A 40,520-nucleotide genomic window follows, 5' to 3' on the forward strand; every position below is an offset into this window, starting at 1 on the left:
CATTGGTTGATACGCCTTTGTTAAGAAACTCTCTTGACTTATGTGTTTGTTAGCAAACGTTAGCAAAAATGTATCGGCATAGTCGAACGCTATTCAATCTGTTAGAGCCCCGACTTCTTAAAGAAGTCGGGGCTCTGGGTATTATGTTTTTTTAGGTGAGCTTAATTAACTGCTGCTTTCAAGCACAAGCCCAATTGTACCAAACATCAGTAAAGTCTAAGTTGATAAGTTATGATTTAGAAATAAAAAAGATTATATATGCCGTCGTCTCCCCACAGAATATGTACCGCATCATCAACAGAGGAATCTATTTGAAATAAACAGCGAAAGCGATAGTCTCGCTCGCTTTCGCTAATTATAGCGAGCGAGACGCTTGCACCGCACCTCGAACAATTATGTATGATTCCGATTCCACCGGAAACGATATGATTTCTTCCTTTGATTAATGACTTACGGGACAGCCTCCTCTCGTTAAGTTTGTTAAGAAATTATTGGTGTCAAAGAAATGTTCTACAGACTCAATCTTTAAATCCTCTGTGACTTTAGCAATGCTAAGACCAATAACTTCAATAGTTTCTCCTGTCCCTTGATGATCTTTGTAAGCTCCACTAAAAATACCCCAGTGTCTCCACTTAAACACAACGCTAGGAGGCCCTGCAACGACTTCGACTAATTCCCAGTGAAAGCCATCGGGAAAAGCTGTGTGAAACAGGTTGTAGGAGGATTTAAAGGTTTCATCAGAGGCGCGGTAGTAGTCTGAGTTTTCTAGAAAGAGATTATAGGTTCCCTGATCTACAACTTCTTGGGCTGTGTATTCTTTTCCTCCATTAGTGCTCATACGGAATTTATCCGTAACTACAGAGATCCATTGTTGGGGATTGGTTTTGAATGATGCTTCCATTTCAAATGTTCTCACCAGGTTATAGGCGATCGCATTCAAAGACCCTTCGGCATGATTGTGTTTCCTTTCCTTTGCCATGAAAGCATTAGTGCGAGAATAGTCTGGACGATTGCCGTCCCGCCATTCTACTCCATCATCCTGTTTAAGAACTTCTTCTCTATCTTGCACCCAGAGGGGTAAGCCGGGAGTTGTACTCATACCTGTTAATCTCCGAGGATTGGGGTTAATGTAAATCTTGATACTACAATGAAAGACTGACGGTTGTGATTCGAGAGTATTTTAAATAAAAATGTATACCGAAAGTTGTCGCCAAGTCAATCCTACGCAGCCATAAACCTAAATATCTGCATAGGTTGTCGTCTCCAATAGACATCTCCAAAAACTAACTGGTTCCCAGGAAGAGCCTGGGAACCAGTAAACCAGTAATTTCTTAGCCCCCCTCTGCTCGGACGAAAGTCTGACTCAATGCAGCGATTTCAAGAGCAGAATTATCAACCAAATTATCTAAAGTCTATCCTTAACTTAGCTGCACCACGGGTTTATCCTCTAACAAGGTTTCATTTGTTAGCAAATCTTCCACGGTAATTCGCAAAAACCTTTGTTCGTCAACGCGGAACAAAACTTTTATGCGATCGCTCCCCGGATACCCAGGCGGCGTCAATTGAGCGATGCTGCGAGCTCCATCTTTATCATTTAAGGGCTGTACCGATGTTTGACCCGCGAGTTGGCGAGTAATTAGCCTGTCGCCGTCAAAATATATCTCTGTGCCGCCAGTTTCCGCTCCCAATTCGCCGATAATTAATTCTATACTTGGCTGACTTTCTAAAGAAGCCCCCAAGACTAATTCTACCGGTTCGCTCATCGGATAAGACTGGCCGGATTTGATTAAACTGTGCCAACTGTGGCAATTGTCGCGGCGGTTCCAGTAGCGAATTCCGTAACTGTGATAGAGAAAATCTTTGATTTCTATGCCTTGACTCAGTTGCAGAGCACCTTGGGCGATCGCCTCAAAGGGTTTGTCGCAGCGAATTTTTGCCGGCTCGAAATATTGCTGCACCCAACGCTGAACAGCGGGAATTTGGACAGTACCGCCAACTAGCAAAACTGCATCGATATCGCCAATTTCTAAGCCTTGGCGGCGCGCTTGCTGCAATACTTGATTCATGCAGTCGTCGAGTTTCTCAAAAAACTGATGTTCCGCGAGGATAGATTCAAAACGAGCTCGGTCTAATTCTAATTCGTAACTCTCAAAATTTTCGTCATCAAAATAAACCTCAACTGCCTGATTCACCAAAGACAATTGAATCTTTAACCGTTCTGCCAATCTCGTTGTAATCGGAGATTTTGCCAGCCCTTTTGTTTGAACAAAATAGTCAACCAGCCAATTATCAATATCAGAACCGCCTAAATTTTGTCCGGCTTTAGCCAAAACCCGGGCAACTTTTGTTTTTTGCGCTGAAGATTCAGCTAATAGCTTTTCGCCCCACTTAAGAATAAAACCGAGGGGCTTTTTGTTGGAGGAAGCGTCCAAACGCACCAAAGAAAGGTCTAGAGTTCCGCCACCGAAATCAATGACTAACAGATTTTCGCGATCGGCTAAACCGTAACCCAAAGCAGCCGCCGTAGGTTCGTCCAACATCCGCACCTGTTCTACTTGCAGAGATTGAGACACTTTGCCCAACCAATGACGGTAAGCTTCAAAACTATCTACAGGCACAGTAAAAATCAAAGAATCGATCGGCAAGGGCAGTTCGCGAATTGAGTTTACAATTTGGCTCAAATACCACTCACCTACTTGTTCAAAAGTAATAAGTTGCCCGTCAAGTTCCGGCACAAAACCCTGAACAGAAGTGCCAATTCCCCGCTTAAAATTGCGAAAAAACCGAGAATCTCCACTCAAATCCAGGCCTTTGTCGCGGACTTGCTGACCGAGTATGACTTTACTTTGAGCAGCGTCCTCAACGTAGAGTAAACTGGGAATTAGGGGCGGATTTTGAGCCGAGATTGCCGACAATCCCGGTAATTTCAAAGTTTCGGGCTGCTGGAGGGCTTGATTCCAGCGAGCGACGACGGTGTTGCTAGTTCCAAAATCAATTGCGATCGTCATTCAGCCAAAATACACAGCTACTAGGGATTAGATTATATTATGGTATTGAGAGTGGTAAATGCAAATAGATTCTCAAATAGTGCTTGAATAAAGACTTTGTTGCAACCGGAACAGCTTTAGCGGCGGAGTCTTCTATTTTGTGCAACTGCATATTTTTATGTGGCACAAATAAGCACCACTTTTATAAGCTGCACAAAAATTCTACCCTTTTATATTTTATATTAAAAAATTGAGAATGACTGACTGCATAAGGGTTGGGAATTTGGGCATACAGTTGCATTGTTTCTATAAAGTGGTATAACTCGCCCGCCCTCGCCAAGTTTTTACCTTTGATCTTCATCCAATTTTGTAATAAAGCGTGAAAAATGTTGGACATGGGCGATCGCAACTCAGCACTATTGGCTTTAACACTGCTTGTCCCTGCCGCTAGTATCGGTATCATAGCAGCCTTGTATATTGCCCCTGAAAGCTGGGGACAAACACTCTCAGTATTTTGTCAAGTTTGGTTGCTAGTTTTTCCGATCGCGTGGTCTGTTTTTGTCGATCGCGAAAAGCTCAGTTTATCCCTACCGAAGCGCCAAGAATTGCTGGCTGGATCTATTTGGGGAATATTCATGTTTGCGGTAATTCTGGGTATCTATAGCCTTTTTGGCCAGCACTGGATCGATCCTGTAGTTGCTCAAGAAAAATCTCACCAATTAGGTATTAGCAGCCCTAATATTTACTTGATTGTAGAAGCATATTTTGTGCTGGTTAACTCGCTGATTGAAGAATTTACTTGGCGGTGGTTTGTCTGCAAGAAATGCCAGATTCTCATACCGGGAACAAAAGCAATATTTCTGAGTTCGCTATTTTTCACGATCCACCACATTTTTGTAATAGCAGCTTACAGCGACTGGCAGGCTGTGATCTTAGGTTCCTTAGCTGTCTTCACCGCCGGGATAATTTGGTCTCAGTCTTATCTAACTTACCGTTCGCTTTGGCCGAGTTATATCAGCCACGCGATCGCAGATTTAGCCTTGGCAATTATTGGTTGGCAAATCCTCTTTAACTAGCTGCTTTTTTAGCGACTATCGTCGGCAATTATACAGTAAAAATTGACCCTTTTCCCAACTCGCACTCCCGACTAATATCTTCCCCCATCATCCGGGCGGCGTGCCACTGCCGCAGGCGATAATGTACCCTGATAAATTTTAAGCTTCGGCAAGGTATATGTGGCTGTAGCTGCAGTTGATGCCAACTAGCAGCGACAAGTGTTTGCTGGCATTGATGCTGATTGTACTGGGCTCTTGACTGATGCTGTGCAATAATCGAACGTTCATATCTTCCCATCGGAAGATGCTTTCCGTCAAGGAATCTGCTTTTAATTCAAGTTTTGGTTTTGCTTGCGATCGCATAATTTTAGCTGCTTGAAAACTGGCCAACATATCGCTACCAGCATCGGCGGCCGGGCCCCAAGATCACACCGATTGTCATCTGGAATTGCCAACTTAGGAAAAATGATGCTTTCATAACATGAAATTTTTTGTACGCGAAATCGCTTGATACATTCCACGAAGCTGCTGCTACTACTTAGGAGTCAAAGTTTGCACGATATAGGCTGATCCACCTTGAGTATTCCTTTGAGCTTTATAGGGTCATTGGATAATTTGCTACTCAAGTTTTGTTACGGTAATTACTTAGACAGGAATTGGGCAGGAACGCTACATATACTCTGCGCCCCAGTGGCAGTGTCTTTTGGGAACTTTTTCAGGCGATCGCCTTTTATTAACAAATTTAAAACTCATGCTGCTAATTAAATTTATATCGGTGAAACTCTATGTTCTGTAGCACGATTGGGAAACCTATTTTTTCAAACAGTGGACGCCTCAACCAGGTTTTTTTATGAATACACGAAAACTGAGGGCGAGGTATATCGCTTGAAAAACAGGGTTTATGCCCTCATTCGCGCGTCCACAACGGTGATTCGGGCGATCGCGCCCCTGCAGGTATCTGAGAAAACCACCCTCTCTGAATCTTGAAAAAATAGGATCTTGTGTCCAGTAATACCAACAGCACAGTTCCCAAAAAATCCCAGCCACTGATTGGTATTTATCTCTGTTAGTTCAAGGGGGCAATCAAGATTCTCAAGGTAAGAATTCCCCTCTTGAATCCAGTATAAAATTTTGCCAAAGGCGAGGTTAATCTACTGAATATTGTTACTAATGCTACCTTTATCCCCACCTGAAAAGTTGGCTAATATTCGGTTTACCGTACATCCTTGTCTGTTGGAGCGTAAATGATGTTATCTTGAACAGAGGGTGTTGTCGAGCTTGATGTTTGTCGCGAACAAAGCTCCTATTTGATGAGGTATCTATCTTCAGGAGGAACTTTCCCTGACCTGAAAATTATCCCTATAGGAACTGTTTCGCGAACACATCAATCCTTATTATCAATGCAATGACAGTGAAGTTTTGGCAGATAGATATTGGGGTGTTGCGAACAGTCGCTCGGTTGCATTCTATGTAAACACCAGGAAAGCGGTAATTAATATTCACCCGCCCCTCTTTCCTTTTGGGCTCTAACATCAGCGCTGGTAGCAGCGCCGAAAGTGAGTAAAAGTCGTCAGCGGGACTTAAAAATGAAAATCACCTTTGTTCTTCCTACTCTGTCTCTGACTGGTGGAATACGAGTAATATCTATTTTCGCAGAACTTTTGAGAAAGCGAGGACACTCCGTGTTCGTCATCTCTTTACCCCGTCCCCAGCCGAGTATGCGCCAGCAAGTCAAGTCGCTGCTGCGGGGAGGGGGTTGGATTTCCCCACCTGAAAACGAACCCTCATTTTTCGATAACTTAGGTGTAGAACACAAAATTACCGATCGCTACCGCCCCGTAGAAGACAAAGATGTACCTGACGCTGACGTAGTAGTGGCCACCTGGTGGGAAACCGCCGAGTGGGTAGCCAAACTCTCTCCTAGCAAAGGAGCAAAAGCTTATTTTATCCAGCACCACGAAATTTTTGACTATCTACCTCAAGGAAGAGTAGAAGCAACCTGGATGCTGCCCATGCACAAAATTACGATCTCTAAGTGGTTAGTTGACCTAGCTCGGACTAAATATGGCGATCGCGAAGTTTCCTTAGCTCCCCCTACCGTGGACACCAAGCAATTTTACGCCTGTCCTCGCAACAAACAATCGGTTCCTACAGTGGGCCTAATGTACTCTACAATCTACTGGAAAGGAACCGACATCGCCCTCAAAGCTTTTTCCCTAGCTGCAGAAAAGATCCCCAACCTGCGTCTGGTTGCCTTCGGTACAGAGGCCCCATCCTCGGAATTGCCCCTACCGGCCAATGCCGAGTATGTAATTCAACCCGACCAAGACAAAATCAAAGACTATTACAGCAAATGCGATGCTTGGCTGCTGACGAGCCGCTCAGAAGGCTTCGGCTTGCCAATTATCGAAGCGATGGCGTGCCGCACTCCCGTCATCAGTACCCCAGCAGGTGCTGCTCCTGAAATTTTGAGCGGCGGTACTGGCATACTTGTAAGACCAGAAGATCCCCAAGAAATGGCAAAAGCCATAGAGCGTATCTGTCAGTTGCCAAATTCCAAGTGGCAAGCTATGTCTGAAGCCGCCTATGCCAAGGTGAACAATTATACTTGGGAAGATGCAACGGATCATTTTGAAGCGGCATTGAAAGTTGCTGTAGACAAATCTAAAAACCGCGACGTTAACATAGATTCCTTTTCTCCCTACGAAAAAATTGCGGTTGGATGCTAAGTGCCGCGCTGCCATTTGAAATTCGGCGCTACGGGCGTTTTCGGCGCCGGATTGGGAGAAACTGAATATCGTTTTGGGGTGCTTCTGCTACAAATAAAATCGCCTGTGTCCTGTTTTCTACGCAGCAGTCTCGACACGAATTCTGACCGCAGCGACGACGGAATACTGGCTATAAATTGATCTGCCAAAATCTGAACGAGAGTGCAACGGAGGTTTTAAGGCTGGCTCCGTTACAGGTTAAACTTGTCTTGTCCTCAAACATCTCCCCATTTGTAATTGGGAAAAGTCCCTGACGACAAAGTAAGGTCGGCTCGACTATCAAGTGACGATCGCCTCTTGCAGAGATCCGCACCCCGCAGAAAAGCCAAACAGAGGCCGGTAAGTGCGAACTTTCTGTTATGGAGGAGTTTTAACCAGTATCCATCTTCCGTATCTATTCATGAAAATTACTTTTGTCCTTCCTACCCTGAGCCTTACAGGTGGTATGAGGGTGTTATCTATCTACACAGAACTGCTGCAAAAGCGAGGACACAAAATATTTATCGTCTCTATGCCCCTGCCGCAACCGACTTTGCTCCAACAATTGCGATCGCTGCTGAGGGGTAGGGGTTGGCTGTCGGCTCCCAAGACACAAAAGTCTCACTTTGACAAAGTGGATGTCGAAAGTCGAGTTATCGAAACCAACCGTCCAATTACTGACCTTGACGTACCTGATGCCGATATTGTCATGGCTACTTGGTGGGAAACTGCCGAGTGGGTGGCAAAACTCTCTCCCAGCAAAGGAACGAAAGTATATTTTCTCCAACATTATGAGGCTTTTGACTACGTACCAAAAGGTCGAGTAGAGGCAACTTGGCGGCTGCCGATGCACAAAATCGCTGTGGCCCAGTGGCTCGCAGACATAGCTCGGAATGAATACGGCGATTTGTCTGTATCTCTCGTCCCTCCTACGGTGGACACCAAACAGTTTTACGACCCCCAGTCGCGAGCGAAGCAGCCGCGAGGCAAGCAATTAGTTCCTACAGTCGGGATGTACTATACTACAACTCCTTGGAAAGGCTGCGATATTGCCCTGAAAGCTTTCTCTATAGCTGCTAAAAAAATTCCTAACCTTCGTTTAGTTGCATTTAGTTCTGGCCACGGTAGTCCTCCTCCCGATTTGCTGCCTGAAGGTACTGAGTATAATAAAGAACCTACTCAAGACCAACTAAAAGAATTTTACAGCAAATGCGATGCTTGGCTGTTTTCGAGCAGATCCGAAGGCTTCGGCTTGCCAATTTTAGAAGCTATGGCTTGTGGCACTCCAGTCATCGGCACTCCTGCTGGTGCGGCTCCGGAACTACTTGCTGGCGGGGGTGGCATACTTGTCAAGCCAGAAGACCCAGAGGATATGGCAAAAGCGATCGAGCAGATTTGTCAGTTGCCTGATGCCGAATGGCGCGCCATGTCCGAGACTGCTTTGGAAACGGTGATAAATTATACTTGGGAGGATGCAACTAATCTCTTCGAGGCGGCACTATACACTGCTTTGGAACGTCAGGCACAATTAACGAACAAGACGTAAAATTGAGGTTAATTTAAAAGATTGGGGTTGGGCGATCGTTTAAGCGAGATTTTTTATCGGGCAATTTGAGTTGTCTTTCTACAATTTTACTGCCAAAAAATACCTATGGTTGCATTAATCCCACTTGCTATGTTCGGCTTTATTCCAGTCGTTTGTTACCTGTTTGTGAGGTTTCCGGCTCAGCGGGCAGTAATTATAAGTTTTGTGGTAGCGTGGCTGTTTTTGCCGCAAGCTTCTTATCCCATCCCCTCATTGCCACCGTATACCAAAATCTCCGCAGCTTGCTACGGCATTTTGCTGGGGACTCTTATCTACGATACTGCACGCCTCACATCTTTTAAGCCCGGTTGGCTGGACGTGCCAATAGTAATTTACTGTTTGTGTCCAATTGTTTCACAACTTAGTAATGGCGGCAGCCCGATTTCTCCGACTGTCAACCAAATCGTTACTTGGGGTCTGCCTTATTTTTTAGGACGCTTGTATGTGGGTAATTTAGAAGGGCTGCGACAATTGGCGATCGGGATTTTTGCAGGTGGGTTAGCCTACATTCCTTTTACTTTAGTTGAAGGGGTTAAGGGCCCCCTTCTGCACCAAATGATTTACGGCGTCAATGCCTTTGATGACTGGGGTCAAGCCAGGCGTTTGGGGGGGTGGAGACCAGTCGTGTTTATGCAGCACGGTTTGATGGTGGGCCTGTGGATGATGACAGCCGCCTTAATTGCTGTTTGGCTGTGGCAAACTGGGGCGCTCAAAAAGTTTATGGGCCGTAACATCAAGACTTTAGCAATTATATTAACTATCGCTTTTTTCCTGTGCCGTTCTACTGGCGCCTACAGTTTATTTGGAATAGCGTTGCTCATATTATTCTCTGCCAAGTTCTTTCGCACCTCTTTGCCCTTGCTCTTGATAATTGGATATATAGTGTTTTATCTGTACATAGCTGCATCGGGTCAATTTTCGAGCCAAGACGTGATTGGATTCATCAATCAAGTATTTGGCGAAGAACGAGCCGCCTCTTTGAAGTTTAGATTTGACAATGAAGAGATATTGGGGGAAAAGGCGCGGCAAAGATTTCTTTTTGGCTGGGGAGATTCCGGCGGAAACCGCGTGTATAACGAGTACGGTAAAGATATCTCAGTCACCGACAGCTTATGGATTATTGCATTTGGCGTCAACGGTGTAGTCGGTTTGGTTAGTTTATTTTCTTCCTTGTTACTTCCTGTTATCGTCTTTTCCGTGTTCAAATATCCCGCCAGAACCTGGTCTAATCCCAAAGTAGCACCTGCGGCAACCCTGGGAATAGCCTTAACTATGTACGTGTTTGACTGTGTTTTGAATGCTATGACTAACCCGATTTTTGCGCTGATTGCTGGAGGAATATCGGGTCTGGTCTTAAAAGCTCCAGAAAGTCTTAAGGCAAAGAAAACCAGTTCGCCACCAAGAAGACAGTCGCTGGTGCACCAAAAATCAGGATGATTTTCCGGAATGCGATCGCTGCTTCCCTTCAAGCTTGAGACTATCTTGCCTTCCCTGGAGACAAAAACTAAAAAATCTACCACTTTTGGATGAAATCCAGTTCCGAAGTTGCCAGATATTTGTCACTAGGGTAAAATTTTAACCTCATAAACTCTTTTTTACATTCATTTGCAATGCTTCAAGTATTAGCACTGGATGGCTTTTTTCTTGAAACTGTGTTGCGACTTATAAACTTTAAAATGGGCTTTATACACTTTTTCTAAAACGAGCTGATTCTTTACATAATCTTTAAAAAACCTCACTAGACAGGCAGGGTGTAGGAGGATATACTGATAAAAGTATGTTCACTGAAGCACCCAGGTAGTTAAAACACGAAACTGAATTGTGGGTTATAATAGTTTGAGTTGTAGTTTAATATAAAGCGGAAGGGCATCATAAATGAAAACAGTTAATTTATTGAATGTCTCGATAGATAACTTGTCAATCACAGAGTTGTTTGAAAAACTCGACTGCGAAGGTGGTGTCGTATTTACACCCAATGTAGACCACTTGATTAAGTTGCAGTATGACCGCGACTTCTATGAAGCTTACAATACATCTACTTATAGAGTCTGCGACAGTCAAATATTGATGTATGCCTCCAAGTTTTTGGGTACTCCTCTCAAAGAAAAAATTTCTGGTTCTGATTTGTTCCCTGCATTTTATAGGTATCACAAAGATAACGAGAAGATTAAAATATTTTTGCTAGGAGCGGCTGAAGGTATTGCTAGGAAAGCCCAGGAAAAAATTAACCAAAAAATTGGTAGAGAAATAGTAGTTGAAGCACTTTCTCCTTCTTTTGGCTTTGAAAAAAATGAGGAAGAATGTGAAACAATAATTGACGCGATCAATAAATCAGGAGCGACTGTTCTGGCTATAGGAGTGGGAGCGCCCAAGCAAGAGAAGTGGCTGGTTAAATACAGGAGCAAATTAACACACGTCAAAATTTTCTTAGCCGTAGGTGCAACCATTGATTTTGAAGCTGGTTGCAAAGCCAGAGCTCCCAAATGGATGAGTGAAGTCGGTATAGAATGGGCGTACCGACTGTTAAGTGAACCGAGAAGGTTGTGGAAAAGATATTTGATTGAAGGTCTGCCTTTTTTCCGGTTAATCATAGAACAAAAATTAGGGTTTTATAAAATGCCTTTCATGGAGAGCAAAACCAGCCACCTAGAATGGAAAGGTGGTTCCTAAAAAGGTGAGCCACAAATCTCTAGCGTAAATTAAGCTGAGTATCGGAGAAAGTGGGTTTGACTTCAAGGTAAGACTGATCCAATCTGTGGATAGTCCGATCGCACTTGGGAGCATCTCAATGAAAGCAGCCCTCCGCTAGAAATTGGAGTTTTGAGGCTCTCTTGCTGCGAGGCAGAAGGCAGAAGGCAGAAGCAAGGAGCCAGAAGAAGTGTTTTTACAAATATGAGATGCTCCTTCGCACTTTCTGTCAAAATAATTCATTTTTGCTTTCAAGTCCAGGTAAAATCGGAAAGAAACCTTTTGTGGAAAATCCTAATTAGGGATGCAACCGATGAATCTGCCTTCTTTCTTGTGGTTGTGGAAAATAGCGGCTTGGTCAATGGGTGTTTCCCTGTTGGCTTACCTGTTGCTAGCCGTTACTGGAACGTGGATGTTTGCCGCTAGGAGTACCAAGCAACAGCGCCCAAAATGGCTGCGTCCCTTTCATTTAGCCACTGGTGCGGGGATGGCAACTTTGGTAATTTTACTGCTGGGAATTGGTGTAGTCGGTACGCTAGGAGAGTACGGCAATTTGGGTCACTCGGCTCATTTACCGGCGGGGTTAGCTGTTGTGGCTTTGGTGTTGGTTTCTGTTGGAAGCGGGCTGCAAATTGGTCCTCAACATCCTTGGGCGCGTCCCCTCCACATCGGCACTAATTTGGCTTTATTTGGGGGATTTGTGACTGTGTTGCTCACAGGATGGACGATAGTACAAAAGTATTTGCCGAAAGTTTGAAACCTGTCTATTTGACCTCAAACTATACCAAATGTGCCAGGGAAAACATATATGTAAGGTGCGCCGCAGCGCACCCTAGCTTTAATTTTTTTGCGTGAGTCCGCTTTTTGTGATGAATTCTAAAATATGCTGCGCGGTAATCTGTGGCTTTTCTAAGTGGGGAACGTGCCCGCAGTCGGGTATCCAAATTAGTTGAGAATTTGCGATCGCCCTTGCAAACTTTTCCGCATCCGCCGTCCCCAAAATCCGGTCTTGTTGTCCCCACAAAATCAGCGTCTGCTGCTGAATTTGCGATAATTTTTCCCCAAAACCACCGTAACCGCCGCTTTTGGTAAACGCAATTAAAGCTTGATTCCAGTTGGGCATTTCCAAGTGTAAAGCAGCACAAGTTTGAGCGTCGGGAGAAGCCAAATTTTTATCGAAATAAGCATTGACGCTAATTCGCTGGCGAATTTTGGGATTGCGTAAAAATGAAGTTGCTAGATACCCTAAAGGAGGAATTAAAAACTTTCCCTTATTAGAACTGATGGCAAAACCTGCGCTATCTATTAACACTAATTGTTTCACAGCTTCGGGATAATTAAGAGTGAAATCAATTGCGGCAGCACCTCCCATTGATGCACCAACTAAGATTACAGGCTGCGAAATTAGCGTTTTCCAAAAATAGTAAAGGTGACTTTCAATTGCCCTCGCGCTGAATGCCAAACCAGCCGCTCTTTCTGTAAACCCGAAACCCAACAAATCAACCGCCCAAGTTTCATTTTCGGCAGCTAGCAGCGGCAAGAGGCGGCGGAATTCAAACAAGGAACTGTCGAAGCCGTGAATTAGCAAAATTGGTGTGTTGCCGCTGCCTTGGCGCACGTAGGTTGTGGCAATTGGCCCAGAAGATAGGGGAGTTGTAATTGCCTCTCGTTGAATGCTTTGGGCTAAGGCAATTGAGGTAGATTCTGTGAGTTGTGCGATCGATTTTGGCAGAAAACTTGCTGGCATAATTCTTGATAAATTGTGAATCGGTAGGGGCGATGCCACTCTGTCCGCCCTAACATTTAAGTATATATGCTTGCTCGATCGCTATTTGAGGAGTTGGGGCGAGTCATTAAAATTCGATCGATACTCAGTATTCCTCAGCCCAAGCTTAGGTTTATCGTGCGATCGCCAATATAACAATTCTCAATTGCCCGCAATACAGTAAGGATACGACGCCGTGTCTACGGAATATGTGTATTGCACTCAACAGGATAAGGTGTACCGCTGCGTGCGTACCCTCAAAAATGCCATAGAGGCGGGTTTTAGCCGGATTTGTCGATCGCAAAAATCCGCCTCCAACTCGCCCCTAATGACAACAGTTAACAATTAACTGACTAATTCTTCGCCCCAACGCCAACATACATAATCGACTGATCCTCATTAATTTTGATTTTAAACAACCCAGACTTTTTGTAATCCATATAGTTAGCTAAATTAGATGTTAGAGTTTGAGATACTTGTTTGAAAATACCCGCCGAAGGAAACACCTGCTTTCCGCGGGTAAAATCTTCCCAAAACCCGTGCATTGCGGCTAACATAGCGCCAATTTCGCCAAACATATCAAAACCTTTAATTTCAATCTTGCCAAAACCAATATCCTGCATTACCACAGATAGTTCCTCCGGGGTAATAAATTTTTCCCAATCGTGAACGCCCCGCCTAATCTCCTGCAAAATATTTTCCATCAGCCCAATCATCACAATTTGCGAGGAAAAAGTTCGGTTGATTGTATCAAAAAAGAACAGTCCCCCAGGCTTGAGAATCCTGTGAACCTCTGACACAACCTTTTTGTAATCGGCCACGTGTTCCAAAACATCCACGCAGATGACAACATCAAAGGTATTGTCGTCGTAGGGCATATTTTCGGCAAAACCTTGCCTGTAGTCAATCTCATAACCGCTGGTAACTGCGTGATTTTGAGCTGCTACAATACATTTCTCCGATCGATCTATTCCAGAAACAATAGCACCTCTCTCGGCCATAAACTCGCAAGAAAAGCCGCCACCGCACCCGACATCTAAGGTTTTCAGCCCTTGCCAATTAGTCGCGTGTCTGTCGAAAAACTCAAATCTGGGTTTGTTTAGATGGTATAAGGCATAAATTTTAGCATTTTCGTCCCACCAATTATCGGCATTTTCATCATAAAATTCTAAATCATTTTTTACTTCTGTTTTCTGCACGATTTTCTCAGTCCTGATTAGTGGAAAATATAGATGGCGATTGCACTTTTACCTGATTTTATAGGACGCCAATCAACCTAATTTTTGTGAAAAATCTGAGGTTTCGTGACAAGTTCGCAGGCACACACCGGGTTTATGAATCGGCGCGTAAGTTCTATTTTATCGTTAGTTGTGAATCGCCACAGTTTTTTATTATAATAGCTCTGGCATAAATTTCAACCAGATGGATCGCGTTTCTATTATCATCCCAGCCCTCAACGAAGCGACTTGTCTGGAACGCACCCTCCGCCAACTCAGCATCCTTAATCCTCCCGCTTGGGAAGTGTTGGTGGTAGACGGCGGCAGTCAAGACGAAACAGTGGCGATCGCACTTTCCGCCGCCACCCGCGTTATTTCTAGCAGTACAGCCGGACGATCCCTGCAAATGAACTTAGGTGCTCAAGTCGCCACCGGCGAAATTCTGTGCTTTCTGCACGCCGATACTTTAGTTCCCGACGACATTGTAGCAGTCATCCAGAAAACATTGTCCGATGCCGAAATTTCCGGCGGCGGGTTTATCTCCCTGATGGCTAGTTCGCAGCAAACAAGATGGGGTTTTTCCCTCCACAATTACCTGAAAACTTATTACGCGCCGCTGTTATTTCGACCTCATTTATTTTTCCAAGGATTGCGCCTGCTGTTTGGCGACCAAGTTATTTTTTGTCGCCGTACCGATTTTTGGGAATACGAAGGTTTCGATGCTGCGCTGCCAATTATGGAGGAAGCGGATTTGTGTTTGAAGTTAGTGCGACGGGGGAGACTTAAGTTAGTCAATCGGGTAGTGGAAAGTAGCGATCGTCGAGTTGCGAAGTGGGGCGAATTTAAAGCTATTGCGATCTATCTTTCGATTGGTTTTTTGTGGGGTATTGGCGTTTCCCCCAGGTATCTCAAGCAGTTTTATGAAGACATCCGCTGAAACACAAAATTTGATTAAATTCCTAAAATGTACTGCTTGTAATTTTTGGGCAAAAATTTTTCCAACAAGTAAATAATCGCCCAACAACCTAACAAAGTCCCCGTCACTAAAAAGCCGAGCTTCAGCAGCGGATTTACCGGGTCAATAAACTTATAAAACACTAACAAGACATATTTCACTACTGTCGAATCCAGGAGATATATAGGGAATGAATAAGCAGCCAATATTTTGACTAACCCCGATACTCTACTGGGAAGTGCGATACTCTTAGAAAATGCCAGGATCGATAATACGAACAAAATTGCGTATCCTTGAGCAGATAGTTTGAAAAACGATCGCAGAAACCATCCCTCTGAATCAACTCCACTTATCAGGTAATATTCCCAAATGCTAGCTAGATAAAGAAGCATTGTTGACCCTAAAATTGGTATTTTTTTTCGTTCTAGAACGGGTTGAATTCTGTCGTAAGATGCACCCAAAAATAGACCAGTTGAAAATGGCAAAATCCAACTAAAAATCCACCGCTCCATCAAAGGTAGAGGTATTGATATGTATTGAAAAGCGGTTAAGTAGAAGAAAATTGTAAAAATTGTTTGAATTGTTAAGCCCAAAGCCAAAAGTTTTCTGGGTTCTAAAAATCTTAATTTCACGAGAAGCCACCACCAGCCGTAGCATTGAACAATCACAACGATGAAGTAATAGGGAGGCATCACTGAACCCGTCAAGATATCTGTGAGTAATGAAAGTAAATCAAATTTTTGGATTTCTCCCAAATTATTTAAGATGTACAAAGCTACTGACCAAAACAGATAAGGGGGTATAATTTTGGACAGTCTTTTTTTGACTACCAATGCGGGATTATTTTGATTTTCTAGTTTGTTGGTGAGAAAAAAACCGCTCAACAGTAAAAATGCAGGTACGCAATATAGTTGAAATGTATCGATCGCCACAAATAAAATTCTGCGATCGCGAAATGCAAAGAACCCAGCATGAGTAATCACAACACTGACGATCGCTAAAGCTCGGATAAAATCAAATTCAGCGAACCGATTAGAAACTTTTTGCATGGTAAAAATTATATTGTAAAAATTTGAATTTAATTAGGAATTTTTTGTCTGATTAGTTTTTACCAAACTCTAGCATAAAATTTTATATTTGCTCCTATCTTCACAAAACTTATGTCGGCAAAAATAAGTCACCGAGTGCTGGAACTGAGGAATAAAGACTATAGAGACTATTGCGAAAAAAAATCTACCTAAATTAGGTAGACTTTTAGAAATGTTCAAGCAATGAATAGACTGTTGGCTAACCGTTGTTGTGATGGATGTGCGACGCAGAAACACTATCCAACTGATCGCGCCCGTTGCGGATCACGCGCAACATATCGCTCAACTTGTGCTCGATATTATCGAGAACTTGGTCGGCATAATCATCGGCTCCGTTTTGAATTTCCTCGCATTCAGCCATCGCCCTGACTCTCATCTCTTCCAATTCCTCTTGAGCCTGGTAGCGAATTTGTTCGACTTCCGCCAGCGTAGCCTGCTGAATTGCCTCGCAGTCGAGCAAAACTTGCTGTCGCAACTGATCTGCCTCTATCTTCGCCTGCTGGAGCAGGCCCATATCGTTTAAAATTTCTGCTGCTCTCTGTTCAGCAGCTTCTATCACTTCCTGAGCGTAAAGTTCCGCCTCTTGAAGCAAGTCGTCCTTGTGCCGGATGATCGTCTCGGCTTCCTGAAAGGCGATCGGCAAATTTAGCCTCACCAAGTCTAACTGATCGAGCAACTGTTCTTCATCCACCAGAGTGCGTCTGGTCATGGGAATTCGCGGGCTGTCGAGAACAATTTCCTCAAGCCTGTTCAATTCCCGCTGGATGTCTACTCCTGCGGTTCGGGTGGGATCTCCGAAGGCGGCTGTGTTCTGAGGTGGTTCGTTCTCAGTGCCGAGGCCGGTACTATCGGGTTCGATGCGAGTTGGTTCCTGCTGGCGTAACATTTGTAAATATCTAGGGCGACGTGTTTCGGAACAAGATGATCTACGGAGCCACCAAACTTGGCTATTTCTTTAACTACACTACTACTTAAAAAGCTGTACTCGTTAGAAGTTGCCAAAAAAACTGTTTCAATTTCGCCCAGAAGGGTTTTATTGGTGTGGGCCATCTGGAGTTCCATTTCAAAATCTGTTAGTACCCGGAGCCCCCGCAGCAGCACTTTGGCTTGTCGAATCTTAGCATAGTTTACTGTCAAACCCTCAAAACTGTCTACTTCTACATTTGGCAAGTGTTGGGTAGAGCGCAGGATCTGCTCGATCCGTTCCTCTACGGTGAAGAGAGGGGTTTTGCTGGGGTTTCTGACTACGGTAACAATTACCCGATCGAACAGTTTAGATCCCCGCTCGATAATGTCTGCGTGACCGAAGGTAATGGGGTCAAAGCTGCCTGGATAGATTGCAATCACGAGTTTGGCTCAACGAAGTGGGGGAGTGGAGGAGTGGGAGAGTGGGGGAGTGGGAGAGTGGGGGAGTGGGAGAGTCTATTATCCTTGTATCCGTGTTAATCCGTGTAGTGCCTCCCTTCTGACAACTGACAACAGTCAACAGTCAACTGTCAACTGACATCTACTTTTTCATGGAATGAGCTTTGTAGAAAGTTTCGAGGCTTTGCTTGTCGCCCACAAACCGCCAGTGCCAAGGCTCGTAACTGACGCCTTGGCGATTGTTTTTGGGAAATGACATTTCAAAGCTGAAGGCGACGGCGTTGGCTTCTAACCACTTGAATGCTTCGGTATTTTCAAAACTGGGGCTGAGGTTGTGTTCCGGGGCGGTGCCGTCGCCGATGTCGATCGCATAACCGGTGTGGTGTTCGCTGTAACCTGGAGGGGCGCTGACTTCGGCTCGCTTGCTGGCGTTTTGCCTGCGTTCGGCTTTCACGTCAAAAAATACGTGCTGTTGGTCTTGCAGGGAGCGAAAGCCGGATATGGGAGCGAAGTAGATGCCTGATGCTGCGGCTGCGTTGGCCATTTCCTGATATTTTGCTGCTGCTGAGGTGCGGAGTTTGACGCTACCGTCGGAGGTGACGCCTACCAAGTCTTTGGCTGGTGCTTCTGGGTACGGCAAGTGTCCCAGGAGGTTGTCTGGAGTTGTGGGGGTGGTGCCAGCTTTTGGATTGGTAGCTGAAGTCGTGGCCGACGGAGACGAGGAACTAACCGGTGCTGGGTTTTCTTGAGTTTGCTCTGCCTGACTGGTGGCTGGGAACAAGTTAAAGTTGAGGTGCAGCCAGATGCTGACCCCAAAGGCTAATGCGGCCAACCCTAGCAGTTTCCAAATTAGCCCTTTTTTCTTGGACTGACTCTGCCCTGCTTCTGGGTATGGGTGATCTCGCACTGCTTCTGGAATTTCGTCGGCGACAAGCTCCGAGGCTTGCGGGGGTTTTCTTGACAGACTAGCGTTATCCAAGCCAGCTCCACTCCTGCACTTCAATAAGGCTCAACGTTACAAATTGTAGACCGATATGGGCGATCGAACAGCTACAATTGTCGCTGAGAATATATCATCTCTTTCTGACCTCGCCCCGTCCTATCCGCCAACTCTCGCATTTGTTACTTGGGCCCACAGTCGATCGTCCCTGCGAGGTCAAACTGGTTGGCGCTGGTAGCGCTGGTTTATTTTAAGTGTAATTGGTTACTGTTCGACAAAATCCAACAATTCTTCGATCGACACATCAAACGTCCGCGCCAATTTTAGCAGAGCACCGATGTCAGCCATTGCCATAACGGGCGATCGGGCATCACTTTTCAGCGTGCTGTAGTGAACGCCCGATCGAGTGGCAACCTCTGTCAGAGTCGAACCGTTCTCGGCAGCCAACTCTCGAATCCGCAACCTCACCAATCCCATGCTTGACAAAGGGCAAGTATTTTGCATTTAAGTAATTAGATATTAAAGGGCGATCGTCCCCCGGCCTCAGAAACGAAAGAGCAATCACTTTTTTAGACAACCTCTCATGATATTTATTTTTTGGTTAAAGAGTGTATTCAGGATTTTTGAGTAGAGTTTGTTTAGCAAACCCCTTAACTAATTTTATTCGTGAGTAGAACCATCTGGCATAATTGCACCAGTGAGTTTAGCATTTGTAAAGTTTGCTCCTCCTATTTTTGCACCCGTTAAGTTAGCGCCAGATAAGTCTGCATTTGTTAAGTTTGCTGCACGGAGGTCTGCTGAAATTAGGTCAGCACCACGCAGTTTTGCACCGTATAAATCAGCTTGCCGCAAGTCAGATTCAGTTAAGTCTGCTGTCGTTAGATCGGCACTAACTAATCTTGCATCATTCAAGTTTACCTGCTTCAAATTAGCCCGACTCAAATTACAGCCGTCTAGACTTGCTCCCTGAAGTTTTGCCTCACTCAAATTCGCATCTCTCAAATTAGAACTATTCAATTTTGCCGAAATCAAATTAGCATTTTGTAAATTGGCTCCCATCAAGTTAACACTGCTCAAGTCCCTACCAGTTAGATCGACATTGGGCAGCGATACATAAGGAGCAATTAAGTAAGCGCCCGTTTTCACGGGATCGAAATCAGTAGGAAATAAAGTTGCTTCATTGTAAATCGCTCCTCGAAGCTTAACTCCTTTGAGATTTGCTCGATCGATGTTGGCTTCTAAAAGGTTAGAATTACTCAGATTTGCATTTGTCAAATCAGCATTTTTTAGGTCTACTTTCCTCAAGTTTAGCCCGCTTAAGTTAGTTTGAGCCAGGTTGGCAGTTGTGAATTTTGTTTGGTGATTAAGTTTCGCCCCGCTAAGGTTTGCACCGTTCAAATCGGCTTCACTAAAATTTGCAGATTCTAGCTTTGATCCTCTTAAGCTTGCTTTGCTTAATTTGGCTTTTTCTAGTTTAGCTAATTGTAAATTAGCCTGAGCGAGGTCGGCTCTTGATAAATTAGCCTGATTCAGATTGGCACTGTATAAACTAGCCTGAGAAAGATTGGCATTGACTAAGTTTGCTTGATTCAGATTGGCACTGTATAAATTCGCCTGATCGAGGTTGGCATTGACTAAGTTTGCTTGATTCAGATTGGCACTGGATAAATTAGACTTAGAAAAGTTTACACCGCATAATTTTGCTTCGCTAAAATTTGTGCTAGAGAAAGAGCCATCCCTCATATCTGCTCCCGTCAAAATTGCCCCGCTGAGGTTGAGGGTCTGCCAATTAACACCCCTTAAGTTAGCTTTTTTCAAATTAGTTTTACTCAGGTTGACATCAGAAGCTAGGTGTTTACCTGTTAGATTAGCACCCGCTAAATTAATCCCTGTAAAATCCCTTTCTCCCTCACTGTAACGCTGCCAAAAATCCTCAACACTAACAACAGGTTCCAGACATTCCTCAGACTCATCCTCCACATCCTCACAGCTATCCTCTAAAGCAATATCTTCAGCCTCCGCCGCCAATCCTTCCAAATAATCGGCTCGATCCAGGTAATCAGAACTCGCTACAAACCGCCTTTCTATCTCCTCCTCATTTAATACTTCGCTGCTGTCAAAGCGCTCAATTAATTGCTTGACAATTTGGCAGTCATTCGTGCGAATTCCCACTTCTTTTTCGGCACTTGGGTCGCTATTCGTCAGCAAATTGTGACTCCCCAACATGGCAAAACTAGAATCACATACTAAAAAGTTTTCGTGAGTCCCCAATAAAGAGAGACAAAATTTATCGGGATATTCGCTGGCTAATTCTTGCAAATCGGCCAAAGCATTGTAGCGCCATCCCTTGCCGATTTTTTGCCTGTCTCCCAGATAACCCCACCCAATATTTATCAAACATCCTCGGTTCAAACACTCTCTAAATTTTTGCAGCAATTCCTCATTAATGCTGTTACAATTGAGCCAAGGGCAAACAATAATCAGCCGCTCTTGAGCTAGTGATAAAGCTTCCATCAAGACAGCGCGACTGTTGGGACGATCGCATACTAACTGATACTGAAAGTCTGACTTTGGCTTTTCTGTCTCGGTGTCAAGCTCGATCGGTCGATCAACAATGACGGACATATCGCCATTTCCCAAATCACACGGCTGTTGCAGGGACGCAATTTCAGCAGTCAAACTTTCTAGCATTTGCGGTTCAGGGCGATCGTTAAATCGCTGTTCCTGTGCCTCTAACTGCCTCTTAAGTTTTGCTAGATATTTTTTCAGAATAACTTGCTCTTCTTCAAGCTGCAATACTCTCGTGGCTATTGATACTAAATCGAGTTCGGTTTCTGACATAGTGCTACCCTCAAATCAAAAAAACTTAAAAAGCCATGTTTGGGAAGTTAGCGCCTCATCAAATATTACCAACTTCCGCCAATTCAGCAGCACTAACAGAATCTTTATCTTCCCCTTGATCCCCTTCATCAACCGCAACCGTTAACTTCAATCCCAAAGCCTTCAGCCAATTAGCCAAAGCATAAATTGTCGCACTTCCATTCTGCGACAATAAAACATCTAATTTTTCCAGATGCAATGAGGCCTCCTCATCTGACATAATTGGTTCGCCCAGAGCCTCAAATACATCTTGAAGCGATTTTCGCATTATTCCCATCTCTAAATCGCCTTCTTCCTCTTCTTCAAAGATCAGTGAGAGGTAAGCAGCAGCATAATTTGGGTCTTTGAAATTGGAAATTTTAAAAGAATGATAACTATCACTCGTCGGCACTTTGGCGTCTTTCATAATCTCTCCAGTATTCCTGAGCTTTAACAATGTCTTGGTCTTGAGTGCTTTTATCTCCACCGCACAGGATAAGCACAATCGTAGATCCCGCTTGTCCAAAGTAGATTCGGTAGCCCGGGCCATAGTCAATCCTTAATTCCCAGACTCCTGCGCCAACTGAGCGATAGTCTCCTAAGTTGCCACCGCTAACCCGCTGAAGCCTTTTATCAATCCTAATTTTAGCGTTAACATCCCGCAGGGTTGTAAACCATTCTGCAAAGGGAACTGTGCCATTTTGTCTGATATAACGCTGAATTTCCCTCGGTTGTACTTCCATAAAGTCGATCGTACTTGCACCCTCATCTTAATATCGGCGATCGCCCCCTATCCAACCTTCTTCACCTGGGCCAACTCAAAATCACCGATCGAAAAAAACTCTGCCGTCAGGCGTGGTGTAACGCTCCATTTCACGCTTGTTGCGCTTCCATAATCTTGATTTTAGCGACGATCGCACTCCAATCTTACAGCCCCGCTCGATCGGCCCTTGACTCCATGCGCTACAATTATTAAGAAATCTTTAGTTAGATCCGTTTAACGTTCCAGACGCATTATGAGTCTTCCCATTCGCAACGTCGCCATCATTGCTCACGTCGATCACGGCAAAACCACCCTTGTGGACGCTCTCCTCAGACAGTCCGGGATCTTCCGCGAAGGGGAAGAAATCCCAGATTGCGTCATGGACTCCAACGACATCGAGCGCGAACGTGGCATTACCATCCTTTCTAAAAACACCGCCGTCAGGTACGGAGAAACCCTGATCAACATCGTCGATACCCCCGGACACGCGGACTTCGGCGGAGAAGTCGAACGAGTTCTCGGCATGGTTGACGGCTGTTTGCTGATCGTAGACGCCAACGAAGGCCCGATGCCGCAAACCCGCTTCGTGCTCAAAAAAGCCCTAGAAAAAGGACTGCGCCCGATCGTCTTTGTGAATAAGATCGATCGCGAGCGAGCCGACCCCCACAAAGCCGTCGATAAAGTCTTGGATCTGTTCCTCGAACTAGGTGCTGACGACGATCAGTGCGAATTTCCCTATCTCTTCGGTTCCGGCTTAAGCGGTTACGCCAAAAAACACCTCGAAGACGAAGGGGTAGATATGAAGCCCCTCTTTGAAGAAATCCTCGACCACGTACCACCCCCCGTCGGCGACCCCAACAAGCCGCTGCAACTGCAAGTAACCACGTTAGATTACTCAGAATACGTCGGTCGCATCGTCATCGGTCGCATCCACAACGGCACAATTAGAGTTGGTCAACAAGCAGTCTTGATCACAGAAAGCGGCGCGCTTGTCAAATCAAAAATTACCAAATTGATGGGCTTTGAAGGCCTGAAGCGGATAGATATCCCAGAATCTACTGCTGGTAATCTTGTCGCCGTTGCCGGTTTTGCTGATGCGTATATTGGCGAGACAATTACCTGTCCCAACGACCCGCAAGCGCTGCCTTTAATCAAGGTAGACGAACCGACTTTGCAGATGACTTTCTCTGTGAACGATTCGCCGTTCTGCGGTCAAGAAGGTAGTTTGGTAACATCGCGACAAATTCGCGATCGGCTAATGCGAGAACTCCAAACCAACGTCGCCTTGCGCGTCGAAGAAACCGAATCTCCCGACAAATTCCTCGTATCCGGCCGTGGCGAACTCCACCTCGGAATCCTGATCGAAAATATGCGTCGCGAAGGATACGAATTTCAAGTATCCCAGCCGCAAGTAATCTACCGCGAAATCGGCGGTCGTCCCTGCGAACCCTTTGAATGTTTGGTGTTAGACGTACCCGAAGAAGCAGTCGGTGGCTGCATCGAACGCCTCGGTCAGCGGAAAGCAGAAATGCAAGATATGCACGTCAGCAGCACCGGTCGCACCCAAATCGAATTTTCAGTTCCCGCTCGCGGTTTGATTGGATTCCGAGGCGAGTTCATGCGCTTGACTCGTGGCGCTGGAATTATGAATCACAGCTTCCTCGACTATCGCCCCCTCGGTGGAGAAATTATCGCCCGTCGCAACGGAGTATTGATTTCCTTTGAAGAAGGAGTTGCAACTACTTATTCACTGAAAAATGCTGAAGACCGCGGCGTGTTTTTCATTACCCCCGGAACCAAGGTTTACAGAGGGATGATTATCGGAGAAAACAACCGAGATGAAGACATGGAGCTGAATATTTGCAAGTCGAAGCAGTTGACAAACCACCGCGCATCTGGCGGTGAAGAATTGGCGCAATTGCAAGCACCAGTCGATATGAGTTTGGAGCGCGCTTTGGAGTACATCGGCCAGGATGAATTGGTGGAAGTAACGCCAAAATCAATTCGCTTGCGGAAGGTTTCTAAGAAGTTGGTCAAACGCTAAAACAAAGGTAGGGTGCACAATGTGCCCCTTACTGGTGAAACGCTAAAAAAGCTTGTAGGGTGCACATTGTGCACCTTACGTTTTATCGCCAGTAAAAACCTGCCAGAACTTAAAAAATTATATATTATCCAATTGTGCTTTGGTTATTTTACTTAATTCTCCACTTGAAAGCTGATATTTATCGGTAGGTATTTGCCCCAAAGCCTTTAAACACCATGCAAATAAGGTTCTCAGAGAAGCACAAGTATTCGGATTAGATAAAACCTTTTCAACATCAAGTCGATCGAGAATTCGGCCGCCGTGTTCCTTTTCATTAAATCCCGAATATATCTGTTTTAGTTCACCTTTGGGATGGCGAATCGTTTCCACATCTCCCTCGTAATCGTTTAAGCTGGTTCCTAACACTGCATTGACGGTAGCAGCATCAGCGAAGTAGTATGCTTCTAGCATATTCACTAAAAAGTGAACTGAAGCACGGTGTTTTTGGTCGCGCAAAATAGGATCAAGTGCATCTCGGTATCGCTCAAAAATTTGTTGTGCTTGATCGGTTCGATTGTGTTCTAGGTCATCCAATAGCAGGACATAAGTACATGGATCTTTTAAGTAATCTCTCGCTGGGAATCCAATTCTTACAGCATCATTATTAGGAATCTTTTTACCACTTCCAACCATCTCAAGGTTTTTCTCTGAAGTTCTTACGCCTAGCTGCTCAACCTTGCGAATAACTTCAAAATAGCAAATACCCAATTCCATCAGAGTTCTAAATAACTTGGGAATGTGTTCCTCTTCCGTTTTTCCTGTTACCAGCAATCCCAACTTGAAAAAATAACAGTTGTGGTCACTCGTAGTATCGTGACTATTCATTAACTTGCTACCTCTAATGCAGATTTACTTTGAGGCGCAATCATCTCAGCCATATATAGCGATCCCGTAGCATATTCTTCTAGTAAATCTTGGATACCTTCTATCTCACTGATCCTTTTGAGGACGGTTTTTCCTTCCTTGTCAAGTTCCGCAGTCAAAATATTTTCTGGTTCAAATTGACTAATTAATACAGGTGAATGAGTCGCAATAAAAACCTGCTTATTCCATTTTTCAGTAGCGAGTTTGACAGCTTTAGCAAAAACAGCTAAAGCCCAAGGATGAAGCGAGATTTCAGGCTCATCAAATAAAATTAGTGAAGAACGATTCTGTCCTTCAGAGAACAAAGCTGTGAGATTAATCAGCATCTGGAGATGACCGTCAGATACTCCTGATGCTCGAATTGGTTTGCGCCGTCCTTTTTCTAAAAAGTTGCCATAGACTGTGTATCGACCTGTTTGTTCAAAAAACAGATTATCAAAAGCTGGAAAGCTCTCTTGCATGAAACTGATGATTGTATCGTACCGTTCATCAATGACTCGCTTATCATGTAAATTCCGCAAAACTGACCATAAATTCTCGCACCTGTCTTGTAATCGCTCTCCAGAATCAGATTCTGAACCAAATCGCTTTATCTTGAACAAAGAAGCTGACCGGGAGTTATAGTTGCGAACAACACGCAATAAGTTGTCTATGTTAGAGGCAGTGGGTTCGCTATGCTCAAATGCTACATATCGGCTTAGAGCTAATTTCTCTGGTTCTCTGAGTGTAATGAATTCTAATTTTTGCAGGTCTGTACGATAAACCTGAGCTTTGTCACTGCCTATAATGCGAACAATCAATGGATTATCAGAATCGGAAAAAAGCTTTTCTCCCGCAAAAGGTTCGATTCTACCTGAAGAATAACCAAATGAAACTTCGTATTCACCCGATGGGGTTACAATTTTGATTGATATATTTTCCCCCTCATCGGCTCCATCCCACAGCAGACCAATCCCATGATCTCTCTCAGAAGAAGCTAAATCAACACCCCTGATGGCACAGTCTCGCACAAACCAGATGGTATCGAGTAATGTAGTTTTTCCTGCTCCATTAGGGCCGAAGATAATGTTGAGAGGGTTGATTTGAATGTTTACATCTGCTAGGGAGCGAAAATTTTTGATTTGCAAATGAGTTAGTTGATTTGACATAATGTGCTATTTATTTTATTTTATATTTCTTTATCATAGTCTGCCTTTCATGTCAATTGGCAGCTAGGGATTCTCCTGGGCGCTCGCGCGATCGACTAACCGCCACAATATGTTTTAATTTATATTTGAGCAAAATCCAAACAAAGCCAGCCATGAGTCCTAAATCAATAGCCGTAATCAACTTCAAAGGCGGTGTCGGGAAGACTACCGTCACTTGGAGTCTGGGAAATATTATATCCCAAGGAACCGACTTAGAAGTCTTGATGTTAGACTTAGATCCGCAAATGTCGCTCACAGAGGCGATCGGACTTAACGAAAATACAGGTCATTTAGATGACAAATTTGGTAAGTGGTACGAAAAATCTCTCAAGCATAGACTTACAATTTACGACGCTCTAGAAGTCTTTAAAAAAGCCGGACAGAATTTTAAATTTCCCGTTGGTTTCGACACCATTTATCAGATTGACGAACAGTTACATTTTGTCCCTTCAGTTGAAGAATTGTATTGGTTGGATATCGATGGCTTTGAGGGAAAAAGTGTTAAAGACTTCATCCGCCGATTCATCGGCAAAATCGCCAACTCTGCCAATCTCCCCAAATACGACTTGATGCTTTTTGACTGTTCGCCTTCCTTCAGTCTCCTCACCTACAGCGTACTCTCTTGCTGCGACTTAATATTAATTCCCGTCAATCCCGATTATTTTGGTTCTAGGGGATTGAGTTTAGTTTTAAACTCGCTCCAGAAACGGATTGAGCCTTATCCGTTTCCCAAGATAGCAGTCTTTATGAATAAAGCTAAAACCTATGGAGGATTGCTGACCAATGAAGTTCAGTTTTACATGAGAGAAGTAAAGAGGCTTTGCGATGAGATATCAAAAGACAATAACATAGAAGTTAGATTTTTAGAATCGACGATTCGCGAAAGCGTCGGGCTAAAACGGGCGATTAATGAGGGAGAACTGCCGCGAGAATTAGTTAGAGAATTTGAAAAACTATGGCGCGAGTGTGAGGAGTATCTGAAATGAGTAAAAAAGAAATTTTGGCTGCTTCCGAACAAGAAAGCGGGGGGTTAGTTGAGGAAATTGGCGAACTTAAGGAAATCTTGCGGGACGTTGCTCGAAAATTAACCCGGCTTGAGACTCAAGTCAAGCGGGGAGTGATTTCTGCTGGCTCAAAAACTTCGGATATTCCCAGGGTTGCTGATGTTAATAAACCTGCTAATTTATCGGCTAGAAATGTTCTAGAAGTTTATGAAGAACTGCGTTTACAAGCTAAGAATGGTAATGAAGAAGAGGTGAGGCAAAAGTTGTTAGCCATGAGTGCAACTGACTTGAACTTGATGTGTTGCGAGTTAGGGATGCCACCCAGCAGCAAGAATCCGTCCCGCAAAAAAATGTTTGAGCTAATTATTGGCAGAATTAAACAGAGTTTGAGGCTGTCGAGACATATCGACAGACAAACACTTTGAATCGGGCATTGTGAATGGGGCATTGGTAATAGCTTGGAGTTAGAATTTGCCATATCCCCGCAGGATTTTAAGAAGTCGGAGATATAAGGACTGAAGACTGTGAAAATTTAAAAGTAAGGAGATGATATTGACAAAATGCTTTTGAATAAATTATTGCGACTTAGTTCGATCGCCCTTATCTCCCTAACACTCTTAATCAGCTTGTTTTTGAGCCTTCAAAGCCCTCCGACAACCGCAGCCCAAAAACCAAGCAGACTGGCGTTTGTGGCTCTCCAGATGCGCGGCAGCGAGTTTAGAACAAGTTTATTTGGGGTCAATGCTGACGGTTCCTCCCGCCGCGAACTTGCACCTAATATAGATGTTAGCCCTACCCTAGTTTGGTCGCCCAACGGCCAGCGACTGGCTTTCGTTAGCGGATACACCGACATCTATACAGTCAATGCTGACGGTTCTCAACTAACTAAACAGTTTGCTGAGGGTGGTTGCAAAGCACCTAATTTTGAAATAGCTTGGTTTTCCAACAGCCAGAAACTTATTTTTGCCCGTTCTTGCGACGGTTTTACCTCTGATGCTCCCGGTAGCCAATCACTTTATATAAGCGACACTTCTGGCATCCAAGGAACTAAATTAGTTCGGGAATTGGAAGTAGGAGGAGAGCCACCTCAAACAGAAATTTCATCAGAATTTTACCTTTCGCCGGACGGTCAGCAAGTAGCATTTGTCAAGGATAAAAATATCTACAAAATGAATGCCGACGGTTCGGGAATGACCAAAATAACTAAAACTCCCGGCGAATATATATCTGGCGGCAGTCAACTTGTTTGGTCGCCCGATCGCACAAAAATTGCTTTCCTGTTCGGCGCTTATCCGAAACAGCAACTTTACACAATTAATGCCGATGGAACCAACCTCAAAAATTTGACAAACAACCCGCAAAATGAGGTTTACAACGTCAAACTATTTTGGTCGCCCGACAGCAGCCGTATTGCTTACTATTACAATAAACCCGGCGATTCAGCAGGCGAACAGCAAGATATCTACCTGCTCGACATTAACCGGGGGACAGCCAAGAACCTCACCCAAAAACCCAGAAAATACGATGAACTTTCGTGGTCGCCGGATGGCCAATTTATTGGTTTCGTCGCCGGAGAGTTCAATAATCAAAAACTCTACACAATCAATGCTGACGGGAACCAGCTAAATCAACTAGCTACCAGGCTAAAACCATCGGAAATTTCAGAATTAGCTTGGTCTACTGACAGCCAGCAAATTGCGTTTATATTTAACGAAATCCAAGGAGACAGAAGCAACTTGTATGTAATTAATCGGGACGGTTCGGCATTGACTAAATTAACAAACGACAAGGATTTGATTGCTAGCCATCCGGTTTGGCAAGCGCAGTAAAGTTAAGATCCATAATATGCTGTAGGGGTGGGTTTTAGCACAGATAAACCCAGAAGGGCGGGCTATATTGGCACTAACCCGGAGCGAAAGCGGATTACTGAACAAGAAAGAATCCACCAAACTCAACACTCAAAACTATTCTCAAATTGGGGAAGATGCAATAATTTTTTTCTCCTTTAATGGCTGGTGAACTTGCAATTCATTTGACTCGACTTCCTGGTGTTTTTCATCCTGCACCTGTTTATCAATTTTGGGCAACTTTAAAATCGCGCCAGCTAAAACCCAATAATACACGGACACTGGATCTACATCCAGCGGATAGTATTGAGTATTAATCGTAATAAATGCAACAAACACCCAAAAACTAGCTCCGTAACTTCGCAAACTTTTGTCCTTGACTGATCTGTAAGCTTTAAAAGTTAGAAAAGCTAAGTGTAAAAGCATCACCTGAAAACTAATCATTCCCGGATAACCGAGTTCGTAAATCAACTTAGGTTGGAAAGTTTCAATTAGCTGCGTGCTACCAAATATTCGCGTTGAATTAGTCGCTCGTCCCACACCTCTACCGAGAGGTCTGTCAATGATAAAATTGTGGCTTTGCTCGAACTGATTAAAGAGAAACTGCTGGGGCGGTGCAGCATTCCAGCGACTAAGAAAACTCTCCCACCGCTGCTCGACAATTCCCGGGTTAATAGCTGCACCGACAAACAGCAGAATCGCCAGTCCTGCACCGATGGGAATAAATCGTTTTAAATTAACTAATTGACCGGTGAGAACTAGCAGGATTGCTGTAGCAAGGGGAACCATAACTAAAGCAGCTCTTTGACCGGAAATAACTGCATTGGCAAATACTAATGCCATGCCCAATAAACCGATAACTCGCCACCAGAATGAAGGATCGCAAAAGGCAGAGGCAAAGGTTAAAAAAGCATTAGAAATTAAAAACCACGCCCACTGCCAAGGCGCGACAAAAGTTCCCGGCAAGCGGACCATCTTGACTTCTGGACTGAACACCAAAGAACCGCCGACAAAACATCTAGCTTCCAGCGTTGCTTTATATAATTCGGCTCCGGTCATTCCTCTGGTTCCTGCACACTTTCCACTTTGCAGCAACAGGTACTGAATCAAACCGAGAAGGCAGCAAACGATCGCCAAAACGATGTGCATTCGACTAAAAAACACCAAATCCTTCTTAGTGCGGAGCAGATAATATGTACAAGCAATCAGCGGTATGTAACCTATCAATACTTTTAAGCCGAGAATTCCTTGCAGAATTGGTTTGTCGCCCCCCCTAGGGTTGAGCTGCATCTCCCCGTTGACAAAAATTAAAGTCAGCATTGCCATCATCAACAGGATGCTAAAGGTAGAAAGCATTTGTTTGGGAATGAACAGGCGCAACTGTTTCTTTTTGCAGCTTTGAATTAGGGCGATGAGGGCTGGTATGTAGAAGGCATCTTTGGCTACTTGAAATGCAGGATTCCCGCCGCCAATGGCGTAGGTAATTGTACCACTGAAAGGCAGGTAAATTAGAAAAGTCCACAAAGCTTGACGGGGGTATTTGTAGGAAAGCAGCAAGATGGCTGCGGCTGCGCCTCCTGCAATAGCAATCTTAGGGCCGGCTACGAAAAACAGGGGAATGCTGAGAGCAACGGTGACTAAGCAGCTTATGGCGATCGCCTGCACCACTTCATTGCGCTTTTCTGAAATTTTGCGTTTTTGTGCAGCTACTTCTTTTTTGCTTAGCGCGGTTGTTTTTTCGCTGGGCTTGTGTTTGGATTTCTTGGATTTGCGCTTGGTTTTCAACATATAGCAGAAGGAAGTTCGGCAACGAGCAATGTACGGGATGTAACGGATGTCAGGAAGTTCGGCAACGGATTCTCTAACGGATGTAACGGATGTCAGGAAGAAGGAGGGAAGAAGGAGGGAAGAAGGAAGAGGGATTTAGTTGCCTAAAAGAGAAAGAAGAAGCAATCTATCCCTTATGTTTGTGGAATTAAGAACGTCCTCCCGTGAGGGCAGTTCCTATAATTTTTATAAGGCACTTATGTAGAAGGCGGAAGACACTCTGATATAGAAGGCTGGAGATTTAGAAGGTAGAAGGCAGAAGGAATAGAAGCGAAAAGATTTCGGTAGATGTGGTTACTTATTCTTAAAGTCACGATCGACAAAAAGTCTCGGTCGAGATTGTCGGTGTGACGCGGGCATAAATTAGACTGGCGACCTTGTAGAATATAACTGCTGCATCTATACTGTACAATGTACAAAAATGTACAAATCTCGAAAAAATAATTTTAATGTAGCGGTGAATATGAAATTAACAAAATTTGTATCGATCGGCATTGCCCTAGTTTTAGGAGCAAGCGGGAGCATCTTATCTAGCAGCAGTAGAGCATTAGGGGCCGAAAAAGTTGTCCTCACATTTGGCCCGATCAGACAAGCCATCAATATCAGCGACTTAGAAGACTTTGCTAAAAACGGCACGACGACGCCAACCCTCCAACAAATTATCCGGTTCTCCAAAATGGACGCGCAAATGCTGCGGGGGTTCATGGGTTTAGAAATTGGTTTAAAGCCTGCTAATCTGGCGAGGGTAGTTTACAGCACCCCAGGAGAAAAAATCACTGACGACATCGGTCAAGCAATTCGGACTCAGCGCCGCACAGAAAGCGGGAAAGCTTTGCGGGCAGCGGTGATCCTGGCATCCGGGGATGACGGTAAGGTATCGCTGCTAGAAATCCTGAAAAAGTATCCTCTCAAGGAGGTTTACGTAGATGTTGCTAGCCTTCGCACCGCTGTTGGGAAAGTTCAGAGTATAGCTGGAACTCTGCGAAGCCTGCTTGAAGATGTGACGCGATCGACAACTCGCACAACTGAAACCAATCCCACCGAAACTCCGATCGAACCTCGCCGCAGCGTGCAGCCCACAACTCCGCCTCCAGCGCCGCGCCGCGTCGCCCCCTTGCCAGCACCCCAACCGCAGCCTGTGACACCGGTCAGAGGGCTTTGGTAAAAAAATCATAAATGTGTGCTAAAGGCGGGTTGAAGGGGCTGTTGTGGCATTCTGCAGACACTTTTTATATCAAATCCGTTAGCCTCGGAATAGTAAATCCGAGTTCACTGTTGACGGTTGACTGTTCACTGTTGACTGTTCACTGTTCACGGCGTCAACCGTCAACCGTCAACCGTCAACCGTCAACCGTCAACATCATGTATGAGTGTAACCGGAAATGATATGAGACCAAACCCGCCCCCGCCCTACCCTTATCCCAACCCCCAAGAGGGTTAGGACTTGTGTGAAAACTCCCAAAGCAATCAATTTTTCTTGAGCAATTTTTTGAGCAACTTAGGAATTTCTGAAGGTCGAGCCGCCACAGGTATGTCGGCGTCTTCAAAGGCAGCCATTTTGTTTGGGGCAGAAACTCCAAAGGCTTTCTGGGCAGCCGCGCGAGAACTGATCAGGATGCCGGCGTGGCCCAAAGACGGCCCCTTGGGAGCGTAGCGGCCGGCTAGATAAGCAACCACGGGTTTGTCGATCGCCGATGCGATGTAAGAAGCAGCAGCTTGTTCACTCCACCCGCCAACTTCCCCTACCAAAACCATCGCTTCGGTACTGTCGTCTTCGTCCAAAAGTTGCAGCCACTGCATAAAAGAAGAACCGACAATCGCGTCGCAGCCAATACAAACCGCCATCGACTGTCCCAACCCAGCCTCCGTTAGTTCTAGGGCAACTTCGTAAGTCAAAGTGCTGCTGCGGCTGATCACTCCCACCGGGCCGGGAGTGTAAAATTCCTTGGGGTGAGTTCCCAGCAGCAGTTTGTCGGGGACAATAATCCCCGGACTGTTGGGCCCGATTACCAAAGTTTCGGTGGCTTCTGCTTTTCTGACTAAGTGCACCATATCCAGAGGAGGCACTCCCCCAGTAACGATCGCGATTTGCCGAATTCCTCCGGCGATCGCTTCTAGAGCCGCATCCAGCACCGAGTAAGCATCTACCAAAATTACCGCAGTGTCAACCTGACCCACTGCCGCCACTGCTTGTTCTACCAAATCAAAAATCGGAATTCCCTCCACTTCCAGCCCCCCCCGACCGGGACTGACACCGGCGACTACATTCGTGCCGTATGCTTTCATCATCAGGGCGGCGCGGGTGGACGCGGGAGATTCTGTAATGCCCTGTACTAGGACTTTGCTTTCAGGAGTTAAATTCATGTTTTCCCACTTGACACTCGATCTGTAAAAAGCAGAAGGCCTTCATCTGTACAGAAATCTCATTTTTTGCCGATCGACTGCCGCTACTTGACGGAGGATACAGAAGCGGCCGCGGCCTCATCCAAAGTGCTAGCTAGCTGCACCGGCAACTGTCCCAAACGCTTTTTAACAGCCTCAGCATCGATCTCTACCAGCCGGAGCACAACTTGGATGTGGCGGTTAGCGCGAGCTTTCCGTTCCAAATAGCCGGCTACGGCAGCGATTATTTCCTCGGTCTTGGAGGCGCTGCCCAAAATATTTACAAGTATCACCTTAACGCTTTTATCCTGAGCGACTAACTCCAGACCCAACTCCACGCGATCGCGCAGGGCATTTGCTGCATAGTAGCGGTCTAGGGAACCAATATTCACAAAATTAGCTGGTTTTCCTCCTTGGTGGGTTACAGCATCTAGAGTTGCCATTGTCAGGCCCACTCCGTTGCACAAAATCGCGATATTCCCGTCTAGTTCGATTAATTGCAGGGATTCGGAATTCGAGATTGGGGATTTAGATTTGGGGTCAAACTCCGGCGACTGCTGAACCTTGGACTGGGAATGGGAGCGATCGCCCCCAGCATGGGAACTTCTTCTTTCCCGTGCCAACCCGCCCAAGAGCTTCTTCTCCGAGAGTGCTGCCAAATCTGGATGTCGTCCCAAGGCATCATCGTTGGCGGTGACTTTACCGTCTAAAGCCATTACCTCTCCCCTTGGACTGATGCCGAGAGGATTGATTTCTACTAGGTCTAAATCTTTTTCGACAAACAGCCGGTACATTTTTTCGACAATGGTGCTCACCGATTGAATCAAGTCTCCCTGCAATCCCATTTTCAGCGTGAGACGCCTCGCGTAGAATGGGGAAAATTCTTGATCTACGGCAACTTGCTGCATTTGCTCGATCGACCCTTCGACATCCATACCTCCTTGGCTCGAACCCAGAAGAACCGGGCGGCGCGCTACGGGGTCTAGGAGTACCGCTAAGTACAATTCTTTGTCGGCGTTGTACTTTGCTTCTGCCAGCAGGACTTGGGGATATTCGTCCTCGATCGGCAAATTAAAAATTGTTTGAGCGGCAGCTACTGCATCGATCGTATTTTCCACAAACTTGATACCGCCCGCCCTGCCCCGTCCCCCAGCCCGCACTTGCGATTTGAGTACAACGGGGTAAGGAATTTTCAGTCCTTTGAGGTCGGCGGGATTGTCAATCCGCTGCGACGGCAAAATCGGAATTGCCATCTGTCGAAATAAAGATTTAGCTTGGTACTCTAACAAATCCATTTATCAATTACGGGTGACGGGTAGTTGGCAACAAGCAATTCGTCCTAATTGGCAATTCATAATTAATAGATAGTAATTGGTTTTTTGTCAAGTTAAAAGTTAAAAATTCTCGCTTTTATCTTTTAATTTTAGACTTTTGTATTGCCGATTACTTATTCACTATTACCGCTCGCCGATTACCTATTACCTAAGCTGTTTCAAAGTGTTTTTTTCTCGTAATTTCCCAATTTTACTGTCGGCTCTGGCGGGGAGATATTTGGCGAGCGTTGGTGTTTTTTTGTCTCCAGAAATCTTCTGATTTTTGGCGATACTGTGCCGAGATATTTCTGCGAATTGTTTACTTGATGCTATTAGCAGCGCCTTGATGGACGGTTTTGACCCATTTGAGCCGCTTGGGCCGTACCGCAATCCGAGCCGTCACAGTCCCTACCAGCAGCCAGTGGAACATATACACAGTACCCCGCAGCGTTTGCAGCAAGGTGAGAAAAACTCTTTTAACGTCAAATTTGGTCTCTTTGCGAGTGCGGCGCAAACCGACAAACATTCCCACCACCGACAATGTAAGCGTCATAAAAGTTATGGGACTGGCGATCGGCATCCGGCGCAGCGCAATTGACATCACAAAGTCGGGTAGGGCTACTGTGGGCAAGAAATATTGAGATACCCAAAATCCAAATAAATCCCAAGTTTTCCCAGTTCCCATGCGGTTCCGCAAAATTAGCCGCCAGTAGTCAAGATAACGCTGATAGCCACCTTCTGCCCAGCGATTGCGCTGGTGCCACAGAGCGCGAGGGTTAGTGACTCCTTCTTCTGACACGGCTGGGAAAGCGAGAAATTCAATGTCCCATCGGTCTAGGTGCAGCCTCACCGTCAAATCCAGGTCGTCGGTAATCGTCTCCTCGTTCCAGCCTCCGCAGCTTTCCAAGGCGGTGCGGCGCATGAATTGGCCGTTACCGCGCAATTCTCCAATGCCGCCGATCGCAATCCGCTGCTGCTGGAAAAAACTGTCGAGAGCCATTTCTGCTTCTTGGCCACGAGTCCAAAAATTTACCGAAGCATTGGCGATGGCTTTTCTGACTTGCACAGCCCCTACCTTTTCTCCATCGAACACTGGCAGCACCCGGCGCAGCAAATCCGGCGTTACCGTCGCGTCGGCGTCAAATATTCCGACAAATTCCCCGCGAGTCAGCGGTAACACTTGATTCAGTGCTCCCGACTTCCCGCCGCTGGCATTTGCTCCTCTGCGAAATACTTTGAGCTGGGGGTACTTTTTGGTTAGCTGTTCCAATACTAGCGGCGTGGCGTCGCTGCTGTGATCGTCGATCGCCCAAACTTCGTAGCGGTCGATCGGATAATCTACATTGCAGATGGATTCTACGAATCGGGCAATCACCGCTTCCTCATTTTTCGCCGCTACCAGCAGCGACACGTAGGGCCAATCCTCTCGATTTTCATCAGCAAGAGGGGGCAGTGTCGGCTTGGGCGAAGCAAACAAAACTCGAAATGCTTGCATCCACAGCAGTCCCGTCAACCCCCACACAACCCACGCACCCCAAGAAATCAAGTGCAGGGCGATCGTGCCAGCCCAAATCGCAGCCAGCACTGCGGCGGCTTTTCCGCGGCGTCCCCGGTAAAGATTTTGAGGAAAAGAGGGAGTTCCCGGCACAGACACCGCAACCGGGAGTTCTGCTTTTGTTTCCGCGTCAAACACCCTGTCGCCAATGTCTGGTATAGCAAATACTTTGCTGAGCTTCGAGTGCGAGGTCAAACTCTTGAGCTCTTCTTGAGCTAAATCAGAGATGTCCAAGTTAAGCTCGCTGCGAGCGTCGTTTTCTGGCCAAGAACTCTCCTGCATAGGTTACTTGATTCAACCACCAATAGTTTTTGATTTTAGATATAAGCATCTACTGTATCAGTTTCTGGGCTTTTGTCGAAAGCGGACGGGAGGACAACCAGCGGGTTCGGTGCTTGTACGGCCCTGGTAAACGTGTACTGTATAGAGTATTTGGGTTGACTTTTGCTTGCGATCGACCTGGAATATCTGCTAGTTTTTTCAGGGGATCTAAACTATCTGTTAGTAATAATTGTCTGAGGTGGAAATATGTCTATTCCTCAACTCAAGCCAGCCGATGACAAAGAAGTGAAAGTCTACGCGCCTTTCTGTCAAGAGCCCAGGCGCAAGTTTTTACCGCACGCTATTGGCCTTTACAAGCTCAAAACCTTGGAGGGGGCAAGAAAAATTGACGGCGGGGAGAGCGTGCCGTTTGTCGCTAGTTGGAATATCTCGTCGCTGCCGATCGATTTAACCCGCTGTCGGGTGTTGTTTGACGGCAATGCTGAACTCAGCTACGAAGTGACTATGCAAAGCTCTGAGTTTGTTAGTTGCTTAATTGAGGTTCTCCTGACTTTTCAGCGAACTCGTACCGTCGATTTTTCTAAAACGTTTTACCGCAAGCTGATGCGAATGGATGAATAACTTTCACCGCAGCCGCACTCCCGAAAGTCCGCAATTGACAATCAAGCAATTTAATCCGGGGCCCCCGGATTGATTCGGGGAGTGAGAAAAAAGCTCCGAATCCCGATCGCCAGCCCCCGGATTTATCAGTGGGGTTGCTTTCTTCAATCTAAAATCTAAAATCTAAAATCTAAAATCGATTGACGGGCGCTATAACTGGCGCACCAATAGTGTAAAGCCACGACGGCAACATTACATGATTGGTGCGCCAGCCCTATTTGAGAAGCGGAAAGAGTAAGTGAGTTCTTGGATCATTCTCAATAATCCCTTTGGGGGTCAGCACTTATCCCCATTGCTAAAGTAAATCTACTGAATTTTTCAGTTGAGCGTGATACAGATTTCGCGTAGGGACTCAGGCAAAGCCTGAGTCCGTACCTGTATTTCATCCATCCAATTGAAAACTACTGTACTTTGTTGTGGAACAAGCCCAAAAGCCTATTTCGCATATTGGTGCAAGATGTGAGGCAAAACACATTTCCCGCACCAATATCCGAACTTTTTCCATGTATTAAATTTTGTAAAAATTGTCAGCAATATTACTGAGATATGTGAGAATGAGAACTAAATTAGGATAAGTTAATTTCTACGAAAAATATAAAATAATCCCACCTGTCATCAGCAAGAATTTTAAGTAATCTTGCGATCGAATGGATTTAATATAAGTCCTGATTTTTTTTGTTGGGGGTGCTCGGAGACAATTTCTCAACGGCCATTAGGGCGATCGCACTGTCATGCTTAAATTTTGCAAGTAAGCGGCCCAAAGCCGAATTAATTTATAGCAATTCCTTCTAGCCACTATTTAGCAAAAACTTAAGTAGAAAAACGCCAAATATCAGTTATTGTAATTACTCCTAAATAATTTTGAGTAAGTGCATAACAGAGATAACGCTACATATAAGATATTGTAGCTAAAGATGAAAACCTAGCAATTTTTCCAAGAGGTATATTATGGTTCTGATAACTAAGGATCTCAATAGTGGTCTGACTAAAGAGCAACTTGCCCAATTTATTCTTGGGGACGCAGGAACAGTCGTTCCTGGTAGTGTGAACTACACGGGTGATAATCTGGCCGCCGGCAGTTTCGGGGGAGGTATTTCCGACGGGCTAAATCTTGAAGCTGGTGTTATTTTCAGCACGGGAAATATCGGGGATACAGCAGACTTTATGAGTACAACTCTTGGTCAGCCGGGGGATGCAGTCCTGACTCAGCTTCTTATTGATACGAAATCAGCTTCGACTATTACTAATGATGCTGCCGTTATCGAATTCGAGTTTCTACCTAAGCAAGGCCAGTTTAGTTTGGAATACGTGTTTGCTTCTGAGGAGTATAACGAGTTTGTAGGGACATCATTCAACGATGTATTTGGCTTTTACCTGAATGACGTATTTATTTCCGCGATTCCTGGGGCTGCGTCGGAAATTGTGTCCGTCAATAATATTAATAACGGCAAAAACCCTGGGTTATACGTTGATAACACGACGGGTATATTTAAAACAACATTTGATGGTTTTACAAAGGTATTGTCGACGCCACAGGCATTTGTCATCCCCAATGTTCCCAATCGCCTGAGAATAGCGATCGCTGACACTCAAGACAGTAGCTATGACTCGGCAGTTTTTCTAACTGCTCCTCCCAGCTTCAATTTCTCTCAACCGAACTATGAAGTCAACGAAGATGGGACAGTAGTTGGAGCAAACATTACCATCAACCGCACCGGGATTGCCCTGGGAAACTCCAGTGTAGACGTAAAATTAAGCAACGGCAGCGCCACAGGCGGGGCTACCTTGGGAGACGGAATAGATTTTACTTTCACTACCCAAACTATCACTTTTCCGACCAATCAAACCACTGCTACCCTCACCGTTCCGATTAATAATGATAGCTTAGTTGAACCCACCGAAAACCTTACTCTCACCTTAGCCAATCCCACCAATGCTAGGATTGGTGTTGTTCAGAACACCGCCAATCTGGATATTCTCGACGACAATGATACCGCAGGCATCATAATCACCTCAACAGCGGGTGCGGATGTCGCAGAAGGCGGTACTTCAGACACATATACAGTCGTACTCCAAAGCCAGCCTAGTGACCTTGTAATCGTCACTGTTGACCCTGATACCCAGACAGACTTGGGAGCCGGTACTGGTGTCCCTCTCACCCTCAACTTTACCCCCAACAACTGGAATGTCCCGCAAACCGTTACGATCGAGGCAGTGGACGATCAAGTAGCGGAAGCATCTCCTCACACTAGCGCGATCGCTCACACAGCCAGTAGTGTAGACCCCAATTACGACGGTGCTGCGGTTCCAATTACCGTTGATGGTACTGCGACTGCTACCCTCACCGCTAACATTACCGACAACGACACACCGATCGTAAAAATTACCGAGACTGGCGGCAGCACCAACATCGGGGAAGGTGGGGCTACGGATAGCTATACGGCGGTATTGACCACCAAGCCTGCTGCCGATGTTACTGTCACCGCCTCGCCAGACGCCCAAAGCGACGTGGGGATTGGAGGTGGGATCCCGATCGCTCTGAAATTTACTCCCGACAACTGGAACGTGCCTCAACTGGTGAATGTGCAAGCCGTGGACGATGGTGTAGCTCAAGGCGCGCACTCCAGTACGATCGCACACCAAGTCACCAGTACAGACGCTCAATACAACCTGATTGCTACTGCCTCGGTGACGGCCCAAATTACCGACAACGATACCGCCGGAGTCACAATTACTCCTCCAAACACCGCTGCTACCGAAGGCGGCGCCACAGGCAGTTACAAGGTAGCGCTGACTAGCAAACCGACTGCGCCTGTTAATGTCAACTTCAACACGGGCATTCAAATCGATTCGATTTCCACATTTACTTTCACCTCAGATAACTGGAACCTACCGCAGATAGTAACGGTGAAAGCTACCGACGACAGTTTAGTCGAAGGGCTGCACACAGGTACGATCGACCACAGCATTGCCGCCGACAGTGCCGCGGAATATCTGCCCGTGACGATCGCGCCGGTAACAGTCAGCATCACCGATAACGATGTCGCTACTCCCAATACGCCCAGCATTACAATTACTCCTGCGAGCACGACTGCTGCCGAAGGCGGCGCGACAGACAGTTACGAAGTCTCCCTCAACACTCAACCGACTGCTAACGTTACCGTCAATGTCGCTGCGGGCAGTCAAATAAATGCGATCGCGCCGCTCGTTTTCACTCCGGCTAACTGGAATGTCCCGCAAACAGTAACGGTGACAGCAACCGACGACACTGTTGTAGAAGGAGCGCACACAGGCACGATCAATCACAGCGTGGCAGGAGGCAGCGCGGCCGAATACTTGCCAGTGGCGATCGCACCAGTTACTGTCACCATCGCCGACAACGACACAGCTACCTCGACGGCCGGGGTAAAAATTTCTCCCACAACTACTTATGCAGCAGAAGGCGGTGCCAATGGCAGTTACAGCGCGGTATTAACGGAACAGCCTTCCAGCGACGTTAAAG

The 40,520-nt window shown here is 45.5% G+C and carries 35 protein-coding genes; 16 read left to right on the top strand and 19 right to left on the bottom strand.

Annotated features, from left to right (window positions below):
- Nucleotides 1-442 precede the first annotated feature (442 nt).
- Nucleotides 443-1,099, bottom strand: coding sequence for a SnoaL-like polyketide cyclase (locus QUA83_RS14375; protein WP_333293777.1), 657 nt, complete (start codon nt 1,097-1,099; stop codon nt 443-445).
- 319 nt (nt 1,100-1,418) lie between these two features.
- Nucleotides 1,419-3,008: an Hsp70 family protein gene (locus tag QUA83_RS14380; RefSeq protein ID WP_333293778.1), complete on the bottom strand. Its 1,590-nt coding sequence runs from the start codon at nt 3,006-3,008 to the stop codon at nt 1,419-1,421.
- A gap of 374 nt (nt 3,009-3,382) precedes the next feature.
- Between QUA83_RS14380 and QUA83_RS14385 the strand changes: the two genes are divergently transcribed.
- On the top strand, nt 3,383-4,063 hold the full coding sequence (locus QUA83_RS14385; RefSeq protein ID WP_333293779.1) for a CPBP family intramembrane glutamic endopeptidase: 681 nt from the start codon (nt 3,383-3,385) through the stop codon (nt 4,061-4,063).
- Nucleotides 4,064-4,201: 138 nt separating this feature from the next.
- On the opposite strand, the gene QUA83_RS14390 is transcribed toward QUA83_RS14385, so the two are convergent.
- Complete coding sequence (locus QUA83_RS14390; RefSeq protein ID WP_333293780.1) at nt 4,202-4,435, bottom strand: hypothetical protein; 234 nt, start codon at nt 4,433-4,435, stop codon at nt 4,202-4,204.
- Nucleotides 4,436-5,628: 1,193 nt separating this feature from the next.
- Here QUA83_RS14390 and QUA83_RS14395 point away from each other — a divergent pair.
- The 5 genes from QUA83_RS14395 to QUA83_RS14415 all read left to right on the top strand — a co-directional run bounded on the left by QUA83_RS14395 (nt 5,629) and on the right by QUA83_RS14415 (nt 11,819).
- Nucleotides 5,629-6,771, top strand: a complete 1,143-nt coding sequence (locus QUA83_RS14395) for a glycosyltransferase family 4 protein (RefSeq protein ID WP_333293781.1) — start codon at nt 5,629-5,631, stop codon at nt 6,769-6,771.
- Between the two features lie 439 nt (nt 6,772-7,210).
- Nucleotides 7,211-8,335, top strand: a complete 1,125-nt coding sequence (locus QUA83_RS14400; RefSeq protein ID WP_333293782.1) for a glycosyltransferase family 4 protein — start codon at nt 7,211-7,213, stop codon at nt 8,333-8,335.
- 105 nt (nt 8,336-8,440) lie between these two features.
- The gene (locus QUA83_RS14405) at nt 8,441-9,811 is read left to right on the top strand and encodes an O-antigen ligase domain-containing protein (protein WP_333293783.1); all 1,371 of its coding nucleotides are present in this window, start codon (nt 8,441-8,443) and stop codon (nt 9,809-9,811) included.
- Nucleotides 9,812-10,249: 438 nt separating this feature from the next.
- A complete protein-coding gene (locus QUA83_RS14410; RefSeq protein ID WP_333293784.1) occupies nt 10,250-11,044 on the top strand; it encodes a WecB/TagA/CpsF family glycosyltransferase in 795 nt (264 codons plus the stop codon).
- 331 nt (nt 11,045-11,375) lie between these two features.
- Nucleotides 11,376-11,819: a DUF4079 domain-containing protein gene (locus tag QUA83_RS14415; RefSeq protein WP_333293785.1), complete on the top strand. Its 444-nt coding sequence runs from the start codon at nt 11,376-11,378 to the stop codon at nt 11,817-11,819.
- Nucleotides 11,820-11,900: 81 nt separating this feature from the next.
- Here QUA83_RS14415 and QUA83_RS14420 read toward each other — a convergent pair whose 3' ends face one another.
- Nucleotides 11,901-12,809, bottom strand: coding sequence for an alpha/beta hydrolase (locus QUA83_RS14420; RefSeq protein WP_333293787.1), 909 nt, complete (start codon nt 12,807-12,809; stop codon nt 11,901-11,903).
- Nucleotides 12,810-13,023: 214 nt separating this feature from the next.
- Here QUA83_RS14420 and QUA83_RS14425 point away from each other — a divergent pair, with 214 nt between their 5' ends.
- Complete coding sequence (locus QUA83_RS14425; protein WP_333293788.1) at nt 13,024-13,176, top strand: hypothetical protein; 153 nt, start codon at nt 13,024-13,026, stop codon at nt 13,174-13,176.
- 4 nt (nt 13,177-13,180) lie between these two features.
- Here QUA83_RS14425 and ubiG read toward each other — a convergent pair whose 3' ends face one another.
- Nucleotides 13,181-14,026 (bottom strand): bifunctional 2-polyprenyl-6-hydroxyphenol methylase/3-demethylubiquinol 3-O-methyltransferase UbiG, encoded by an 846-nt coding sequence (gene ubiG / locus QUA83_RS14430; RefSeq protein WP_333293790.1) that lies wholly within the window; start codon nt 14,024-14,026, stop codon nt 13,181-13,183.
- 223 nt (nt 14,027-14,249) lie between these two features.
- On the opposite strand from ubiG, the gene QUA83_RS14435 reads away from it, so the two are divergent.
- Complete coding sequence (locus QUA83_RS14435; RefSeq protein WP_333293791.1) at nt 14,250-14,981, top strand: TIGR04283 family arsenosugar biosynthesis glycosyltransferase; 732 nt, start codon at nt 14,250-14,252, stop codon at nt 14,979-14,981.
- A gap of 14 nt (nt 14,982-14,995) precedes the next feature.
- Here the strand turns inward: QUA83_RS14435 and QUA83_RS14440 are convergent, their stop codons facing one another.
- The 4 genes from QUA83_RS14440 to QUA83_RS14455 all read right to left on the bottom strand — a co-directional run bounded on the left by QUA83_RS14440 (nt 14,996) and on the right by QUA83_RS14455 (nt 18,431).
- A complete protein-coding gene (locus tag QUA83_RS14440; RefSeq protein ID WP_333293793.1) occupies nt 14,996-16,048 on the bottom strand; it encodes an acyltransferase in 1,053 nt (350 codons plus the stop codon).
- 238 nt (nt 16,049-16,286) lie between these two features.
- Entirely contained in the window at nt 16,287-16,973 is a 687-nt protein-coding gene (locus QUA83_RS14445) for a DivIVA domain-containing protein (RefSeq protein ID WP_333293794.1), read from the bottom strand.
- Nucleotides 16,856-17,434 carry a pantetheine-phosphate adenylyltransferase gene (gene coaD / locus QUA83_RS14450; protein ID WP_071587822.1) on the bottom strand — a complete coding sequence of 193 codons (579 nt, stop codon included), beginning with the start codon at nt 17,432-17,434 and terminating at the stop codon, nt 16,856-16,858. The genes QUA83_RS14445 and coaD overlap by 118 nt, the downstream gene beginning before the upstream one ends.
- 160 nt (nt 17,435-17,594) lie before the next feature.
- Nucleotides 17,595-18,431 (bottom strand): M15 family metallopeptidase, encoded by an 837-nt coding sequence (locus QUA83_RS14455; RefSeq protein ID WP_333293795.1) that lies wholly within the window; start codon nt 18,429-18,431, stop codon nt 17,595-17,597.
- Between the two features lie 55 nt (nt 18,432-18,486).
- On the opposite strand from QUA83_RS14455, the gene QUA83_RS14460 reads away from it, so the two are divergent.
- Nucleotides 18,487-18,630: a hypothetical protein gene (locus QUA83_RS14460; protein ID WP_333293796.1), complete on the top strand. Its 144-nt coding sequence runs from the start codon at nt 18,487-18,489 to the stop codon at nt 18,628-18,630.
- A 26-nt stretch (nt 18,631-18,656) separates the two neighbouring features.
- Here QUA83_RS14460 and QUA83_RS14465 read toward each other — a convergent pair whose 3' ends face one another.
- The 4 genes from QUA83_RS14465 to QUA83_RS14480 form a co-directional block, all read right to left on the bottom strand.
- A complete protein-coding gene (locus QUA83_RS14465; RefSeq protein WP_333293846.1) occupies nt 18,657-18,869 on the bottom strand; it encodes a helix-turn-helix transcriptional regulator in 213 nt (70 codons plus the stop codon).
- Between the two features lie 183 nt (nt 18,870-19,052).
- On the bottom strand, nt 19,053-21,233 hold the full coding sequence (locus QUA83_RS14470; protein WP_333293797.1) for a pentapeptide repeat-containing protein: 2,181 nt from the start codon (nt 21,231-21,233) through the stop codon (nt 19,053-19,055).
- A gap of 58 nt (nt 21,234-21,291) precedes the next feature.
- On the bottom strand, nt 21,292-21,678 hold the full coding sequence (locus QUA83_RS14475) for a transcriptional regulator (protein ID WP_333293799.1): 387 nt from the start codon (nt 21,676-21,678) through the stop codon (nt 21,292-21,294).
- Nucleotides 21,650-21,994: a type II toxin-antitoxin system RelE/ParE family toxin gene (locus tag QUA83_RS14480; protein ID WP_333293801.1), complete on the bottom strand. Its 345-nt coding sequence runs from the start codon at nt 21,992-21,994 to the stop codon at nt 21,650-21,652. Before QUA83_RS14480 ends, QUA83_RS14475 begins: the two co-directional genes overlap by 29 nt.
- Before the next feature lie 273 nt (nt 21,995-22,267).
- Here QUA83_RS14480 and typA point away from each other — a divergent pair, with 273 nt between their 5' ends.
- Entirely contained in the window at nt 22,268-24,058 is a 1,791-nt protein-coding gene (gene typA, locus QUA83_RS14485) for a translational GTPase TypA (RefSeq protein ID WP_333151498.1), read from the top strand.
- Nucleotides 24,059-24,175: 117 nt separating this feature from the next.
- Here the strand turns inward: typA and QUA83_RS14490 are convergent, their stop codons facing one another.
- Both QUA83_RS14490 and QUA83_RS14495 read right to left on the bottom strand, forming a co-directional pair.
- Entirely contained in the window at nt 24,176-24,922 is a 747-nt protein-coding gene (locus QUA83_RS14490) for a DUF4276 family protein (RefSeq protein WP_333293803.1), read from the bottom strand.
- Nucleotides 24,922-26,109: an AAA family ATPase gene (locus QUA83_RS14495; protein WP_333293805.1), complete on the bottom strand. Its 1,188-nt coding sequence runs from the start codon at nt 26,107-26,109 to the stop codon at nt 24,922-24,924. Before QUA83_RS14495 ends, QUA83_RS14490 begins: the two co-directional genes overlap by 1 nt.
- A 152-nt stretch (nt 26,110-26,261) precedes the next feature.
- Between QUA83_RS14495 and QUA83_RS14500 the strand changes: the two genes are divergently transcribed.
- The 3 genes from QUA83_RS14500 to QUA83_RS14510 all read left to right on the top strand — a co-directional run bounded on the left by QUA83_RS14500 (nt 26,262) and on the right by QUA83_RS14510 (nt 28,981).
- Nucleotides 26,262-27,134, top strand: coding sequence for a ParA family protein (locus QUA83_RS14500; RefSeq protein WP_333029965.1), 873 nt, complete (start codon nt 26,262-26,264; stop codon nt 27,132-27,134).
- The gene (locus tag QUA83_RS14505) at nt 27,131-27,577 is read left to right on the top strand and encodes a hypothetical protein (protein WP_333293806.1); all 447 of its coding nucleotides are present in this window, start codon (nt 27,131-27,133) and stop codon (nt 27,575-27,577) included. The genes QUA83_RS14500 and QUA83_RS14505 overlap by 4 nt, the downstream gene beginning before the upstream one ends.
- A 141-nt stretch (nt 27,578-27,718) precedes the next feature.
- A complete protein-coding gene (locus tag QUA83_RS14510) occupies nt 27,719-28,981 on the top strand; it encodes a DPP IV N-terminal domain-containing protein (protein WP_333293808.1) in 1,263 nt (420 codons plus the stop codon).
- A 141-nt stretch (nt 28,982-29,122) separates the two neighbouring features.
- Here QUA83_RS14510 and hpsL read toward each other — a convergent pair whose 3' ends face one another.
- The gene (gene hpsL / locus QUA83_RS14515) at nt 29,123-30,787 is read right to left on the bottom strand and encodes a hormogonium polysaccharide biosynthesis protein HpsL (RefSeq protein WP_333293810.1); all 1,665 of its coding nucleotides are present in this window, start codon (nt 30,785-30,787) and stop codon (nt 29,123-29,125) included.
- 502 nt (nt 30,788-31,289) lie between these two features.
- Between hpsL and QUA83_RS14520 the strand changes: the two genes are divergently transcribed.
- Nucleotides 31,290-31,991, top strand: a complete 702-nt coding sequence (locus tag QUA83_RS14520) for an alpha/beta hydrolase (RefSeq protein WP_333293811.1) — start codon at nt 31,290-31,292, stop codon at nt 31,989-31,991.
- 302 nt (nt 31,992-32,293) lie between these two features.
- Here QUA83_RS14520 and QUA83_RS14525 read toward each other — a convergent pair whose 3' ends face one another.
- The 3 genes from QUA83_RS14525 to QUA83_RS14535 all read right to left on the bottom strand — a co-directional run bounded on the left by QUA83_RS14525 (nt 32,294) and on the right by QUA83_RS14535 (nt 36,358).
- Nucleotides 32,294-33,190 carry a CoA-binding protein gene (locus QUA83_RS14525; protein WP_333293812.1) on the bottom strand — a complete coding sequence of 299 codons (897 nt, stop codon included), beginning with the start codon at nt 33,188-33,190 and terminating at the stop codon, nt 32,294-32,296.
- Nucleotides 33,191-33,273: 83 nt separating this feature from the next.
- A complete protein-coding gene (locus QUA83_RS14530) occupies nt 33,274-34,503 on the bottom strand; it encodes a succinate--CoA ligase subunit beta (protein WP_333293814.1) in 1,230 nt (409 codons plus the stop codon).
- Between the two features lie 337 nt (nt 34,504-34,840).
- Nucleotides 34,841-36,358 carry a glycosyltransferase family 2 protein gene (locus QUA83_RS14535; RefSeq protein ID WP_333293815.1) on the bottom strand — a complete coding sequence of 506 codons (1,518 nt, stop codon included), beginning with the start codon at nt 36,356-36,358 and terminating at the stop codon, nt 34,841-34,843.
- A 246-nt stretch (nt 36,359-36,604) separates the two neighbouring features.
- Here QUA83_RS14535 and ebsA point away from each other — a divergent pair, with 246 nt between their 5' ends.
- The gene (gene ebsA, locus QUA83_RS14540; protein ID WP_190737140.1) at nt 36,605-36,979 is read left to right on the top strand and encodes a type IV pilus biogenesis protein EbsA; all 375 of its coding nucleotides are present in this window, start codon (nt 36,605-36,607) and stop codon (nt 36,977-36,979) included.
- A gap of 987 nt (nt 36,980-37,966) precedes the next feature.
- Nucleotides 37,967-40,520, top strand: a 2,554-nt coding sequence (locus QUA83_RS14545; RefSeq protein WP_333293817.1) for a choice-of-anchor L domain-containing protein, incomplete at its 3' end; no start/stop codon positions are given.

Origin of the sequence: Microcoleus sp. K1-B1, from assembly GCF_036704705.1 — a bacterium.
In the GTDB taxonomy this organism is placed as follows: domain Bacteria; phylum Cyanobacteriota; class Cyanobacteriia; order Cyanobacteriales; family Microcoleaceae; genus Microcoleus.

Bases quoted from the DNA above. Each gene is read 5' to 3' on its own strand.
- QUA83_RS14525 (WP_333293812.1), bottom strand. From the start codon at position 33,190: ATGAATTTAACTCCTGAAAGCAAAGTCCTAGTACAGGGCATTACAGAA.
- typA (WP_333151498.1), top strand. From the start codon at position 22,268: ATGAGTCTTCCCATTCGCAACGTCGCCATCATTGCTCACGTCGATCAC.
- QUA83_RS14505 (WP_333293806.1), top strand. From the start codon at position 27,131: ATGAGTAAAAAAGAAATTTTGGCTGCTTCCGAACAAGAAAGCGGGGGG.
- QUA83_RS14415 (WP_333293785.1), top strand. From the start codon at position 11,376: ATGAATCTGCCTTCTTTCTTGTGGTTGTGGAAAATAGCGGCTTGGTCA.
- QUA83_RS14380 (WP_333293778.1), bottom strand. From the start codon at position 3,008: ATGACGATCGCAATTGATTTTGGAACTAGCAACACCGTCGTCGCTCGC.
- hpsL (WP_333293810.1), bottom strand. From the start codon at position 30,787: ATGTTGAAAACCAAGCGCAAATCCAAGAAATCCAAACACAAGCCCAGC.
- ebsA (WP_190737140.1), top strand. From the start codon at position 36,605: ATGTCTATTCCTCAACTCAAGCCAGCCGATGACAAAGAAGTGAAAGTC.
- QUA83_RS14440 (WP_333293793.1), bottom strand. From the start codon at position 16,048: ATGCAAAAAGTTTCTAATCGGTTCGCTGAATTTGATTTTATCCGAGCT.
- QUA83_RS14535 (WP_333293815.1), bottom strand. From the start codon at position 36,358: ATGCAGGAGAGTTCTTGGCCAGAAAACGACGCTCGCAGCGAGCTTAAC.
- QUA83_RS14405 (WP_333293783.1), top strand. From the start codon at position 8,441: ATGGTTGCATTAATCCCACTTGCTATGTTCGGCTTTATTCCAGTCGTT.
- QUA83_RS14460 (WP_333293796.1), top strand. From the start codon at position 18,487: ATGGGCGATCGAACAGCTACAATTGTCGCTGAGAATATATCATCTCTT.
- QUA83_RS14445 (WP_333293794.1), bottom strand. From the start codon at position 16,973: ATGTTACGCCAGCAGGAACCAACTCGCATCGAACCCGATAGTACCGGC.
- QUA83_RS14400 (WP_333293782.1), top strand. From the start codon at position 7,211: ATGAAAATTACTTTTGTCCTTCCTACCCTGAGCCTTACAGGTGGTATG.
- QUA83_RS14495 (WP_333293805.1), bottom strand. From the start codon at position 26,109: ATGTCAAATCAACTAACTCATTTGCAAATCAAAAATTTTCGCTCCCTA.
- QUA83_RS14490 (WP_333293803.1), bottom strand. From the start codon at position 24,922: ATGAATAGTCACGATACTACGAGTGACCACAACTGTTATTTTTTCAAG.
- QUA83_RS14375 (WP_333293777.1), bottom strand. From the start codon at position 1,099: ATGAGTACAACTCCCGGCTTACCCCTCTGGGTGCAAGATAGAGAAGAA.
- QUA83_RS14385 (WP_333293779.1), top strand. From the start codon at position 3,383: ATGGGCGATCGCAACTCAGCACTATTGGCTTTAACACTGCTTGTCCCT.
- QUA83_RS14470 (WP_333293797.1), bottom strand. From the start codon at position 21,233: ATGTCAGAAACCGAACTCGATTTAGTATCAATAGCCACGAGAGTATTG.
- QUA83_RS14530 (WP_333293814.1), bottom strand. From the start codon at position 34,503: ATGGATTTGTTAGAGTACCAAGCTAAATCTTTATTTCGACAGATGGCA.
- QUA83_RS14420 (WP_333293787.1), bottom strand. From the start codon at position 12,809: ATGCCAGCAAGTTTTCTGCCAAAATCGATCGCACAACTCACAGAATCT.
- QUA83_RS14435 (WP_333293791.1), top strand. From the start codon at position 14,250: ATGGATCGCGTTTCTATTATCATCCCAGCCCTCAACGAAGCGACTTGT.
- QUA83_RS14395 (WP_333293781.1), top strand. From the start codon at position 5,629: ATGAAAATCACCTTTGTTCTTCCTACTCTGTCTCTGACTGGTGGAATA.
- QUA83_RS14500 (WP_333029965.1), top strand. From the start codon at position 26,262: ATGAGTCCTAAATCAATAGCCGTAATCAACTTCAAAGGCGGTGTCGGG.
- QUA83_RS14520 (WP_333293811.1), top strand. From the start codon at position 31,290: ATGAAATTAACAAAATTTGTATCGATCGGCATTGCCCTAGTTTTAGGA.
- QUA83_RS14390 (WP_333293780.1), bottom strand. From the start codon at position 4,435: ATGTTGGCCAGTTTTCAAGCAGCTAAAATTATGCGATCGCAAGCAAAA.
- QUA83_RS14480 (WP_333293801.1), bottom strand. From the start codon at position 21,994: ATGGAAGTACAACCGAGGGAAATTCAGCGTTATATCAGACAAAATGGC.
- QUA83_RS14475 (WP_333293799.1), bottom strand. From the start codon at position 21,678: ATGAAAGACGCCAAAGTGCCGACGAGTGATAGTTATCATTCTTTTAAA.
- QUA83_RS14410 (WP_333293784.1), top strand. From the start codon at position 10,250: ATGAAAACAGTTAATTTATTGAATGTCTCGATAGATAACTTGTCAATC.
- QUA83_RS14465 (WP_333293846.1), bottom strand. From the start codon at position 18,869: ATGGGATTGGTGAGGTTGCGGATTCGAGAGTTGGCTGCCGAGAACGGT.